This window comes from Rhodopseudomonas faecalis, from assembly GCF_003217325.1.
In the GTDB taxonomy this organism is placed as follows: Bacteria; Pseudomonadota; Alphaproteobacteria; order Rhizobiales; family Xanthobacteraceae; genus Rhodopseudomonas; species Rhodopseudomonas faecalis.
In genome coordinates this window covers 1-44,287 of record NZ_QJTI01000008.1, presented here as the reverse complement: position 1 = coordinate 44,287, position 44,287 = coordinate 1, and the positions used below count along the sequence as shown (strand labels likewise).

The 44,287-nt window shown below is 64.7% G+C and carries 37 protein-coding genes and 2 pseudogenes; 23 read left to right on the top strand and 16 right to left on the bottom strand.

Annotated features, from left to right (window positions below):
* From BJ122_RS19240 to BJ122_RS19770, 3 genes are all read left to right on the top strand, one after another.
* Positions 1–3,487: IPT/TIG domain-containing protein (locus BJ122_RS19240; RefSeq protein ID WP_110780629.1), on the top strand; the 3,487-nt coding region annotated here is incomplete at its 5' end.
* Between the two features lie 224 nt (positions 3,488–3,711).
* On the top strand, positions 3,712–4,011 hold the full coding sequence (locus BJ122_RS08345; RefSeq protein WP_027276599.1) for an HU family DNA-binding protein: 300 nt from the start codon (positions 3,712–3,714) through the stop codon (positions 4,009–4,011).
* A 356-nt stretch (positions 4,012–4,367) separates the two neighbouring features.
* Positions 4,368–4,502: a hypothetical protein gene (locus BJ122_RS19770; RefSeq protein WP_283808440.1), complete on the top strand. Its 135-nt coding sequence runs from the start codon at positions 4,368–4,370 to the stop codon at positions 4,500–4,502.
* A gap of 489 nt (positions 4,503–4,991) precedes the next feature.
* Here BJ122_RS19770 and BJ122_RS08340 read toward each other — a convergent pair whose 3' ends face one another.
* Positions 4,992–5,432 carry a DUF2147 domain-containing protein gene (locus tag BJ122_RS08340; protein ID WP_110780715.1) on the bottom strand — a complete coding sequence of 147 codons (441 nt, stop codon included), beginning with the start codon at positions 5,430–5,432 and terminating at the stop codon, positions 4,992–4,994.
* A 300-nt stretch (positions 5,433–5,732) separates the two neighbouring features.
* Between BJ122_RS08340 and BJ122_RS08335 the strand changes: the two genes are divergently transcribed.
* Positions 5,733–6,329 carry a superoxide dismutase gene (locus BJ122_RS08335; protein ID WP_027276601.1) on the top strand — a complete coding sequence of 199 codons (597 nt, stop codon included), beginning with the start codon at positions 5,733–5,735 and terminating at the stop codon, positions 6,327–6,329.
* Positions 6,330–6,451: 122 nt separating this feature from the next.
* Here BJ122_RS08335 and BJ122_RS08330 read toward each other — a convergent pair whose 3' ends face one another.
* Complete coding sequence (locus BJ122_RS08330; protein WP_110780628.1) at positions 6,452–7,624, bottom strand: acetyl-CoA C-acetyltransferase; 1,173 nt, start codon at positions 7,622–7,624, stop codon at positions 6,452–6,454.
* 147 nt (positions 7,625–7,771) lie between these two features.
* Between BJ122_RS08330 and BJ122_RS08325 the strand changes: the two genes are divergently transcribed.
* The 6 genes and pseudogenes from BJ122_RS08325 (at position 7,772) to BJ122_RS08300 (ending at position 14,012) form a co-directional block, all read left to right on the top strand.
* Entirely contained in the window at positions 7,772–8,440 is a 669-nt protein-coding gene (locus BJ122_RS08325; RefSeq protein ID WP_110780627.1) for a TetR family transcriptional regulator, read from the top strand.
* Between the two features lie 790 nt (positions 8,441–9,230).
* Positions 9,231–9,989, top strand: coding sequence for an SDR family NAD(P)-dependent oxidoreductase (locus BJ122_RS08315; RefSeq protein ID WP_110780625.1), 759 nt, complete (start codon positions 9,231–9,233; stop codon positions 9,987–9,989).
* Between the two features lie 502 nt (positions 9,990–10,491).
* Positions 10,492–12,366, top strand: a complete 1,875-nt coding sequence (locus tag BJ122_RS08310) for an AMP-binding protein (RefSeq protein ID WP_110780624.1) — start codon at positions 10,492–10,494, stop codon at positions 12,364–12,366.
* Positions 12,363–12,572, top strand: a complete 210-nt coding sequence (locus tag BJ122_RS18985) for a hypothetical protein (RefSeq protein ID WP_146227170.1) — start codon at positions 12,363–12,365, stop codon at positions 12,570–12,572. The genes BJ122_RS08310 and BJ122_RS18985 overlap by 4 nt, the downstream gene beginning before the upstream one ends.
* A 15-nt stretch (positions 12,573–12,587) precedes the next feature.
* Positions 12,588–13,172: pseudogene (locus BJ122_RS08305) on the top strand (acyl-CoA dehydrogenase family protein); the annotation flags it as partial.
* 126 nt (positions 13,173–13,298) lie between these two features.
* The gene (locus tag BJ122_RS08300; RefSeq protein WP_110780623.1) at positions 13,299–14,012 is read left to right on the top strand and encodes a nitroreductase; all 714 of its coding nucleotides are present in this window, start codon (positions 13,299–13,301) and stop codon (positions 14,010–14,012) included.
* A 124-nt stretch (positions 14,013–14,136) separates the two neighbouring features.
* On the opposite strand, the gene BJ122_RS08295 is transcribed toward BJ122_RS08300, so the two are convergent.
* A complete protein-coding gene (locus BJ122_RS08295; RefSeq protein WP_110780622.1) occupies positions 14,137–14,916 on the bottom strand; it encodes an enoyl-CoA hydratase/isomerase family protein in 780 nt (259 codons plus the stop codon).
* 184 nt (positions 14,917–15,100) lie between these two features.
* On the opposite strand from BJ122_RS08295, the gene BJ122_RS08290 reads away from it, so the two are divergent.
* Positions 15,101–15,760, top strand: coding sequence for a Crp/Fnr family transcriptional regulator (locus BJ122_RS08290; protein WP_110780621.1), 660 nt, complete (start codon positions 15,101–15,103; stop codon positions 15,758–15,760).
* Positions 15,761–15,771: 11 nt separating this feature from the next.
* Positions 15,772–16,620 (top strand): DUF6537 domain-containing protein, encoded by an 849-nt coding sequence (locus tag BJ122_RS08285; RefSeq protein WP_181418904.1) that lies wholly within the window; start codon positions 15,772–15,774, stop codon positions 16,618–16,620.
* A gap of 154 nt (positions 16,621–16,774) precedes the next feature.
* Here the strand turns inward: BJ122_RS08285 and BJ122_RS19235 are convergent, their stop codons facing one another.
* A complete protein-coding gene (locus tag BJ122_RS19235; protein ID WP_181418903.1) occupies positions 16,775–16,918 on the bottom strand; it encodes a hypothetical protein in 144 nt (47 codons plus the stop codon).
* Between BJ122_RS19235 and BJ122_RS19565 the strand changes: the two genes are divergently transcribed.
* Positions 16,863–17,252: a DUF3307 domain-containing protein gene (locus tag BJ122_RS19565; protein ID WP_245407667.1), complete on the top strand. Its 390-nt coding sequence runs from the start codon at positions 16,863–16,865 to the stop codon at positions 17,250–17,252. The two genes, BJ122_RS19235 and BJ122_RS19565, sit on opposite strands and share 56 nt — an antisense overlap.
* Positions 17,253–17,276: 24 nt before the next feature.
* On the opposite strand, the pseudogene nhaA reads toward BJ122_RS19565, so the two are convergent.
* Positions 17,277–18,428: pseudogene (gene nhaA / locus BJ122_RS08275) on the bottom strand (Na+/H+ antiporter NhaA); the annotation flags it as partial.
* 148 nt (positions 18,429–18,576) lie between these two features.
* Here nhaA and nhaD point away from each other — a divergent pair.
* Positions 18,577–19,860, top strand: a complete 1,284-nt coding sequence (gene nhaD, locus BJ122_RS08270; RefSeq protein WP_110780618.1) for a sodium:proton antiporter NhaD — start codon at positions 18,577–18,579, stop codon at positions 19,858–19,860.
* A 563-nt stretch (positions 19,861–20,423) separates the two neighbouring features.
* Positions 20,424–20,858 (top strand): hypothetical protein, encoded by a 435-nt coding sequence (locus BJ122_RS08265; RefSeq protein ID WP_110780617.1) that lies wholly within the window; start codon positions 20,424–20,426, stop codon positions 20,856–20,858.
* Here the strand turns inward: BJ122_RS08265 and BJ122_RS08260 are convergent.
* Positions 20,833–21,156: a YkgJ family cysteine cluster protein gene (locus BJ122_RS08260; RefSeq protein WP_110780713.1), complete on the bottom strand. Its 324-nt coding sequence runs from the start codon at positions 21,154–21,156 to the stop codon at positions 20,833–20,835. The two genes, BJ122_RS08265 and BJ122_RS08260, sit on opposite strands and share 26 nt — an antisense overlap.
* Before the next feature lie 237 nt (positions 21,157–21,393).
* Here BJ122_RS08260 and BJ122_RS08255 point away from each other — a divergent pair, with 237 nt between their 5' ends.
* Positions 21,394–23,265, top strand: a complete 1,872-nt coding sequence (locus tag BJ122_RS08255) for a feruloyl-CoA synthase (RefSeq protein WP_110780616.1) — start codon at positions 21,394–21,396, stop codon at positions 23,263–23,265.
* A 258-nt stretch (positions 23,266–23,523) separates the two neighbouring features.
* Positions 23,524–24,261 (top strand): ParA family protein, encoded by a 738-nt coding sequence (locus BJ122_RS08250; protein ID WP_110780712.1) that lies wholly within the window; start codon positions 23,524–23,526, stop codon positions 24,259–24,261.
* 54 nt (positions 24,262–24,315) lie between these two features.
* Here BJ122_RS08250 and BJ122_RS08245 read toward each other — a convergent pair whose 3' ends face one another.
* On the bottom strand, positions 24,316–26,049 hold the full coding sequence (locus tag BJ122_RS08245) for a cation:proton antiporter (RefSeq protein WP_110780615.1): 1,734 nt from the start codon (positions 26,047–26,049) through the stop codon (positions 24,316–24,318).
* Positions 26,050–26,095: 46 nt separating this feature from the next.
* Between BJ122_RS08245 and BJ122_RS08240 the strand changes: the two genes are divergently transcribed.
* A complete protein-coding gene (locus BJ122_RS08240) occupies positions 26,096–26,635 on the top strand; it encodes a DUF3124 domain-containing protein (RefSeq protein WP_110780614.1) in 540 nt (179 codons plus the stop codon).
* A gap of 77 nt (positions 26,636–26,712) precedes the next feature.
* On the opposite strand, the gene BJ122_RS08235 is transcribed toward BJ122_RS08240, so the two are convergent.
* The 9 genes from BJ122_RS08235 to BJ122_RS08195 all read right to left on the bottom strand — a co-directional run bounded on the left by BJ122_RS08235 (position 26,713) and on the right by BJ122_RS08195 (position 35,868).
* Positions 26,713–27,129 carry a hypothetical protein gene (locus tag BJ122_RS08235; RefSeq protein WP_146227169.1) on the bottom strand — a complete coding sequence of 139 codons (417 nt, stop codon included), beginning with the start codon at positions 27,127–27,129 and terminating at the stop codon, positions 26,713–26,715.
* A 57-nt stretch (positions 27,130–27,186) separates the two neighbouring features.
* Entirely contained in the window at positions 27,187–28,491 is a 1,305-nt protein-coding gene (locus BJ122_RS08230; protein ID WP_110780612.1) for a glycerate kinase type-2 family protein, read from the bottom strand.
* A 117-nt stretch (positions 28,492–28,608) separates the two neighbouring features.
* Positions 28,609–29,835, bottom strand: a complete 1,227-nt coding sequence (locus BJ122_RS08225) for an ABC transporter substrate-binding protein (protein WP_110780711.1) — start codon at positions 29,833–29,835, stop codon at positions 28,609–28,611.
* Between the two features lie 278 nt (positions 29,836–30,113).
* Positions 30,114–31,346 carry an ABC transporter substrate-binding protein gene (locus tag BJ122_RS08220; RefSeq protein WP_110780611.1) on the bottom strand — a complete coding sequence of 411 codons (1,233 nt, stop codon included), beginning with the start codon at positions 31,344–31,346 and terminating at the stop codon, positions 30,114–30,116.
* Positions 31,347–31,533: 187 nt separating this feature from the next.
* Entirely contained in the window at positions 31,534–32,547 is a 1,014-nt protein-coding gene (locus BJ122_RS08215; protein WP_110780610.1) for a branched-chain amino acid ABC transporter permease, read from the bottom strand.
* Between the two features lie 3 nt (positions 32,548–32,550).
* The gene (locus BJ122_RS08210; protein WP_110780609.1) at positions 32,551–33,429 is read right to left on the bottom strand and encodes a branched-chain amino acid ABC transporter permease; all 879 of its coding nucleotides are present in this window, start codon (positions 33,427–33,429) and stop codon (positions 32,551–32,553) included.
* A gap of 10 nt (positions 33,430–33,439) precedes the next feature.
* Positions 33,440–34,150, bottom strand: coding sequence for an ABC transporter ATP-binding protein (locus BJ122_RS08205; RefSeq protein ID WP_027276626.1), 711 nt, complete (start codon positions 34,148–34,150; stop codon positions 33,440–33,442).
* A complete protein-coding gene (locus tag BJ122_RS08200) occupies positions 34,147–34,944 on the bottom strand; it encodes an ABC transporter ATP-binding protein (RefSeq protein ID WP_110780608.1) in 798 nt (265 codons plus the stop codon). Before BJ122_RS08200 ends, BJ122_RS08205 begins: the two co-directional genes overlap by 4 nt.
* 54 nt (positions 34,945–34,998) lie before the next feature.
* On the bottom strand, positions 34,999–35,868 hold the full coding sequence (locus tag BJ122_RS08195) for an IclR family transcriptional regulator (protein WP_103011038.1): 870 nt from the start codon (positions 35,866–35,868) through the stop codon (positions 34,999–35,001).
* A 124-nt stretch (positions 35,869–35,992) separates the two neighbouring features.
* On the opposite strand from BJ122_RS08195, the gene BJ122_RS08190 reads away from it, so the two are divergent.
* The 5 genes from BJ122_RS08190 to glpK all read left to right on the top strand — a co-directional run bounded on the left by BJ122_RS08190 (position 35,993) and on the right by glpK (position 43,753).
* The gene (locus BJ122_RS08190; RefSeq protein ID WP_110780607.1) at positions 35,993–38,080 is read left to right on the top strand and encodes a 3-hydroxyacyl-CoA dehydrogenase NAD-binding domain-containing protein; all 2,088 of its coding nucleotides are present in this window, start codon (positions 35,993–35,995) and stop codon (positions 38,078–38,080) included.
* A 165-nt stretch (positions 38,081–38,245) separates the two neighbouring features.
* A complete protein-coding gene (locus BJ122_RS08185) occupies positions 38,246–39,433 on the top strand; it encodes an acetyl-CoA C-acyltransferase (protein ID WP_110780606.1) in 1,188 nt (395 codons plus the stop codon).
* Positions 39,434–39,540: 107 nt separating this feature from the next.
* Positions 39,541–40,731: a pimeloyl-CoA dehydrogenase large subunit gene (pimC, locus tag BJ122_RS08180; RefSeq protein WP_110780605.1), complete on the top strand. Its 1,191-nt coding sequence runs from the start codon at positions 39,541–39,543 to the stop codon at positions 40,729–40,731.
* A gap of 210 nt (positions 40,732–40,941) precedes the next feature.
* Positions 40,942–42,084 (top strand): pimeloyl-CoA dehydrogenase small subunit, encoded by a 1,143-nt coding sequence (gene pimD / locus BJ122_RS08175; protein WP_110780604.1) that lies wholly within the window; start codon positions 40,942–40,944, stop codon positions 42,082–42,084.
* 169 nt (positions 42,085–42,253) lie between these two features.
* Positions 42,254–43,753 (top strand): glycerol kinase GlpK, encoded by a 1,500-nt coding sequence (gene glpK / locus BJ122_RS08170; RefSeq protein ID WP_110780603.1) that lies wholly within the window; start codon positions 42,254–42,256, stop codon positions 43,751–43,753.
* The last annotated feature ends 534 nt before the right edge of the window (positions 43,754–44,287 follow it).

Genomic DNA, 44,287 nt, shown 5'->3' with positions numbered 1-44,287 from the left:
CGGCACCGGCAGCAATCTCTACACCTATGCCGCTGCACCGACCGTCAGTTCCGTGTCGCCGAGTGCAGGCTCGACCGCGGGCGGCACCTCGGTGACGATTACCGGCAGCAATTTCACTGGTGCCACGGCGGTGACCTTCGGTGGCAGCGCGGCGGCGAGCTACACGGTCGATTCCGCGACCCAGATCACCGCGACCACGCCAGCCCATGCGGCGGGCGCCGTCAATGTCGTCGTGACCACCGCGGGCGGCACCGGCACCGGCAGCAATATCTATGAATACGTGGCCGCGCCGACTGTGAGTTCAGTGTCGCCCAGCGCCGGACCGACCGCGGGCGGCACCTCGGTGACCATTACCGGCACCAACTTCACTGGCGCCACCGCGGTGACCTTCGGTGGCAGCGCGGCGGCGAGCTACACGGTCGATTCCGCGACCCAGATCACCGCGACCACGCCGGCCCATGCGGCGGGGCTGGTCAATGTGGTGGTGACCACGGCGGGCGGCACCGGCACCGGCAGCAATCTCTACAGCTACGCTTCCACGCCGACCGTCAGTTCGGTGTCGCCGACGGCCGGGCCGACCGCGGGCGGCAGCTCGGTGACCATCACCGGCACTAATTTCACCGGCGCGAGCGCCGTGACCTTTGGCGGCAGCGCCGCCACCGGCATCACCGTGGTCAATGCCACCACCATCACCGCGACCACGCCGGCCCATGCTGCAGGTCTGGTCGATGTGGTGGTGACCGCGCCGGGCGGCACCGGCACCGGCGTCAACCTCTACACCTATGCGGCGGCGCCTGCGGTCAGCGCGATCTCGCCCAGCAGCGGCAGCACCGCGGGCGGCACCTCGGTGACCATCACCGGCAGCGATTTCATCGGGGTGTCGGCTGTGACCATCGGCGGCGTCGCCGCGACCGGCGTCAGCGTGGTCAACGCCACCACCATCACCGCGACCACGGCGGCTCACGTTGCTGGCACGGTCGATGTGGTCGTCACCGCGGCCGGCGGCACCGGTACCGGCAGCAATCTGTACAGCTATGTGGTAATGCCGGTGGTTAGTTCGGTGTCGCCGAGTGCCGGGCCGCTGGCCGGCGGCGCCTCGGTGACCATCGCCGGCAACAATTTTACGGGCGCCACTGCGGTGACGTTTGGCGGCAGCGCGGCGGCGAGCTACACGGTCGATTCCGCGACCCAGATCACCGCGACCACGCCAGCCCACGCCGCCGGCACGGTGAGCGTGGCGGTGACCACCGCCGCGGGCACCGGCACTGGCAGCAACCTCTACACCTATTCGGCGGCGCCAACGGTGACGGCCGTGTCGCCGGATGCCGGGCCGCTCGCGGGCGGCACGTCGGTGACCATCACCGGCAGCGGTTTCACGGGTGCATCCTCGGTGACCTTTGGCGGCAGCGCCGCCACCGGCATCACCGTGGTCAACGCCACCACCATCACCGCGACCACGCCCGCGCATGCCGCAGGCTTCGTCGATGTCGTGGTGACCGCGCCGGGCGGCACCGGCACCGGCAGCAATGTGTTCCGCTATGCCGCGGGGCCGGTGGTGTCGTCGGTGTCGCCGAATTCGGGCTCGACCGCGGGCGGCAGTTCGGTGACCATCACCGGCAGCAATTTTACGGGCGCCACCGCGGTGGCCTTTGGCGGCAGCGCCGCGACCGGCGTCACCGTGGTCAACGCCAGCACCATCACCGCGACCACCCCGGCTCATGCGGCGGGCACGGTTGATATCGCCGTGACGACGCCGGGCGGCACCGGTACCGGCAGCAATCTCTACACCTACGTGCTCGGGCCATCGGTCAGTTCGGTGTCGCCGAATTCCGGGCCGGGCGGCGGCGGCACCTCGGTCACCATCACTGGCAGCAATTTGACGGGTGCAACGGCCGTCACCTTCGGTGGCAGCGCGGCCACCAGTTTCAGCGTGATCAATGCCAGCACCATCACCGCGACCACGCCAGCCCATGCCGCGGGTGCAGTCGACGTGGTGGTCGCCACGCCGGGCGGCTCTGCCACCGGCGCCGGACTGTTCACCTATGTGATCACCAGCACCACCACCACGCTGACTTCGTCGCTCAATCCGAGCGAGGTCGGCCAGGCCGTGACGTTCACCGCCACCGTCAGTTCCGGCGGCGTGACGCCGACCGGCACGGTGACTTTTAGCGACGGCGGCCAGGTGCTCGGCAGCGCGACATTGGCGAGCGGCGTCGCCAGCTTCACCACCGCGGCGCTGCAACGAGGCAGCCACAGCATCACCGCGGTCTATGGCGGCAGCGGCTCGTTCTCGAGCAGCACCTCGGCGGTGCTGGTGCAGGCGGTCAACACTCCGACCGAAAGTCTTCGGCTGCGCGCCATGCAGATCGTCGGTAGCCGCGCGGTGGCGCAGGTGTCCGGCGCCACCATCACCAATGCGATCGATTTGGCGATCAGCGAGGGCTTTAGCGAGCGCGGCACGCTGTTGATGCCGAGCAGCGGCGGGCTGCGTTTCAACTTCGCCGCCGATCTCGAGCAGCAGCCGGACACGAGCGCGGAAGCGCCGGTCAATGAGCGCTGGCACTCGCTTGGGGTGGGGCGCTCAAGGCCCTCCGATCGCAGCGGCGGGGCGTCGTCGCGCATCAACGATGCCTTTGCGGCCATTGACACCGTCAAGGCGCAGAAGGCGCCGGCGGCGCGGCTGGTCGAACAGAAGGACTGGCTGGCCTGGGCCGATATCAAGGGCAGCGGCATCGGCCAGTGGAGCGGCAGCAACACCGCCGCGCCGCTCTATGGGCATCAGCTCAACTTCATGGCGGGCGTGACGCGCAAGCTGTCGCCGACCTTCCTGGTCGGCATGGTCGGCGGCTACGAAACCTTCGACTACAAATCCGACACGCTCAGCAGCCGGCTGAAGGGCGATGGCTGGACCATCGGCTCCTATCTCGGCTGGCGGTTTGCCCAGAATCTGCGGCTCGATACGGCGGTGGCCTATACCGGGCTCGGCTATGACAGCTCGTCGGGCGCCGCGCTCGGCCAGTTCAACGGTCATCGCTGGCTGCTGTCGGGCGGGTTGATCGGCTCATCGACGCTGTATGGCGTGGCGATCGAACCGTCGGCCAAGGTGTACGCGCTATGGGAGCGCCAGAACGCCTATATCGACACGCTCGGCACCGCGCAGACCGCGCGCGACTTCTTCAACGGCCGGGCGTCGGGCGGGCTGCGCATGACCTATCCCTGGCAGCTCGATGACGGCATCACGCTCGCGCCCTATGTCGGCGCGTTCGGCGATTACTATTTCACGGGCGACAGCGCCGAGACCGTGGCGTTGCCGGGCGCGACGCTGGCGTCGGTGCCGCTGCTGGAGGGCTGGTCGGCCCGCTTCACCTCAGGCCTCGCTGCCAGATTCGGCAATGGCGCCGCGGTGGCGTTCGGCGCGGAGCTCGGCGGCATCGGCAGCAATGTGCAGATCTGGACGTTGCGGGGCCGCACATCCGTGCCGTTCTGATCTGGGACAATTGCGAGGGGGCGCGCGCCGGGCGGGGGCCGTTAACCGCAGAAAAATGCGGAATTTCGTGCGATCAGCGCGCTTGCCTGTCGCCAAACCCTATAGAATCAGGCATTCGCGCGCTGATGCCGCCAAGAATCGCTTGAAAACACTGGTTTCCGTCGCGTCCTGCGATTTTTCCCAATATTGTTCAGCGGCACGAATCAAAAATTCAAGGAGCTACAATGGCAACGCAGCTGACGAAATCGCAGCTCATCGAGAAGATCGCCACCGAGACCGAACTGACCAAGCGCGACGTCAAGGGCGTGCTCGAGACGATGGCCGAGATCGGCTACAAGGAGCTGAAGAAGAACGGTCTGTTCCTGGTTCCGGGCTTCGCCAAATTCGTCGTCATCAAGAAGCCGGCCACCAAGGCGCGCAAGGGCACCAACCCGTTCACCGGCGAGCCGATGGTGTTCAAGGCCAAGCCGGCGCGCAAGATCGTTCGCGCCCGCCCGGTCAAGGCTGCCAAGGACGCGGTGTAATCTATTGGCCAGCGCCGTCCTCGCGGCCGTTGCCGCGGGGTTTGGCGCGGTTATGCTGACGCGGCGCGCGGGCGCATCGATCGCAACGGCAATGGCACGCTCGGCGGCGTAGCCGAGCAGTGTGACGCTTAAGCCGTGCGAGTCTGGTCTACCGCCGCGCTCTGATTCGTGACCAAGCCGGTCGCCGATCGGCTTGAAGAGCAGCATGGCTGCTCTACAGATTGACGCAGTGAGCAGGCGGCCTGAGTTGTTCGGTTCTGATCACATCAGAACCGAAGCTCCAATGGCGCGGGCCGACGTGTCGCTGGACGCAACCCGGCCGCCGCTTCGCTGCAATGCTGTAAGGGAACGCGCGGATGAAGTCACTCGGCGCGATCATATTGTTGGCGCTCGCAGTTTTTGCCTATGGGCTGTACGCCGACATCACCATGACGCGCTGCGTCCGCGGCACCGTCACCGCCATGCTCGGTTTGTGCAGCAACGGCGACTGAGCTTGATGCGGCTCTGATCAAGCCGGACCGATGGCCCGCATTTGCGGCGCAAGTGTGCTCCGGTCGGGCACCCAGCGTCGATCCGCGGCGCATGGCTGCCGCTCTGTTTTAAAAAATGACGATCTTGATTGCAGGCCGCGCTGCCATTTTGGGGCGCGGCCGCGTCGTTTATTGAAGGGTCGAACGCCAAATCTCGATCGCTTGGTGTCGATCGCCAAGCGCGGGGCGCGGCGATACGCCGGTGATAACAAGGGCGATTGATACCAATCACTTCGCAGGTCATGGCAGGGCGCGCCCCGGCCATCTACGTCTTTGATCTTGAGCCGATTTTGAGACGTGGATACAAGCAACAAGCGCTGGCATGACGATCATTGATACGCCCCGATGGTACAAGAGGCGTTGCTCGTCCAGCGGGCGCATCGAGAAGCGGGGGTCTGCAATCGAAGGTGCGGTTCGGATCAGAACCGCAACGCTCCAAAATTCAGCCGATCACTTGCCGGCAAAGCTCCAGGTTTCTCCGCCGCAGATCGCGCCGACGCAGCCTTCGACCCGCAGCACGCCGGGGCCGGCCATCAGCAGGCTGCTGATATAGGTCTTGCCGTCGTCGGCGTTGTAGATCTGCCCCGACCATTTGCCGGGCGCGCTCGGCCGCATGTCGTTGAAAATGGTGATGCCCTTCACCGGCCGCCCGACCAGCGCCGGGATCGGGTTCTTGTCGTCGATCGCCGGCCGTCCGGTCTGCGGATCGATCTCGTTGCGCAGCCAGACGATCTTGCCGCACAGCGCGGCGCCACATTTTGAGATCTTGATCTTGGCGTCGCCGGCCTGGGTCAGCCAGGTGCCGATCGGCGTGCCGGCCGTTTGCGCCATCGCCGAGCTGCCAGCGAGCGACACCAGCAATGCCGCGGCCAAACCAAAGCGAACCATCATACCCTCCAGCGCGCTGCAGCCGGGCCGCACCGCCATTGATGAGCGCCCCCAGCGCCGCAACCTGTTCGAGTTGAGGCGCCTGGATAGCAAACTGATCGATTCGCGCAACGCGATCGGCGCGGCAGATTCGTCGCAGGTGGGAGGTATGATCAGGCCGTCATGACCCGCTGCAACGTCTGGTCGGTATGGGAGAACCGTGCCGTTCGCCACGTGCGGTGTTGCAAGCGATCTTTAGTTGCAATGGAGCTATTGTTATTCTAAATCCGTTGAACACGTCATCCCCAACGACGGACTGGAATTATGAGCTTCACGCTTTCAGAACTGCCCTACGACTACGACGCCCTGGCTCCCTACATGTCCCGGGAGACACTGGAGTATCATCATGACAAGCATCACCAGGCCTATGTCACCAATGGCAACAACCTGCTGAAGGGCACTGAATTCGAAGGCCAGTCGCTCGAAGAGATCGTCAAGAACTCGTTTGGCAAGAACGTGCCGTTGTTCAACAACGCCGGCCAGCACTACAACCACATGCACTTCTGGAACTGGATGAAGCCCAATGGTGGCGGCGACAAGCTGCCGGGCCGTCTGGCCAAGAAGATCGACGAGGACCTCGGCGGCTTCGAGAAATTCAAGGCTGATTTCATTGCCGCTGGCGTCGGCCAGTTCGGTTCGGGCTGGGCCTGGCTGTCGGTCAAGAACGGCAAGCTGGAAATCTCCAAGACCGGCAATGGCGAGAACCCGCTGGTGCACGGCGCCACGCCGATCCTCGGCGTCGACGTCTGGGAGCATTCCTACTACATCGATTATCGCAACCGTCGGCCGGACTATCTGAAGGCCTTCGTCGAGAATCTGGTGAACTGGGACTACGTCGACCAGCTGTTCGAGAAGGCCTGATCGGCTCTCTCAGAACGCGCCAACAGAACGCAGAGAGGGCGGCAGGGTAACTGCCGCCCTCTCTTTTATTGGGCTTGCGGTGACGGCGAGGCGCCGCGCGGGGCGGCGCATCGCTGGAGTGCTTACAGCCGCTCGATGATGGTGACGTTGGCCATGCCGCCGCCTTCGCACATGGTCTGCAGGCCGTAGCGCTTGTTCTGCTGCTTGAGCGCGTGCACCAGCGTGGTCATCAGCTTGGTGCCGGAGCCGCCGAGCGGATGGCCGAGCGCGATCGCGCCGCCATTGACGTTGAGCCGCGCCGGATCGGCGCCGGTGGTTTTCAGCCAGGCGGCCGGCACCGAGGCGAACGCTTCATTGACCTCGAACAGGTCGATGTCGTTGATCTTCATGCCGGCCTTTTTCAGCGCGTGCGCGGTGGCGGGCAGCGGCGCTTCCAGCATGATCACCGGGTCGCCGCCGACCATGGTGAGGTGGTGAATGCGCGCCAGCGGCGCGATGCCGAGCTGCTTCAGCCCTCTTTCATTGACCACCATCACGCCCGAAGCGCCGTCGCAGATCTGGCTGGCGGAGGCCGCGGTCAGCTTGCCGTTTTCGGCGATCAGCTTGACGTTGCGAATGCCGTCGAGGCTGACGTCGAAGCGGATGCCTTCGTCGATCTGGTGAATGTCGGTGGTGCCATCGGCGCGGGTGATCTGCACCGGCACGATCTCATCCTTGAAGCGGCCGGCTTCGGTGGCCGCAATCGCGCGCAGATGGCTCTGATAGGCGTATTGGTCGAGCTCCTCCTTCGACAGCCCATACTTCTCGGCCATCATCTCGGCGCCGATGAACTGGCTGAAGATGATGTTGGGATAGCGCTGCTCCATGCCCGGGCTCTTGGAGGTGCCAAAGCCGTTCTTCTCCGGCAGCACCGAGCTCAGCCCCATCGGCACCCGGGTCATCGATTCGACGCCGGCCGCGATCACGATATCCATCGTTCCCGACATCACCGCCTGGGCCGCGAAATGCAGCGCCTGCTGCGAGGAGCCGCACTGCCGGTCGATAGAGGTGGCCGGCACGCTTTCCGGCAGTTTCGAGGCCAGCACCGCATTGCGCGCGATGTTGTTGGACTGTTCGCCGATCTGCATCACGCAGCCCATGATCACGTCTTCGATCTGATCGGGCGCGGCGCCGGAGCGGTCCACCAGCGCGTTCAGCACGGTGGCGGCAAGGTCCGCCGGGTGCCATCCGGCGAGGCGGCCTCCTTTGCGGCCGCCGGCGGTGCGGGCAGCGGCGACGATATAGGCCTCGGCCATGGGGGTATCTCCCTTGTTGTTGTTTGGGCTGAAAAGCGGCCGGATTAAACGGTCGGTTGACAGTTTAGTCAATCGGTCAATTAACTCTTGAAATCGCCGTCAACCTCGTAGTATCTGCAAGTCAGGCTGAAACTGCCTGGAATCGGGATGCTGCACCTGAATACCATCGCCCCTCATCGGCACGCCGCTGGCAAGAACTCGACCGCCGACAAGTTGTTGGTCGCGGCCGGGGAGCTGATGATTGAGCGCAATTCGATCGATGTCTCGCTGAGCGACATCGCGCATAAGGCTGGCGTCAACGCCGCCCTGGTGAAGTATCACTTCGGCAACAAGGATGGCCTGCTGCTGGCGCTGCTGGAGCGCGACGCCGCCGCCGAGATGGTCAATCTCGAAATCCTGATGGCGCAGCCGATGTCCGCCACGCAGAAGATGCGGCTGCACATCGCCGGCATCATCCGGACCTATTACCAGTTCCCCTACATGAACCGGCTGATCCACTATTTGCTGCATGAAAACGGCAATGAGGCAGCCAACGAAGTGTCGAAGTTCTTTGTCGGCCCGCTGCTCGATTTCCACCGCCGTCTGCTGGCGGAAGGCGTGGCCACCGGCGAATTCCGCCCGATCGACCCGGTGCTGTTCTACACCAGCCTGATCGGCGCTTGTGATCATCTGTTTTTCGGTCGCCACACCATGGCGCGTGCCATCGGCATCGGCCCGGTCACCGATCAGGTCTGTCGCGACTACATTCAGCACATGGAGAACCTCATTCTCCACGGCATATTGACGTCGTCAGCACCTTCGACAGCGCCGGCCTAAAGACCGCGAACGATAACAGGAAACGCCCAAGGACCAGTTTGAAAGGCTTCAGATAAGAAGCCGTCAGCAAAGATACGGAAACGCCCAAGGAACTCATTTCAAGAAGCGCAGACTTCGAGAAACAAGACGCAGGAAACGCCCAAGGAAACGGACTGCAACAGTCGAAAGATCAGTTACGGAAACGCCCAAGGAAACGAATTTTCGGATTGGACCGGTAAGCCAACGACAACAACAAGGCCGCCACCCAAGACGACACCAACGAACAAGGCGATCAACTCGCCGGCGCAAGAAAAAACGGGGAAACACCCAAGGTCCAAAACAGTCGATGTCATCGACGCCCGGTATCGTCTGCCAAGACGAACCGCAACGAAAGGTCCTCACATAGCCCGCCGTCAGAGTGGGTGAGGAATCAGGAAACGCCCAAGGGCACGGCCGCGCAAGCGGCCGTGCCAGTTCTGCAAGTTCGGCTAACGATAATAACGACAACCAAGACGAGCTAACGGAAACGCCCAAGGAGTTTGTCGAGCGCAGCAGCGAATACGACGCACCGTTTTTGCAGCAGGCCCGCCTGGACCGGGACTGCGGCCCACGACTCCAAGACCTTCGAGAACACAAGAATCAACAAGACTCGGGAAACGCCCAAGGACCAGGCCACAGGTCGCTGGCTGCAAGCCACAAACACCATCAAGGTTTCGAGGCGAGATCAACGGGGGGACACCTGACGTCCAGCCTCGAAGGCCGTCAACACGGGGCCTCTGAGCTCCGGCATGCTCAAGAAAGGTAGTTCACGATGCAGTTGCAAGACGTCTCCGTGCTCATCACCGGCGGAGGTTCGGGCCTGGGTGCCGCCACGGCGCGGGCGATGGCCGCCAAGGGCGCCAAGGTCGCGGTGTTCGACATGAACAAGGACAATGCCGAGAAGGTCGCGGCCGAGATCGGCGGCGTGGCCTGCGTCGGCGACGTCTCCAATGAAGCCTCGGTCAAGGAAGCGATCGACAAGGCCGAGGCCGCGCATGGCGTGGTGCGGGTGCTGGTCAACTGCGCCGGCATCGGCAGCGCGGTGAAGACGGTCAGCAAGAACGGCGCGCATTCGCTCGATCTGTTCGCCCATGTCGTCAAGGTCAATCTGATCGGCACCTTCAACTGCATCCGTCTGGTTGCCGAGCGCATGCAGAGCGCGCCGACCATTGGCGAGGAGCGCGGCGTGTTCATCAACACCGCCAGCGTTGCGGCCTATGACGGCCAGATCGGGCAGGCGGCCTATTCGGCGTCCAAGGGTGGCATTGTCGGCATGACGCTGCCGGTGGCGCGCGATCTCGCCTCGATGAACATCCGCGTCATGACCATCGCCCCCGGCCTGTTCCTGACGCCGCTGCTGATGGGCCTGCCGGAAGAGGCGCGCAAGAGCCTCGGCGCGCAGGTGCCGCATCCGGCGCGGCTCGGCGATCCGTCGGAATACGCCGCGCTCGCGGTGCAGATCGTGGAAAATCCGATGCTGAACGGCGAGACCATTCGTCTCGACGGCGCGATCCGGATGGCGCCGCGCTAATAACCGGCCGAGCCTGCCGCTCTCTTTGCGGAGAGCGGCGACCGGCCAGCGCCGGGCGGCGTCAGCCTGCCGCTCGGCGCACCGGCCGCACCCGATTTCGACCTGACGCCATCGGCGTGAGGGGCAAGCAAGACCGCCACAAGGCGGCGCTGCCAAAGGAAACGACACGGGAGAAAAGGCGTGGCGGCGTTTCGGCCGAACCAACACCATGAGCGCGTGTCCCGGGGGCAGCCATGTCGCCCCGGCCGAGCGCATTGCCGACGCTTTGCCCCGCTGCCTCGCGCCCATCGCCGGGCACTTTTGATGCCACCATCCGCCATCATTGAACCGCCGACCAGCGGGCGCCGCGACGCCTGCGGCGGCGCGTTGCTGCGTTCAGGAACCAAGGCGGTGGTGGCGGGAATTTGAATGACAGCGCGGTTGCCAAGCCAGCCGGCGAGGCGACACTCGGCACTGAACAACACGGTCCAGCAAGAGACCATCATTTTAGAGGGAGACGACCATGACATCGAGCGCGGCCCGAGTCCTCGACCAACCGCCATTCCGCAAAATCAACTGGCTGCCGCGCGACATCGCGGTTGATCGCCGCGCCGATGGCAGCCTGGTGCTGAAATCGAACCAGCCGCTCGAGCCCTATGAGCGGCACATTCCGGCGCTGCTGGCGCGCTGGGCGGAGCAGGCGCCGCAGCGGATTTGGCTGGCGCAGCGCAGCGGCCCGGAGCGGCAATGGCGCAAAGTGTCCTACGCTGAAGCCAAGCACACCGTCGATGCGCTCACCCAGGCGCTGCTCAATCTGAAACTGGAAGCGGACCGTCCGATCGCGATCCTGTCCGGCAATTCGATCGAACACGCGCTGATGACCATGGCGGCGATGCAGGCCCGGATTCCGGCGGCGCCGATGTCGCCGGCCTATTCGCTGATGAGCCATGATCATCAGAAGCTGAAATATCTGTTCGAGCTGGTGAAGCCGGCTCTGGTGCTGGTGCAGGACGGCGCTCTGTTCGGCCGCGCCTTGCAGGCGCTCGATCTCACCGGCGTCAAGGTGGTGCATGTCGCGAGCCCGCCGCAGGGCATCGACAGCGTGTCGTTTGCCGAGCTGGCAGCAACGCCGGTCACCGACGAGGTTGCGCAGTCGATCGCCGCGATCACGCCGGACACGGTTGGCAAATTGCTGTTCACCTCCGGCTCGACCGGCATGCCAAAAGCGGTGATCAACACCCAGCGCATGATGTGCGCCAACGTCACCATGATGACCCAGGTGCGGCCGCGCGATCCTTCCGAGCCGCCGCCGGTGCTGCTCGATTGGATGCCGTGGAATCACACCATGGGTGGCAACGCGCTGTTCAACCCCGCGCTTGCCGAGGGCGGCACGCTCTATATCGACGATGGCCGGCCGCTGCCGGGCATGTTCGACGAGACCTTGCGTAACTTGCGGGAAATCTCGCCGACCTATTACGCCAATGTGCCGGCCGGCTATGCGGCGCTCGCCGCGGCGATGGAGAAGGACGACGCGCTGTGCCGCACCTTCTTCAAGGATCTTGGCATGATGGCCTATGGCGGCGCGCGGCTGCCGGACGACCTCTATGAGCGCATGCAGGCGCTGGCGGTGCGCGCCACCGGCGAGCGCATCGTGTTCTACACTGGCTGGGGCTCGACCGAGACCGCGCCGACCTCGACCGGCACCTATTGGGACACGGAGCGCGTCGGCCTGATCGGGCTGCCATTCCCCGGCGTCGAATTGAAGATGGTGCCGATCGGCGACAAATACGAATTGCGGCTGCGCGGCATTCACGTCATGCCCGGTTACTATCAGCGCCCCGATCTCACCGCGGCGGCGTTTGACGAGGAGGGGTTTTATAAGATCGGCGATGCCGGCGTGCTACTCGATCCGCAGGACCCGCAGCAGGGCATCGTGTTCGCCGGCCGGGTTGCCGAGGATTTCAAGCTGATGACCGGCACTTTCGTCCATGTCGGCTCGCTGCGCACCGATGTGATCGCCGCGGCCTCGCCGGTGATTCAGGATGCGCTGGTCGCCGGTCAGGACCGGCCTTATGTGGCGCTGCTGGCCTGGCCCAATCTGCAAGCCTGCCGGCAGATCGTCGGCAACCCTAATGCCAGTTTTGAGGATGTCGTCAAACATCCGGCGGTGCTCGAAAAGCTGCGTCAGGGGCTGCAGGCTCACAATGCCGAGGTGGAGGGCGCGAGCTCGATGCGCATTGCGCGCGTGATGCTGATGGTCGAGCCGCCGTCGATCGACGGCAATGAGCTGACTGACAAGGGCTACATCAATCAGCGCGCCGGGCTGGAACGCCGCGCCGCTCTGGTCGAGCGGCTTTATGCCGATCATCCCGATAACGATGTGATGGTGCTGCAGTGACGGCGCACGTCAACGTGCGCAACCTCTCCCCGCTGCGCGTTCGCGAGCGGGGCGAGGGAGCCTGCCGCAATTGGCGCTATCGCCGTGCTCGCCACACACAACGTCATTCCGGGGCGCGCCTGTTGGCGCTGCCACGCTTTGCCGACCTCTGTCATTCCGGGTTCAACAAGACCAAGGCCGAGGGCGGCTGGGCCTGCCTGACCTAGACAAAGGCCTATGGCCACGAGGTGTTTTTCACTAATGTCCGGGTTCCGGATAGCCAGCGGTTAGGCGCGGTCGGCGATGGCTGGAATGTGTCGCTGACCACGCTGATGAATGAGCGGCTGTCGATCGGCGCGCGGCTCGCCACCGGCTTCCCAGAACTGTTCGACTATTGCAGCGAGCTGATCACTGCCGATGGCCCGGCGCTCGATGATCGGGCGGTCCGCTCCAAGCTGGCGCATTGGGCGGTGAAAGACAGCGGCCTGAAATACACGTCGTATCGCGCGGTGTCGGCGCTGTCGAAAGGGCAGCGGCCGGGTCCGGAGAATTCGATCGGCAAGCTGGTCGCTGGCAGCATGCTGCAAGAGATCGCCGCGTTCGCGATGGAGCTGGATGGCGCGGCCGGCGTGCTCAGCGATCCCGCTGAGGCTGGCGCCGGCGGCCGCTTTCAGGCGATGCTGCTGTCGTCGCCCGCGATGCGCATTGCCGGCGGCACTGATGAAATTTTGCGCAACATCATCGCCGAACGGGTGCTCGGTCTGCCCGGCGACATTCGCGTCGACAAGGACGTACCGTTCAATCAGATCCCGACTCGAGGACGCTGACGAACGCGCGTCGCGCTTGCTGACACAGTCGTTGTCGGACAAGGTGGGATGTCTTGGGCCGTATCGAACATGCGCTTGCTCTTGTGACGGACAGGTCGGCGTGCCCGCAGTTGAATCGAGGCTTTGATGACCACCGACGCATCCGCCGCCAGCGCCGCCGCCCCATTCTCTATCGAGGTGCTTGAGGAGCTGCTGGCGCAGCGCTTTTCCTGCCGCGCCTACAAGCCGGAGCCGGTGCCGCGTGCCATCATCGAGCGCATCTTGCGCGCGGCGCAGCGCACGCCGTCCTGGTGCAACAGCCAGCCCTGGCAGGTGGTGATCACCTCCGGCGAAGCGACGCAGCGGCTGCGCGATGCGCTCTATCCGGTCGCGGCTTCCGGCGCGCCCGCGAGCGGTGACTTCGCATTCCCGCGCGAATATCGCGGCGTCTATCTGGAGCGGCGCCGCGAAAGCGGCTTTCAACTTTACAACACGCTCGGCATCGCGCGCGGTGACAAGATCGCCTATGCGCAGCAGGCGCTGGAGAATTTCAAATTCTTCGGCGCGCCGCATGTCGCGATCATCACCACCGATGAAGCGCTTGGCGTCTATGGCGCGGTCGACTGCGGCGGCTATGTCAACAACTTCCTGCTGGCGGCGCAGGCGCTCGGCATCGCCACCGTGCCGCAGGCGGCGCTGGCGTTTCACTCGGCGGTGATCCGTGAGCATTTTAGCCTCGGCGAACACCGCCGCGTGGTATGCGGCATTTCGTTCGGCTATGCCGACCATGATCACAAGATCAACAGCTACCGCACCAGCCGCGCCGCGATCGACGAGGTCGCGACCTTTGTCGGCGACTAACTATGATCGGGCGACGCGGATGGCCGGGACCAGTGTTCAGTCCGGCCATGACGTGCGGAAAGGTGTTTATCAATCGCCGTTGGTATGAAAGCTTCGGTTCTGATGCCATCAGAACCGAAAAGCTCTAAAACCGCGGCGCGCGCTTGGCGGCAAAGGCGGCGATGCCTTCCCGGATTTCCGGCCCGGTCATGCTGTCGCGGGCGCGCTGATCGGTGGCGGCTTCGTCGAGCTGGCCATGGGCGAACTCGTTGATGGCGCGCTTCATGCCGGCCATCGCCTGCGGGGCGTTGCCGGCCAGGATCGCGGCCAGCGCCTCGACCTCGGCGTCGAGCCGGTCGAGCGGCACCAGCGCGGTCAGATAGCCGATGCGCAGCATCTCGTTGGCGTCGATCTTTTGCGCGGTCAGGAACAGGCGCTTGGCGTTATCGACGCCGAGCCGCGACACATAGCGGCGGATGCCGCTCTTGTAATAATGCAGCCCGAGCCGCGCCGCCGGCATGAACATCTCGCAGCCGGATGCGCCGATCCGGAAATCGCAGGCCAGCGCCAAGTCGGTCGAGCCGCCATAGACCCCGCCATTGAGCCGGCAGATGGTCGGCTTGGACAGTTCCTCCAGCCGGTTGGCGACCCGCTCGAACGCCGAGCCGGCGTCCTGCTGATCGGGGTCCGCGGCTCGTTCGGCGACTTCGCCGATGTCGAAGCCCGCCGAGAACGCCCGGCCGGTGCCGGTCAGTACCAGCACTCGGATCGAGGGATCGCTCTCGATCTGGTCGAACTGGCGCTGCAGGGTGTCGAGGTCGGCCGGCAGCAGCCGGTTGAGATGGCGCGGCCGGTTCAGGCGCAAAATGGCGCAGGCGCCCTGTTGGCTGAGAATGGGGGCGCTGTCGCTGTCCGCTGTCGTCAAAACGTCATTCCTCCGGATCGTTTGCCAAGCACATGCCTCCGTTGGCCCGTGGCGTCAACGCGGTGCGCTATGCAGCGTGCGCAGCTCTGCGTCGTCGCGGGCAAGTCGGGCAGAGATTGGCTATAGTGCGGCGAGCCGGCCGCAGCGCCGCGGCCGGCCGGTTCACTCGATCGATGGTTGCCCCATGGATGTCGCCCAGTTTCACCAAGCCGGTAGCCTGTTTGCTTCGATCTTCGTGATCGCCACCACCACCATGCGGACCATGATTCCGCTGCGGGTGTTCGGGATCATCACCAACATCATTCTGATCGTCACGTCGGTGATCAGCCACACCTATCCGACGCTGGTGCTGCACGCGATCCTGCTGCCGCTCAATGCCTATCGGCTTCATCAGATGCTGCAATTGGTGCGCGAGGTGAAAAAGTCGGTGAATGGCGACCTGTCGATGGACTGGCTGAAGCCGTTCATGACCGAGCGACAATGCGAGAGTGGCGAAGTGCTGTTCTACAAGAACGAGAAGGCCGAGCATCTGTACTACATCGTCAGCGGCCGCTATCGGCTGGTCGAGTCCGGCATCGAAATTCCGACCGGCATATTGGTCGGCGAGCTTGGCATGCTGTCGCCAGCCAATGAGCGTACCCAGACCCTGGAATGTATCGAGGCCGGCATGGTGCTGAGTTGCAGCTACCGCAAGGTCGAGGAGCTGTATGTGCAGAATCCGGAATTCGGCTTCTACTTCCTGCGGCTCGCCAGCGCCCGGCTGTTCCAGAACATCGAGCGGCTGGAGCAGCGGCTGGCCGAGCAGGGCGCCAGCCCGCCGCCGCCGGCGCGCGCTGCGTCCTGAAGGAGGGCGCCGTGGCCGGCTTCATCGAGGCGATGCGTGCCACTTTGACCGAGCTCAGCGGCGATCAGCGCCGCACGCCACCGGCTTTGCCCAGCACGCTGCCGCCATCGGTGCTGCCGGTGGTCAGCGCCGGTGTGCACCAGCTGATCAGCTATCAGGGCCCGGACTATGCGCAGCTTTATCTCGACCGGCTGCGGCGCTTTGCCGGCCGCAAGACGGTCAGCGAGCCGCTGTTTGCCGAGATCGCGCGGCTGCTGGCGCAGCGCATGAGCTACCTCGACCCGATCGCGTTGTCGCAGGCGGCGCTCGCGGCTCATGGCGACGGCGCGCGCGCTGACGAGCGCCACTGCCTCGATCTCGATGAGCTGCTGGCGGCATGCCCGGCGATGATCTCCGAGCAGGTGCTGGAGGCGCTGCACTGGGTCGGCTGGCAGCACCGGCCGGTCACGTTGCGGTTTCGCGCCACGAGCCCGTTCGGCCGGCAGCGGCTGCGCGCGCAGGCGGCGCTGCGGCGCTGGCGGCTGTTGTCGCCGCGCTATGCCCGCGAGCGCGCTTTGACCGAGCGCTGGCTGCATATGATCGACCGCTGCCTCAGCAAACAGCCACAGGCGGCAGGCGCGGTGGTCGCCAGCGCGCAGCTGCTGCAAGGCTGCGGCGCGGCCTATCGGGCGCGCCTGGCCGCCTGGCACCTGATCATCGATGGCCTCGCCAAGCCGGTGTTTGACGGCGCGCTGATGCTGCCCGATCTCGCCGGGGCGATCGAGACCGCGCGCGGCACGGTCAGTGACGACCCGCAGCAGCCGGCGCTGCGCCGCGTGATTGCGCAAATCCGCGAGCAGGCCGCGCCGGCGGCCGGATAATCGCCCTTTACGTCTGGATTACTGCAACCTGCGTTTGCCTGCGTCCTGCGGCGCGGCTGTGATAATCTTGCTCGGTTTCGATGTTCCGGTCGATTCTGGCAGCCGGCGGCGCCGGCGCCGGAGCGCGCCGGCCAAGCGCTGCGTGCGGCGCTCATCATTGCGGCGCTGCCGGGATGACGAGCCTTGTCGCGGCATCACAGGGGCTGCCGTTGTCGTTTCCAGAGCCGTTGTCGTTTCCAGCCATGTCGTCGTCGGTCGCCGTCGGCGCGTTGGTTTGGTGGATGGTGCTGCTGACCATCAAGCATGTCGCCGCCGACTTCCTGCTGCAAAATTCCTGGATGGCACTCGGCAAGGACCGCAAGACCGGCTGGGCGTTGCCGCTGCTCGCCCACACCTCGGTTCATCTGGTGCTGACCACCGGGCTAATGCTGGCGACCGCGCCGCGGTTCTGGTTCCTGGGCTTGATCGATTTCGCGATCCATTGGTTGATCGACCGCGCCAAGGGATTTTGCGTCGCCACCTTCGACGTGCGCTACGAGAACGCCGCGTTCTGGTGGCTGATCGGCACCGACCAGGGGTTGCACCACCTGACCGGCTTCGCGCTGGCGATCTACCTCGCTGCGTACGCCTGACGGCGGCCGACCGCTCAATGCAAACACCGCCGCGCCGGCCATGATCGACAGCATCGATCCGGCGAGCACGCCGAGCTTCATGGCGTCTTCAAGGTCCGGCCGGCCCTTGAATGCCAACAGCCCGATGAACAGGCTCATGGTGAAGCCGATCCCGCACACCAGCGCCACGCCATAGAGCTGCAGCCAGCTGGTGCGCGCCGGCCGTCGCGCCAGGCCGAGCTTGATCGCCAGCCAGGCGCCGCCGAACACGCCGGCCTGCTTGCCGAGAAACAAACCAGCAGCAATGCCGAGCGGCACCGGCGCAAAGAAGCTCTGCCACGACACGCCGGTCAGCGAGATGCCGGAATTGGCGAAGCCGAACACCGGCAGCACCAGATAGGCCGACCAGGGGTGCAGATTGTGCTCCAGCCGGTGCAGCGGCGACGACGCTTCGTCGCTGTCGCCGTCCTTGCCCTGCAGCGGGATCATCAGCGCCAGCAGAACGCCCGCAATCGTGGCATGCACGCCAGATTTCAACGTGAAGAACCACAGCGCGACGCCGAGCAGCAGATAGGGCCACAGCCGGCGCACACCGGCGAGGTTGAGCGCGGCGAGCAGCGCCAGCACCACGGCGGCGAGCCCGAGCATCAGCAGCGATAGTTTTGAGGTGTAGAACAGCGCGATGATGATGATCGCGCCAAGATCGTCGATGATCGCCAGCGCAGTCAAAAACACTTTGAGCGACACCGGCACCCGCGAGCCGAACAGCGACAAGACACCGAGCGAAAACGCGATGTCGGTCGCGGCTGGGATCGCCCAGCCATGCAGGCCGACCGGCTCGTGCCAGTTCAGCGCCACATAGACCAGCGCCGGCACCGCCATGCCGCCGAGCGCGGCGACGCTGGGCAGAATACGGGCCGACTTGGACTGCAGATGCCCGACCAGCAGCTCGCGCTTGATCTCGAGGCCGACCATCACGAAGAACAGCGCCATCAACCCATCGTTGATCCAGTGCAGCACACTGAGACCAAAGATTGTAGTTTCCAACGTTCCCCGATAGGCCGGCGCCCACGGGGAATTGGCGACAGCCAGCGCCAATGCCCCCGACAGCAGCAGGATGAACCCGCTCGAGGTTTCGCTGCGCAGGAAGTCACGCATCGCGTAAATCCGGCGCCGGATCAGCGTTTGTCTCAGCATTGGCTTGAGGGCGTCATGGTCATGAAGGGCTCACCCTTGCAATTTGAAGCAAAGAGGATGGTTCGTCCACCAAATCACGTGATAAGTGGTTGACGTGTTCCCTTGTTCCCGGCCACGACGCGGGTGACGAGCTGATCGGGGCCTCCTCATGCAGATTGCGACCATCGCTATTTTTGTTGCTGCCTACCTCGCGATTGCGCTCGAGCATCCGTTGGGCATCAACAAGAGTGCGAGCGCATTATTTGGGGCGGGGCTGCTGTGGACTGTGTACGCGCTGTCCGGCCACGACCACAGTGCGGTGATCCACGAGCTCGACCAGTCGGTCGCGGCTGCGGCGCAGATCATCTTTTTTCTGATGGGCGCGATGATCATCGTCGAGGTGATCGACGCGCATGACGGTTTTGAGATCATCACCTCGCAGATCCGCACCAACAGGTTGACCGTGCTGTTATGGCAGGTCGGGCTGGTGACGTTCTTTCTGAGCGCGGTGCTCGACAATCTCACCACCACCATCGTGATGCTGTCGCTGGTGCGCAAGCTGCTCAGTGAACGCAAGGATCGGCTGATATTCGCCGCCAACATCGTGATCGCGGCCAATGCCGGCGGCGCCTGGTCGCCGATCGGCGACGTCACCACCACCATGCTGTGGATCGGCGGTCAGATCACCTCGCTGGCGATTCTGCAGGGGCTGTTTCTGGCGTCCTTCGTTAATCTGCTGGTGCCACTCGCGCTGATGACCCGGCAGTTGCGCGGCCAGACCTTCCGGGTCAGCGTCGATGCCGAGCCGGTGACCTCGTCGCCGGCGGCCGCGTTCGAGCGCAAGCTGGTGTTCTCGCTCGGCATCGGCATTCTCACGCTGGTGCCGGCGTTCAAGGCCGTCACCGGCCTGCCGCCGTTCATGGGCATTCTGTTCGGGCTCGGTCTGTTGTGGGTGACCAGCGAGATCGTGCACCGCCACAAGGACCAGGACGCCAAACAGCGGCTGACGCTGGTCAATGCGCTGACCCGGATCGATCTCAGCGCGGTGATGTTCTTCCTCGGCATTCTGCTCGCGGTCGCCACGCTGGAGCATGCCGGGCTGCTGGCGGCGCTCGCCAAGTGGCTCGATCAGGTGGTCGGCCGCCAGGACATCATCGTGCTGCTGCTCGGCCTGCTTAGCGCGGTGGTCGACAACGTGCCGCTGGTGGCGGCGTCGATGGGCATGTACAGCCTCGCGCTCTATCCGCCCGATAGTTTTTTGTGGCACTTCATCGCGTATTGTGCCGGCACCGGCGGCTCGATTCTAATCATCGGCTCGGCCGCCGGCGTGGCCGCGATGGGCATCGAGCGCATCGATTTCTTCTGGTACGTGCGCCGCATCAGCCTGTTGGCGCTGGTCGGCTACGGCGCCGGCGCAGCGGTGTATATCGCCCAGTTCAAGCTGCTGTATTAGCGCGGGCTGCAAGCACTCTCCTGATGGTCTGCGGCGTTTTCTGGCGCCGGCCGAATGCAATGCGCTCCAAAAACCGCAGCCGTGAGCAGGTGATTCAGCTCAGGCCGACGCTTGCCATCACGAGCGCGGTGGTTTGGCGCGAAGCGGGCCATTGGCGATGATAGTTGGTGGTAATAGCATCGGGTCGTATCAAAGACCGTCATACCCGCGCTTGTCGCGGGTATCCACGTCTTAAAAGCAGAGCAAGTTCAGAGACGTGGATGGCCGGGACGAGCCCGGCCAAGACGTGCGGAGTGGTTGGTATCAATTGCCTTGAGCATAAGCGACGGTTCGCTGAGCGAACTTTGGGTGCTACTACTAGCCCCAAAATTAACGTCTCGGGCAGCTTTGTCCTGCTAACGATTCGCTGTCGCATGACGAGGCGATCGAAACCCCGTCTGCTCACCCCAGCCGCACCTGTGCGGCATCATTGCCACGCTGCGCAGCGCGGCAAGGGGCGGGCAGGGCGTGGTTAAGGTCTCGTTAACGAATTGTTCGGCATCCTATCGATCAGGGAGAGAGCCATGTGGTCCAGCCGCGAAGCGTTCGAGAACGATTTCTGCCCGGTCCGCGAAGAACTGCTCGGTGAACTCTACCGCGCAAGCGAGAGCGGACTGCCGCAACTCGTCGAAAGCGTCTCGTCCGACGTGCGGGCGATGTTGGCGCTGTTCTGTTACCGACGAAGCCACCTGCATTCACTGGCACTGGCGATCGCCGCCAGCTGCAACGAGCGCGATCTGATCCAGCTCGGCGGCCGTGCCGGTAGCACGCTGTACGCGCTGGCCCGCAACAGCGCTTCGCCGCGCGGCGTGCCGGTCTATGCCAATCACCGCAAACCGATCACGCTGTCGACCAAGCCGCTCAGCGTGCTGCCGCCGCTCGATCTCGATCTTGACCTTGAGGACGAGCCCCCGGTGTGCGCCAGCGTGGTGGTTAGTCAGGCAGCGCCGGCAGCTTGAAGCGGCGCCGCGCCATCGCGCATTCGGGATCGCCCGGCAGGCAGCTGCGGCACACGTCCGGCCGTAGCTGATAGATTGCGCAGGCCGTAAGCTGGCCGACAGTGCCGGTCAACGCCGAACAGCGTTCGCCGTCGCAGTGCATCCCTGATTGCCGCTCGTTGACATAACGCGCCGGGATCGCCTCGAGCGCCTCGTCATCCTCGGTGCTGAAGCGCGGCCAATTGCTGGAATAGCTGCAGCAGGCGCCGCAGCTTTGGCACAAAGCGGAATCGTCAAGGTGGGGCGTGGCAAGGGTCATCGCGGCCTTGTAGCGCCAAGAGACCGGCGGTGAAACGGCGTTGATCCGCTTTGCCAAAATACCCGGCAGGGTTGCCGCATTGACAGTGTACCCGGTCCCGGTAGTCTCAGCTCAGTGCTTGGGACTGTGGGACGGGCCCATGATCGACACCAACTCCGTGGCCGCCAGGGCCGCTGCGCGGTGCGCCGATATCTGCGATGCCGATAGCATCGCCGCGGCGTTTGCGACGGATCAGCGATGATACGGCCGCTTGCCGCGAGTGCGGCCGCGCCGGCGCCGCTGCGCGAGCTGTCCTTTGCCCGCTTGCAGGTCGAAACCGAGCGGCGCCGCGACGGCACGCTCTATGTGCGGCCGACCGCGGCGCTGGCGGACTACCCGACAAGGATCACCGATTGCCTGCTGCATTGGGCCGCGCATGCGCCCGATCGGGTGTTTTTGGCGGAGCGGGGCCGCGATGGTGGCTGGCGCACCCTCAGCTACGCGCACATGCTGCACGCCGCGCGGCGCATCGCTTCGGCGCTGCTGACCCGGCCGCTGTCGGCGGAGCGGCCGGTGATGATGCTGTCCGGCAATTCGCTTGATCATGCTCAGCTCGCGTTCGGCGCGCTCTATGCCGGTATTCCGCATGTTCCGGTGTCGCCGCAATATTCATTGCTATCGACCGACTTCGCCAAGCTCGGCGAAGTGATCTCGCTGCTGACCCCGGGCCTGGTGTTTGTCGAGGACGCCAGCTTGTTCGCCGCGGCGCTGCAGGCGCGCGTGCCGCCGGATGTCGAAATCGTCGCCTCGCGCGGTGCGCTTGCCGGCCGCAAGCTCACGCCCTTCGATGAGCTGCTGGCGGCATCGCCGCGAGCTGATCTTGAGGCGCACCATGCCGCGATCACGCCCGATCACATCGCGCGCTTTCTGCTGACCTCGGGCTCGACCGGCAATCCGAAAGCAGTGATCAATACCCAGCGCATGCTGTGCGCCAATCAGATGATGCTGCGGCAGGCGATGACTTTTCTCGGCGAGCAGCCGCCGGTGATCGTCGATTGGCTGCCATGGAGCCACACTTTTGGCAGCAATCACAATATCGGGCTGACGCTGTTCAATGGCGGCTCGATGTATCTCGACCATGGCAAACCGACGCCGGCCGGGATCGGCGACACCATCGCCAATCTGCGCGAGATCGCGCCGACCTTGTACTTCAATGTGCCGAAGGGCTTTGAAGCGCTGCTGCCGGCGCTGCGCCAGGACGCCGGCCTGCGCCGCACTTTCTTCAGCCGGCTACAGGCGATGTTCTTTGCGGGCGCGAGCCTGGCCGCCCATGTCTGGGAAGGGCTCGATCAGGTCGCGGTCGAGCAGACCGGCGCGCGCGTGCCGATGCTGACCGGGTTTGGCTCAACCGAAACCGCGCCGTTCTTCATGGCGGTGACGCCGCAGAGCAGCCGCTCCGGCCATGTCGGGCTGCCGGCCGCCGGCAATGAGGCCAAGCTGGTGCCGTGCCATGGCAAGCTGGAAGTGCGGGTGCGTGGCCCCAATGTCACGCCCGGCTATTGGCGGCAGCCGGAGCTGACCGCGCGCGCGTTTGACGAGGAGGGCTACTACCAGCTCGGCGATGCGCTCAAGCCCGCCGATCCGGACGATCTGTCGGCCGGCTTTGATTTCGACGGCCGGCTGTCGGAAGATTTTAAGCTGGCGTCGGGCACCTGGGTTAGCGTCGGTCCGCTGCGGGCGCGGTTGATCGCCGCCTGCGCGCCGCTGGTGCGCGATGTGGTGATCGCAGGCCTTGATCGTGACGAGGTCGCGGCCTTGGCGCTGCTCGATCTCGACGGTTGCCGGCGCATCAATCCGCTGCTGCCGGCCGACGATCTCGCCGCCTGCGCCGCCGATCTGCAGGTGCGGGCCGCATTCCGGCAGCGCTTTGTCAGCTTCGCATACGAAGCGACCGGCTCGTCGAACCGCGTTACCCGCGCGCTGCTGCTGGCGACGCCGCTGTCGATCGACAAAGGCGAACTCACCGACAAAGGATCGGTGAACCAGCGCGCCGTGCGCGATCATCGCGGCGATCTGATCGCGCAGCTCTATGCCGACCCGCCGCCGGCGGACGTGATCGCTGTGCGCTGATCGGCGAGGGCACCCGCTGCCGCCAAGATGAGAGTGTAGTGGGCTTTGCAGCGCAGCACGGCGCTATCTGCCGAGTAATCACCCTGAGTAGCAATGTACCAATCCTGCGCGCATGATGATTGGGGGCTGTGAGTCGGGCGGGAGGGCCGTGCGGGGCATCGCGAGTCCCTCCCGCTCAGGATGTGAACCCAGAACAGGTCGGGAATGGCGTGGCGTTGCGGACACGTAGTGACCGAATACCATCGAGGGGATCACATGATGCACACTATCGTTCTCACCACACGGAAGGGCGGCAGCGGCAAGAGCACGCTGGCGGTCGGGCTGGCGCTGGCGGCCATGCAGGCCGGCCATGCGGTGCGGCTAATCGAAACCGATCCGCAGGGCACGCTCTCGCGCTGGCTGCGGCGCCGTCCCAAAACCCATCCCATGGTCGATGCCATTCACGACATGGCTTCCTTCGAGCAGCGCTTGCTGCTGCTGGAGCGCGCTGGCGTCACCGTGACCTTGGTCGATACCGCGGGCGGTGATAACGCCATGACCGCCGCGGTGTTGCAGCGCGCCGATCTGTGCCTGATCCCGACGCGGCCATGCATTGCCGATGTCGAGGCCAGCGCGGCAACGCTCGGTGAAATCCGCTCGCGCGCGCGGCCATTTGCCTTTGTGCTGAACCAGGCGCCGCATCGCGGCCAGCGCATCGCGCATGCCGCCGACACGCTCGGCGAGCAGGCGGCGGTGGCCGCCGACGGGCTGATCGCGCGGCCGTTCATCGTGCTGCGCAACGATCATCAGGATGCGATGGCGGCCGGCCTTGCGGTCAGCGAATTTGCGCCGGCCGGCAAATCGGCCGACGAAATCCGCGGCCTGTGGCGCTGGATCGAGCAGCGGCTCGGCTGCGGCCGCGACACGCCGGAGTTCGCGCTGGACGATGACGCCGCCGTGCCGGCGGCTTCCGCGCATCTGGCGGCGCGGCCCGAAGCGCCGTGCGGCCCGCTTTAACGGGGCGCGGCACCGGCGCATTCATTACGGCAATACTGGCTACGGCAATACTGGCTACGGCAGCACTTCGCGGCGCTCGGCGAGCAGCGTGTCGAGTTCGGCACGCTTGTCGGCGAGCAGGCTGTTGTCGGCGGCCTCGATCACCTTGAACAGCTCGTCGGCATCGGTGAGCCGCGGCACGGTGACGTAACTGGCGCCAGCCTCATAAAGCTCAGTGACGTCGGCGATCACATCGGCGGTGGCGACCACGGTGGCGTTCGGATTGAGCGAACGGACATGGCGCACCAGCTTGGCGTTGGTGGCGCCCTTGAGCAGCGCGTCGGGCACGCTCAGGATGATGATCTCGGCCTTGCCGGCGCCGGCATGCAGCAGCGTGTCGACATTGCTGATGTCGCCATAGATCACGTGCACGCCGCAATTGGCCAGCTTCTTGAACACTTCCGGATTGAAGTCGATCACGGTGATCTGTTCGAGCAGCGAGTTGTTGCGCCGTTCGATTTCGGCCAGCAGCGCGCTGGCCGCGCGGTAGAAGCCGAGGATCAGGATGCGGCGCGAAGTGCCATGCGCGGCGCTGTCGGCGTCTGGTCCGGCGCCGCCTGCTTGCTGATCGAGATCACGCAGCCCGAGCCGCTTCAGCACCGGGATGGCGCGGCGGGTGATGGCGTCGCTGCGCACCATCGCGAAAGTGGACAGCACCGCCAGCAGCACGAACGCGAACGACAGCGCGCTCGCGGTTTCGCCGCGAATGTGACCGGCGACGATGCCGGTCTGGATCACCACCAGCGAGAACTCGCTGATCTGCGCGAGGTTGATCGCCGGCAGCAGGCTGGCGCGCAGCCCCTGGCGCATCAGATAGAGCGGCACGAAGGTGGTCACCAGCCGGCTCGCCACCGTGAACACCGCGATCAGCAGCGCCAGCCCGATCACCGACCAGGTCGGAATTGGGATGGTCATGCCGAGGCCGACGAAGAACAGCGTAATGAAGAAGTCGCGCAGCGTCGTCACCTTGGCGGTGACGTCGAGCGCGTAAGGGAAGGTCGACAGCGCCACGCCCGCGACCAGCGAGCCCATTTCGCGCGACAGATGCAGCCGTTCGGCGATCTCGCCGATCAGGAAACACCAGGCCAGTGCGCCGAGCAGCACCAGTTCCGGCATGCGCGCGATGCGGTGAAACAGCCAGGGCAGCAGATAGCGGCTGAGCAGCATCGCGGTCGCGACCAGCACGCCGACCCTTGCGATCGACAGCAGCACCACGCTGGGCTGCAGATTGTCGAGGCTGGGCTGCACCGCCAGGAACAGAATGGCGAACACGTCCTGCAGCACCAAAATGCCGAGCGTGATGCGGCCGGGCAGGGTGTCGAGCTCGCGCTTTTCGTACAAGACCTTGACGATGATCACCGTCGAGGACAGCGCGCAGGCCACGCACAGATAGACTGCATCAAAGCCGCCACCGCCAAGCGGCAAGCCGAGCAGCGAGAACAGGCCGAGCCCGAGCACGCAGCAGCCGATCAACTGCCCGGCGGCACCGAACAGGATCACCGGGCCGGCGCGCACGATCTTCTTCAGGTCGATTTCCAGCCCGATCATGAACAGCATGAAGATCAGGCCAAGCTCGGAAATGACCTGGATCGACTCCTGGGCGTGCACCCATTTGAAGCCGAATGGACCGATCACAAAGCCAGCGATAAGGTAGGCGAGGATCAGCGGTTGTCGCAGCGAATGCGAGAGCAGTCCGAGCATCCAGGCAAACAGGATGCAGAGCGTAATGTCGCGGATGAGTTCGTGCATGGGGCGGGCGGTGAGCTTGCGGGGTGATTACAGTAAGGGGGCGGCGATGTCGGCGAAAGCGATAATTCTGTCCGTCGGCGTTGTGCTGGGCGCGGCTCTGGCACTGCCGGCACACGCGCAGGCCACCAAGGCGGTTCCGATCGAGGAGGCATTCCGCAATTCGCTGGCGCCGCTGCCGGCTGAACCGCTCGCGGTGTCCGGCTCCTATTACGTGCCGGCCTATTCCAGCGTGTCGATGAGCGAAGGGCGGCTGCACGCCGATTTCTCGGTGACGTTGAGTGTGCACAACGCCTCCGAGACCCAGCTCTTGGTGGTGCGGCGCATCGCCTATTTCGACACAGCGGGCGCGCTGGTCGAAAACTATCTGAAGGCGCCGGTGGCGCTGAAACCGTTCTCGACCGTGGAAGTGTTCGTGCCGGCCTCCGATTCCCGCGGCGGCACCGGCGCCAATTTTGTGGTCGATTGGGCCGCGACCGGCGAGATCGCGGAGCCAGTGGTCGAAGCACTGATGATGGGCTCGCTCGCCAACCGGCATTTTGCCTTCATCAGCCAGGGCCGGCCGATCCGGGTGATCGGCGGCAAGTAAGGCTGCAGGACCCCCACCCCGGCCTCCGCTACGCTCGGCCGACCCTCCCCGCGAGGGGGAGGGATCACGAGAGGGCGTTAAGGCATGCGGCCGCCTTCGTAGCGGAACTGCCAGCCGGCGGTTTTGACGGTCGCCTCAAAGGCGTCGCGGATCTCGCCAAAATCGATCGTGCCGCCGCCGCCTGGCGACAGGTCGCGGCGCTGGCCGCTCAGCTTGCGGCCACGGATGCTGCTGGTTTCCATCGACAGGGTCGGCGGCGGCAGGCCCCAGCTCCGTTCGATGATGGCGTCGCGATAATGGGCGATCCGGTCGTCGGTCAGCGCACACGACATCCGATAGTTGACGGTGCGGCCGCCGAGCCACCATTTGCTGGTGATGGTCTCGATCGTGCCGCTGACGCCATGCGCGCCGTCTTGGCCACGGCTGAGCCCAAGCGTGTCGCATTGCTGCTGTAGCCGCGCCAGCAGCGCGGCTTTGTCGAGAGCGCCGGTCATCATCATTCCTCGAGGCATCGTTGAAGCAGGCCTGCGGGCGGCGGCCATTGACCTTGATCAGCCGCGCTGATCGGCGGCGATCGGATCGACCAGGATCACGCGGATGTCGTTGACATTGGTGCGGGTCGGCCCGGTGACCAGCAGATCGCCGGTCCTGGCAAAGAAGCCGGTGGCGTCGTTGTTGGCCAAATAGGCGGCGGGGTCGAGCTGCTGCGCGCGCATCGCCGCAAAAGTCTGCTGATCAAGCAGCGCGCCGGCCGGATCGTCGGCATTGCCGCCGCCGCCATCGGCGCCGTCGGTATCGGCCGCCAGCACCGCGATGCCCGGCAGATCGGCAAGCAGGCCGGCCAGCGCCAGCGCATATTCCTGGTTCGGGCCGCCTCGGCCCTGGCCGCGCACCGTGACGGTGAGTTCGCCGCCCGACAGGATCGCGAGCTTGCGCCCGGCCTGGACGGCGTCCCGTGCCAGCGCGGCATGATTGGCGGCGACCTCGCGGGCCTCGCCCTCAAGATCGGCGCCAAGATCGCTGATTGCATAGCCGGCTTCGCGAGCTACCGCGATCGCGGCATCGAGCGCATCGCGCGGCCGCGCCAGCAGCCGATAATGGGCGCGGGCAAAGGCGGCATCGCCTTGCTTGCAGCTTTCATTGCTGGGGTCGGCGAGCGCGCGCGCCACCGCATCATCGACCGGCAATTGATAGCGCGCCACGATGGCGCGGGCATCGGCGAGTGTGGTCGGGTCGGGCACGGTCGGTCCGGAAGCGATCACCGCGGGGTCGTCATGCGGCACGTCGGAGATTGCCAGCGTGACAATGGTGGCCGCGGCACCGGCGCGCGCCAGCCGGCCGCCCTTGATGCGCGACAGATGCTTGCGCACGCAATTAATGGCGTCGATCGGCGCGCCGCTGCGCAGCAGCGCCCTTGTCACCGCCTGCTTCTGCGCCAGGCTGACGCCTGGGGCCGGCGCGATCCAATTGGCGGAGCCGCCGCCCGATAGCAGCACCAGCAAGAGATCATCGGCGCCGGCGCTTGCTGCCAGCGCCAGGCTGCGCTCGGCGGCATCCAGGCTCGCTTGATCCGGCACCGGATGGCCGGCTTCCAGCACCTCGATGCGGCGGGTCGGCACGCCATAGCCATGGCGGGTGGTGGCGAGCCCGGACAGCCGCGCAGGCGCGAGGCCGAGCGTGTCGAGATAATGCCGCTCAGCGGCGGCGGCCAGGGCGGCGGCGCCTTTGCCGGCGGCAAGACAGATGATGCGGCCGGCGGGCGGCGGCGGCAGCTGCGCGGCCAGCACGCGGTCCGGATGGGCGGCGGCGACCGCGGCATCGAAGATCGCGCGCAGCAGGGAACGGGGATCGGTCATCGCTCCAGCTTGTGACAGCCCGCGCCGCAATCGACAAGCTGGGGCCGGTCGCCGAAAAAAAACACCTCCGCAGCAAGCGCTGCGGAGGTGGTGAGCGTCAGCCTTGATCAGGGCTGGTTAGCCATCGACATCGGCGCTGATGATGTCGCCGAACAGCTCCCACTTCTCGCCCTTGAAGCGCATCAGCTGCAATTGGCTGATCGGCGCGAAATCGGTGGGCGAAGTGTTGATTGAGATGCCGGGCAGCAGCACTTCGGTGCGGAAGCTTTTCAGATTGGCGGCCTGCTTCATCACGTTGTCGCGGGTCAGGTCGTCGCCGCACTGCTTGAGCACCTGGACCAGCGTTTGCGCCACGCCGTAACCGACCACGGTGCTGCCGTCGAGCTTGTTGCCTTCCGGAAAATCGCGCTCCATGAAGGCCAGAAATTCCCTCATGCCAGCATCGTCGTGCCATTGCGGATCGGTGACGTCCTTCACATAGGCCGCCGAGATGATGTTCTGCGCGTTCTCATAACCGGCCGGCTTGATCACGCTGCCGACCGACGCCGAGACGTTGTTCAGGAACTGGGTCGGCGTCCAGCCGATTTCTGCGGCCTTCTTGATGGCCTGCGCGGCGAATTTCGGCGTGGTGATATTGACGAACACGTCAGCGCCGCTGGCCTTCAGCTTGACGATATGGTTGTCGATGGTCGGCTCGGAGGTCTCGTAGCTCTCTTCCATCACAATCATCGATGACGCCTTGGCGCCGAGCCCGTCCTTCAGGCCCTTGAGATAGTCCTTGCCGTAATCATCGTTCTGGAACAGCACGCCGATCTTGGCGTTCGGCTTCTCCTTCAGCAGATATTTGGCGTAGATCTGGGTCTCGCTCTGGTAGTTCGGCTGCCAGCCCATGGTCCAAGGAAAGTTCTTGGGGTCGTTCCATTTGGTCGCGCCGGTGGCCACGAATAGTTGCGGCACCTTCTTGGCATTCATGTATTTGTGGATCGCCGAATTCGACGGCGTGCCCAGCGAATTGAAGATCAGCAGCACTTCGTCGCTTTCCACCAGCTTGCGCGCCTGCTCGACCGCCTTGGGCGGCGAATAAGCGTCGTCATAGCTGATGAAGTTGATCTTGCGGCCGTTGATGCCGCCGGCATCGTTGATCTTCTTGAAATAAGCCGCTTCGGTGCGGCCGATCACGCCATAGGCGGAAGCCGGGCCCGAATAAGGCATGATGTTGCCGATCTTGATTTCGGTGTCGGAAACGCCGGGACCGTATTTCTTCTGGGCGAGGGCGGTGGTGCTGGTGGCAGCGCAGAGCAGGAGGGCAGCCGAGATGCTGGCCACCTTGCGGACCATGGACATTTCCATTCTCCCTATTGTTTGCCGTGTCGAGTTGTTACTCTTGGAAGCATTCACTATGGGGCGCGTTGCTTCTGCGCGCATTGAATACTGATCGCCGCTGATCTTCAAGGCGCAGCGGAGCGGGCAGGCGTCTGCTGCCGATCGCTCGATCGAATGTGATGAGTGGGTGGCGACCAGTCAGTAAGCCTGACCTGATCAGCTGTTCGTTGCGCACTCATGCGCTGCGCCGTGTTGCAACGCACGCGCTTGCTGCGCTGCGGCGAGCGGCATGATCCGAACTACTTGTCGAGTTCGCCGCCGATCACATCGCCGAACAGCTGCCAGCGGTCACCGCTAAAACGCATCATGCGCAGCCGTTCGATCGGGTGAAAATCGCTGGGGCTGGTATCGACCGTGATGCCGGGCAGCAGCGTGTCGGGTGCATAGCCTTGCAGCGCCGCCGCCTGCTTCATGATGTTGGCGCGGGTCAGATTGTCGCCAGCGCGGCGCAGCACTTCAACCAGACACTGCGCGGCGCCATAGCCATAGACCACCGAATTGTCAGTGCGGTTGACGTCCGGCGCGTAGGCATCAAGGAACGCGTGGAATCGCTGCATGCCGAGATCGTCGCGCCATTGCGAATCGGCGGCGTCCTTGTTGTAGGCGGCCGACACCAGGCCCTGCGCATTGTCAAAACCGGCGACGCTGATCACCGCGCCGATCGAGGCCGACACCAGCGTCTGCACATAGAGCGGGCGCCATTCGATCCGGGCCGCGGTGCGGATCGCCTGCGCCGCGAATTTCGGCGTGGTGATGCTGATGAACACGTCGGCGCCCGACGCCTTGAGCCGCAGCACATGGCTGTCGATGGTCGGCTCGCCGATCTCATAGCTGTCCTCGGCGACGATCATCGCCGCCTTGGCGCCGAGTCCGTCGCGCAGGCCCTTGAGCAGGTCCTTGCCGAGATCGTCGTTCTGATAGAGCACGGCGATCTTGGCGTCGGGCTTGGTGGCCAGAATGTATTTGGCATAGACCCGGCCTTCGGTCTGATAGGGCGGTTGCCAGCCCATGGTCCAGGGGAAGTGCGCGGGATCGCCAAAGCGGGTGGCGCCGGTGGCGGCGAATAGCTGCGGCACCTTCTTGGCGTCGAGATATTTTTGAATCGCGGCGTTGGACGGCGTGCCCATCGCGCTGAACACCAGCAGCACCTCGTCGCGCTCCACCAGCCGGCGGGTCTGCTCGACCGCCTTGGCCGGGCTATAGGCGTCGTCATAGGAGATGAATTCGATGCGGCGGCCATTGATGCCGCCCTGGTCGTTGACCATGCGGAAATAGGCCTGCTCGATCCGGCCGACGATCGCATAGGCCGACGCCGGGCCGCTATAAGGCATCAGATTGCCGATCTTGATGGTCGTGTCGCTGGCGCCGGGATCATAGGCTTTCTGCGCCGCGCTCGGCGTGACGCAGCTAAAGGCAATGGCGGCAGCCAGCAGCGCGGCGAAGGACAGGCGGAGGGGAACGCGGGACAACATCGGCGATCTCATTAAATCAAGGCGCCGCGGGGCGGCTCATGCTCTGCATACGCCGATTGCACAGCCCGCGGCATGATCCAATCGCTGGGCGGCAGTGCGCGCCTGGAGGAGCACCGCCGGCGACCCTGCGGGCACGAAAAAGCCCCCTGCGATGGCAGGCAGGGGGCGGCTCGCGAGGCTGCTTTGGCTATTTTCTTATTTTGCGGACGATATCCTGAATCTTATAGGCTACTTGGCGCGAGCCATGCGGCACCAAAAAGATAACCACGATCAGGATCGCGCCGAATACCGCACCCGACAACCCCTTGGAGACCTCTTCGGCGATGTTCGGCACGAAGACGATGAAGGCCGAGCCGACCAGCGAGCCCGGCAGCCAGCCGACCCCGCCGACCACCATGCCGAGAAACAGCGCGATCGCGAGCTGGATGGTGTAGCCATCCGGCGCCACGAACTGCACCGCGATCGCGCCGAGGCCACCGGCGACGCCAGTGGTGCCGGCCGAGATGCCGAACGCCAGCGTCTTGTACAGCGAGACGTTGACGCCCATCGCCGAGGCGGCGATCTCATTGTCGCGGATCGCCATCATCGCCCGTCCGGTGCGTGATTTCAGCAAATTGACCGCGAACACATAGATCACGATCGAAATCACCAGCGTGAAGTAATACAGCCAGACGTCCTGCGAGATCGGCAATCCGAATGGCGCATCGGGCTTGGTGACCACCAGGCCCTGCACGCCGCCGGTCCAGTGTTCGAATACGCCGAGCTTCAGGATTTGCGGCATGGCGGTGGCGAGCGCGAAAGTCGCGAGCGCCAGATAGATGCCGGATAGCCGCAGCGCCGGCAGCCCGAACAAGAAGCCAAATGCAAAGCACAGCGCACCGGCAACCGGCAGCGTCAGCACGTAATTGACGCCGAAATGCTCCATCAGGATGGCTGATGTGTAGGCGCCGAGCGCGTAAAACGCGCTTTGGCCGAGCGAGAACTGTCCCGAACCGCCGGTGAGGATGTTGAGCGCCAGAATCGCGATGGCGTAGATCAGCCAGATCGTCATCTGGAAGATCACGAAGTTTTTGGCAAAAAGCGGCACCGCGAACAGCAGGATCACCACCATGGTGGAGGTGAGGTAGCCGAGCGCGATGTTGCCCTTGGGGACGGCGGCGACGGCCGGGGGGCGGGTGACGCTGTCCTGCAATGCGCTCATGGCTCAGACTCGCTTCACGACAGAGCGGCCAAACAGGCCATTGGGTTTCACCACCAGCACCGTGATGATCAGCGCCAGCGCGATCGGCAGTTTCAGCTCGTTGCCGACGCCGGGAATGTAGGTGCCGGCCAGGTTTTCGAAGATGCCGACCAGAAAGCCGCCGATCACCGCGCCGAACGGGCTGGTCAGCCCGCCAAGCACGGCCGCGGCGAAGCCGTAGATCAGCACGCCGCCCATCATGTTCGGCTCCAGAAACACCACCGGCGCGATCATCATGCCGGCGATCGCGCCGATCGCGCTCGCCATGCCCCAGCCGAGCGCCACCATCCAGGAGGTGTTGATGCCGACCAGCCGTGCCGATTCCGGCTGCGCCGCTGCGGCGCGCATCGCAAGTCCGATGCGCGTGAACTGGAAGAAGAAATACAGCGCCAGCAGCAGCACCAGCGTCACCGCGATCATCCCGGCCTGATGGGTCGAGATCAATTGGCTGCCGAGGAATGGCGCCGAGCCGAACGGCGAGGGAAATTGCTTGATGGTGAAGTCCCAGGTCAGGCCGGCGACCGAGTTGAGGATCGCAAACAGCGCGATGAAGCCGGCGACATGGGTCAAGATCGGGGCGTTGGCGAGCGGCTTGAACAGCAGCCGCTCGATCATCACGCCGCCGGCAAACGAGATCACCAAGGTCAGCGCGAACGCACCCCAGAACGGCACGCCCCACTGGATCATCTGCCAGGCGAGGAAAGTCGAGAACATCGCCATTTCGCCCTGGGCGAAGTTCAGCTGGTCGATCGCCTGATAGATCATGACGACCGCCAGCGCCATGCAGGCATAGATGGCGCCGGTGGCGATGCCGGCCAAAACCTGGTTGGTAAACAGCTCCATGGCCGGTTCCTCAATAGCCCAGATAGGACTTGCGGATGTCTTCGTTGCTGGCGATGTCCGTCGCGGTGCCGGACATCACGATGCGGCCGGTCTCGATCACATAGGCATGGTCGGCGAGTTCGAGCGCGAGCTGCGCGTTCTGCTCAACCACCAGGATCGACACCTTGTCCTCCCGGTTGATCTTGCCGAGAATGCGAAACAGATCGCGCACCACCAGCGGCGCCAGCCCGAATGACGGCTCATCGAGCAGCATCAAGCGCGGCCGCAGCATCAGCGCGCGCGCCACCGCCAGCATCTGCTGTTCGCCGCCGGACAGCGTGCCGGCCTGCTGGGTGTGGCGCTGCTTCAGCACCGGGAAATGCGCATACATCCGCTCGATGTCGGATGCGATCTCTTTGTCCTTGCGGGTGATGGCACCGAGCTGCAGATTCTCTTCCACCGTCATCGAGGTGAAGGTGCCGCGGCCCTGCGGCACATGGGCGATGCCGAGTTTGACGATCGCCTCGGTGGAGCGGCCGAGCAGCGGCGTGCCTGCGAACTGGATCGAGCCGGTGGAACGGACCATGGCGCAGATCGCGCGCAGCGTCGTCGTCTTGCCGGCGCCATTGGCGCCGAGCAGCGTCGTCATGCTGCCTTCCTTCATCTCGAATTGCAGGCCGTGCAGCGCCTGCACCTGGCCGTAATAGGCGCGCAGATCCGTTACGGTCAGCAGTGCGCTCATGCGTCCTTGCTCCCCAGATAGGCTTTGATGACGTCGGGGTCGGACTGCACCTGCGCCGGCGTGCCTTCTGCGAGTTTGCGGCCGAAATTGAGCGCGACCACGTGGTCGGCAATCGACATCACCAGCCCCATGTGATGCTCGACCAGCAGCACGGTGATGCCGCGGTCGTCGCGGATTTTGCGGATCAGGTCGCCAAGTCCATAGACCTCCTCATGGTTGAGGCCGCCGGCCGGCTCATCGAGCAGCAGAATTTTGGGTTCGGCCGCGAGCGCCCGCGCCAGCTCGACGCGCTTTTGCGTGCCAAATGGCAGGCCGGCGACCGGGACATGCGCCACCTCGCGCAGATCGAGATAGCCGAGGATGTCATCGACGCGCTTGGTGGTGGCGGCCTCGGCGCGGCCGACCCAGGGCGGCCGGATCGAGTCGGTGATGAAATTGGAGCGGGTGCGCGAATGCGTGCCGACCCGGGCATTGTCGAGCACGCTGAGATTGGGAAACAGCGCGACATTCTGGAAGGTGCGGCCGATGCCGATCTCGGCGATGCGATGCGCCGGGCGCGCCAGGATGCTGTCGCCCTCCATCAGAATGTCGCCTTTGCTCGGCTGATAGAGCCGCGACAGGCAATTGAACAGCGTGGTCTTGCCGGCGCCGTTCGGCCCGATCAAACCGAGGATCTGCCCACGGTGCATGTCGAACGACACGCCGTTGAGCGCGACGATTCCTCCGAACACGACGCTGACGTCGCGCACGGCAAGCAGCGGGGCCTTCGCCCGCGCCACATCTGTTTGCTGCATTAGCGGCTCCGCATCACATCAGCGCTGCGCGAGCTCGATCTCCTTCGATAACGATCAGATCTCCTCCACCTCGCGGGCAAGTTTTCCTCCTGTTTTCGATTTTTTGTTAGTTATCGTTCTTGTATCGAGCGGCACAGCAGTCGCGCCGAGCGCGGCTTCGATGTTTCTTACCATCGCCAACAGACGCGGTCCAATGTCGTTGATCAGCAACTCTTCGCTGAACCGAAACGCCGGCGCGCCGCAGTTGAACGCATAAGGGCCGGTGCCGTCGTTCAGCCGCAGCGCCACGCCCGCGGCGTGGACGTCGTGCTGCCATTCGCCGACCGAGATCGCAAAGCCGTGCTTGGCGACCATCTCGCCGGCGCGCTCGATGCCATCCTTCAGCTTGGACCAGCGGCTGCCATAATGCTCGCGCAGCTCCCGCAGCAACGCCGCGCGTTCGTCATCGGGCAGTGCCCAGATGTAAGCGCGCCCCATCGCGGTGGTGGCGATCGGTACGCGCGAGCCGACATCGAGCTGTACGCCAACGGTCATGCTGGACCGGCTCTGCCCGAAATAGATCATGGAGAAACGATCGCGGCCGCCGATCGCGACCGCGCCGCCGGTCTGCCGCATCAGTTCGTCGCGGAATGGTTCCGACAGATGACGGACGCCGAGATTGGCGAGCGCGGCGTAGCCGATCGCCATCGCCGCCGGGGCCAGCTGGTATTTTTCAAAGCGCGGCACCTGCGTCAGGTAGCCGAGTTTACACAGCGTATAAGTGAGCCGGGAAATGGTCGGCTTCGGCAAGCCGGTGCGCGCGGCAATCTCCTGATTGCCGAGCAGGCCGTCATTGGGACGGAACGCGCGCAACACATCGAGGCCGCGAGCCAGTGCGACCACAAAGCTGCGATCAGTCGCAACTTTCTTAGCTGGGCGTTTCATTCCCGTGCCATATTGGATTTCGTTGACAAGGAACGCTGTTCAAAATAACCCTCGCTGTCAAGATGCGGAATTAAATTCCGCACAGCGGAACTAATAAAAACAGCGCAAGTCATGGAGGCCTCGGGTGAGCGAGATTGTGAAGGCGGAGCATCGGGATGGCATCGCCACCATCACGGTCGACAATCCTCCGGTCAACGCGCTGAGCGCGGCAGTTCGTCGCGGCATCCTTGAACGGGTCAATGCGGCGGTCGCGGACTCCAAGGTGCAGGCGATCGTACTTACTTGTGCCGGCCGCACCTTTATCGCCGGCGCTGACATCACCGAATTTGGCAAGCCGCCGCAGCCGCCCAGCCTGCATGAAGTGATCGATGCCCTCGACGCCTCGCCCAAACCGATCGTCGCCGCGATCCACGGCACCGCGCTCGGCGGCGGCCTGGAAACCGCGCTCGGCTGTCACTTCCGCGTTGCGGTCAAGAGCGCCAAGCTCGGCCTGCCGGAAGTGAAGCTCGGGCTGTTGCCCGGGGCGGGCGGTACGCAGCGCCTGCCGCGTGCGGTTGGCCCTGAGCTCGCGGTACAAATGATCCTTGGTGGTAATCCGATCAGTGCCGCAGAAGCGCTCAGCCATGGTCTGATCGACGAAGTGGTCGACGACACCGTTGCTGGCGGCGAAGCGTTTGCGCGCAAAGTGCTGGCCGAGCAGCGGTCGCTGCGCCGGCTGCGCGATGACGACAGCAAGCTCGCCGCGGCGCGCGCCGATCGGTCGATCTTCACCAATGCCGTTGCCGCGATGACCAAGAAGGCGCGGGGCTTTGAGGCGCCGTTTGCCTGCGCCGATGCGATCGGCGCCGCGATCGATCTGCCGTTCGATGAGGGCATGAAGCGCGAGCGCGACGGTTTTCTCAAACTGGTGGTTGGCGATCAATCCAAGGCGCAGCGCTATGCGTTCTTTGCCGAGCGTGAAGCCGCCAAGGTCGCGGGCGTGCCGGAAGGCACCAAGCCGCGTCCGGTCACCAAGGTCGCGGTGATCGGCGCCGGCACCATGGGCGGCGGCATCGCGATGTCGTTTGCCAATGCCGGCATTCCGGTGACGCTGATCGAAACCGGCGAGCAGACGCTGCAGCGTGGTCTTGGCATCATGCAGAAGAACTATGAGGCCAGCGCGGCGCGTGGCGGTCTGCCGCCCGATGCGCCGGCCAAGCGCATGGCGCTGATCACCGGCGTGGTCGGGCTCGAAAACGTCAAGGATGCCGATCTGATCATCGAGGCGGTGTTCGAAACCATGGCGGTGAAGAAAGAGGTGTTTTCCGCGCTCGATGCCTACGCCAAGCCTGGAGCGGTGCTGGCGTCGAACACCTCCTATCTCAACATTGATGCGATCGCGTCGGTCACCAAGCGTCCGCAGGACGTGCTGGGCATGCACTTCTTCTCGCCGGCCAATGTCATGAAGCTGTGCGAGATCGTGCGCGGCGTGCAGACCGCGCCGGATGCGCTGCTGACCGCGGTGACGGTCGCCAAGGCCATCGCCAAGGTGCCGGTGGTGGTCGGGGTGTGCGATGGCTTTGTCGGCAATCGCATGCTGGCCGCGCGCAGCAATCAGGCCGAGAAGCTATTGTTTGAAGGCGCGTTGCCGCAGCAGGTCGATGCGGTGGTCACCAAATTTGGCATGCCGATGGGACCGTTCGCGATGGGCGATCTCGCCGGCCTCGATATCGGCTGGCGCTCGCGCCAAGACCGCGGCATCAAGTCGGAGATCGCCGACGCGCTCTGTGAAGCCGGCCGGTTCGGCCAGAAGACCGGCAAGGGCTACTACGCTTATGAGGCCGGCTCGCGCGCGCCGCTACCTGATCCTGAGGTCGAAACCTTGATCAACGATACGCTGGCTAAGCTCGGCCTCAAGCGCCGCGAGATCAGCGATCAGGAAATCCTCGAGCGCATGATCTATCCGATGATCAATGAGGGCGCGCGCATCTTGGAAGAGAAGATCGCGGCGCGGCCAAGCGATATCGATGTGGTGTGGATCTATGGCTATGGCTGGCCGGTCTATCGTGGCGGCCCGATGTTCTATGCCGACCTCGTCGGCCTCAAGCCGATTGCGGAGCGGCTGTCGCACTACGCCAAACAGACCAATGATCCGTCGCTGGAACCGGCCCCCTTGCTGAAGCGGCTCGCCGATGAAGGCAGAACCTTTGCCTCGCTGGCGAAGGGCGGCTGATGGTGCGGCGATCGCTTGCCTGCCTCCGAGCGGGGCGGGTGATTGCTGCCGCTGTGCTCACAACGCCGTGGTTCGCGCGGGCCTCGCGCGGCCAACGATCCAAGATACAGACCAAGCTACCGACCACGCTACAGAACCAACAATCCGCCCAACAGGAGCCCGCTTATGACCGATGCCGTTATCGTCTCCACCGCACGCACCCCGATTGGCAAAGCCTATCGCGGTGCGCTCAATGCCACCGAGGGGGCGACGCTGCTCGGCCATGCCATTGAACATGCGGTGGCGCGCGCCAAGCTCGATCCGCGCGAGATCGAGGATGTGGTGATGGGCTGCGCGCTGCAGCAGGGCGCGACCGGCGGCAATATCGCGCGCAAAGCGCTACTGCGCGCCGGGCTGCCGGTGACCACCGCCGGCACCACCATTGACCGGCAATGCGCGTCCGGTCTGCAGGCGATCGCGCTCGCGGCGCGTTCCGTGCTGTTCGACGGCGTCGAGGTCGCGGTTGGCGGCGGCGGCGAGTCGATCAGCCTGGTGCAGAACGACAAGATGAACATGTTCCACGCGGTCGATCCGGCGCTCGAGGCGATCAAGGGCGACGTCTATATGGCGATGATCGACACCGCCGAGGTGGTGGCCAAGCGCTACAACATCTCGCGCGATGCGCAGGACGCTTATGCGCTGGAAAGCCAGCGCCGCACCGCCGCGGCGCAGCAGGCCGGCCGCTTCAACGACGAGCTGGCGCCGATCACCACCAAGATGGCGGTGGTTGATAAGGCGACCGGCGCGGTGTCGTTCAAGGAAGTAACGCTAAGCCAGGACGAAGGTCCGCGGCCCGATACCAGCGCCGAAGGGCTGGCCGCTCTGAAGGCGGTGCGCGGCGAGGGCTATTTCATCACCGCCGGCAACGCCAGCCAGTTGTCGGACGGCGCTTCGGCGACCGTGGTGATGAGCGACAAGGAAGCGGCCAAGCGCGGCCTGACCCCGCTCGGCATTTTCCGCGGCTTCGTCTCGGCCGGCTGCGAGCCGGACGAGATGGGCATCGGCCCGGTGTTCGCGGTGCCGCGGCTCTTGAAGCGTCATGGCCTGACCGTCGATGACATCGACCTGTGGGAGCTGAACGAAGCCTTCGCGGTGCAGGTGCTGTATTGCCGCGACAAGCTCGGCATCGATCCGGACAAGATCAACGTCGATGGCGGCGCGATCGCGGTCGGCCATCCTTACGGCATGTCGGGCGCGCGGCTCACCGGCCATGCGCTGATCGAGGGCCGCCGCCGCAAGGCGAAATACGCGGTGGTAACGATGTGCGTCGGCGGTGGCATGGGCTCGGCCGGGCTGTTCGAAATCGTACACTAAGCGGGCGCGGCTAAGGCGTTCCCCCCCACCATGCGGGGAGCGCCAGCGCGCTGCACTGCAGCGTGCCGTGCGCTACAATTTGATTCGAGAGATCTAGGGAGGATCCGATGGATCTGAGTTTCAGCAAGGAAGAACTGGCATTCCGCGACGAGGTCCGCGCCTTTTTCAAGGAAGCCGTGCCGGCCGCGATGCGGCAGAAGATGATCGAGGGGCGTCATCCCACCAAGGAAGAAATGGTGGAATGGTATCGCATCCTCAACAAGAAGGGCTGGGGCGTGCCGCATTGGCCGGTGCAATATGGTGGCACCGGCTGGACCTCGGTGCAGGACTACATCTTCAACGAAGAATTGCAGCTCGCGCCGGCGCCGCAGCCGCTGGCTTTCGGCGTGTCGATGGTCGGCCCGGTGATCTACACCTTCGGCAATGAAGCGCAGAAGCAGCGCTTTCTGCCGCGTATCGCCAATGTCGATGATTGGTGGTGCCAGGGCTTTTCCGAGCCGGGCGCCGGCTCCGATCTCGCCTCGCTGAAGACCAAGGCGGAACGGCGCGGCGACAAATACATCGTCAACGGCCAGAAGACCTGGACCACGCTGGCGCAATATGCCGACTGGATCTTCTGTCTGGTGCGCACCGATCCCACCGCCAAGAAGCAGTCCGGCATTTCGTTCCTGCTGATCGACATGAAGTCGAAGGGCATTTCGGTGCGGCCGATCATCACCATCGAAGGCGGCCACGAGGTCAACGAAGTGTTCTTCGATGACGTCGAGGTGCCGGTCGAGAATCTGGTCGGCGAGGAGAACAAGGGCTGGGACTACGCCAAATTCCTGCTCGGCAATGAGCGCACCGGCATCGCCCGGGTCGGCATGTCCAAGGAGCGTATCAAGCGCATCAAGCAGATGGCGGGGCAGGTGCAGGCCGATGGCCGCCCGGTGCTCGACAATCCGCGGTTCCGCGACAAGCTGACCGCGGTCGAGATCGAACTCAAGGCGCTGGAAATGACGCAGCTGCGCGTCGTCGCCGATGAAGGCAAGCACGGCAAGGGCAAGCCCAATCCGGCGTCTTCGGTGCTGAAGATCAAGGGTTCGGAAATCCAGCAGGCCACCACCGAGCTGCTGATGGATGTGATCGGGCCCTATGCGGCGCCCTATGACATCCATGGCGAGGACGGCTCCAACGAGGCGATGGATTGGACCGCGCAAGTGGCGCCGAGCTACTTCAACAATCGCAAGGTATCGATCTACGGCGGCTCCAACGAGATTCAGCGCAACATCATCTGCAAGGCGGTGCTGGGGCTGTAACGCGCAGGCGCGACGCGCGCACCTTCACCTCTCCCCGCGTGCGGGGAGAGGTCGGCCCGGCAAGCGCAGCGACGCCGGGACGGGTGAGGGGGCGTATCGCCACACGCGGACTCATCAACCCCTCACCCCGACCCTCTCCCCGCAAGCGGGGAGAGGGAGACGAGACATCGATCTGCGAGTGCAGAGCTCAGGTTTTCAAGGAAGCATCACATGGATTTTGATCTCTCCGAGGAGCAGCGGCTTCTCAAGGACAGCGTCGAAGGGCTGCTGAAGAGCGCCTATGATTTCGAGAGCCGCAAGAAATATGGCGCCGAGCCGGATGGTTTTAGCCGCGCGATCTGGGGCAAGTTTGCCGAGCAGGGCCTGCTTGGTCTGCCGTTCGCGGAAGCCGATGGCGGCTTTGGCGCCGGGTCGGTGGAAACCATGATCGTCATGGAAGCGCTAGGCCGCGCGCTGGTGCTCGAGCCCTATCTGCCGACCGTGATTTTGGCCGGTGGTTTTTTGCGCCGCGCCGGCTCGGCCGAGCAGAAGGCAAATTATCTGCCGGGGCTGATTGACGGCTCAAAGCTGTTTGCGTTCGCCCAGCTTGAAAAGAGCTCGCGCTATGATCTTGGCGACGTCACCACCACCGCCAAGCCGCAGGGCGATGGCTGGGTGATCGACGGCGACAAGACCGTGGTGCTGAATGGTGATAGCGCCGACGTGCTGATCGTCACCGCGCGGACCAAGGGCGGCCAGCGCGACCGCGACGGCATTGGCGTGTTCCTGGTGCCGGCCAATGCCAAGGGCGTCAGCCGCAAGGGCTATCCGACCCAGGACGGGCTGCGCGCCGCCGATATTTCCTTCAACGGCGTCGTGGTTGGTGCCGATGCCGCGATCGGCGATCCGGCGCAGGGCCTGCCGCTGATCGAGCGGGTGGTGGACGATGCGCGCGCCGCGCTGTGCGCCGAAGCGGTCGGCGCCATGGAAGAGTCGCTCAAGACCACCGTGGAATATCTCAAGACCCGCACTCAGTTCGGCGTGCCGATCGCTTCGTTCCAGGTGCTGCAGCATCGCGCCGCCGACATGTTCGTGGCGCTCGAGCAGGCGCGGTCGATGGCGATGTTCGCCATCATGGCTTCCGATTTCGAGGACGCCAAGCAACGCGCCAACGCCATCGCCGCCGCCAAGGTGCAGGTCGGTCGCTCGCTGAAATTCATCGGCGAACAGTCGATCCAGCTGCATGGCGGCATCGGCGTCACCATGGAAGCCAAGATCGGCCACTATTTTAAGCGGCTGACCATGATCGACCGCACCTTTGGCGATGCCGATTATCATCTGGCACGCGTCGGCGAAGCCGGCGGCGTGATCTGACGCGGTGATCTGAAACGCGGCGTCGCCGAGCGCATCATTGAAGCGACTCGGCGACGCAGCTCTCTGCGCCTTGTGGGCAGGATGGCCGGCCTTGCGCGGCTAACTTGACCCCGGCTGCGCAATCGGATGGTGTTGCGGCAACGCAAAGCAGCAACCGTCCGGAGACGCCATGTCTTTCGTGCTGGCTATCGATCAGGGCACCACGTCGTCACGTGCCATCCTGTTTCGCGATGACATTTCCATCGCCGCGCTGGCGCAGCAGGAATTTCCGCAGCATTTCCCGGCCTCGGGCTGGGTCGAGCATGAGCCCGAAGACATCTGGCAATCGACGCTGGCGACCTGCCGCGCGGCGATGGCTCAGGCAGGACTGCGGGCCGGCGAGATCGCGGCGATCGGCATCACCAATCAGCGCGAGACCACCGTGGTCTGGGACCGCGTCACCGGGCGCGCGATCCACCGCGCCATTGTCTGGCAGGACCGCCGCACCGCCGACGCCTGCGCCGCGCTGAAAGCCGGCGGCCATGAGCCGATGGTGACGCACAAGACCGGGCTGATCATCGATCCGTATTTTTCCGGCACCAAGATCGCTTGGCTGCTCGATCAGGTGCCAGGGGCGCGGCAACGCGCCGAGCGCGGCGAACTATTGTTCGGCACCGTCGATTGCTATCTGCTGTGGCGGCTGACCGGCGGCCAGGTGCACGCCACCGACGCCACCAATGCCTCGCGCACGCTGCTGTTCAATATCCATAGCGGGCAATGGGACGACGAATTGCTGGCGCTGCTGCGGGTGCCGCGCTCGATGCTGCCGGAGGTCAAGGATTCCGCCGCCGATTTCGGCAGCACCGTGCCCGATCTGTTCGGCGGCGCGATCGCGATCCGCGGCATTGCCGGCGATCAGCAGGCCGCCACCATCGGCCAGGCGTGCTTTGCGCCGGGTATGATGAAATCGACCTATGGCACCGGCTGCTTTGCGCTGCTCAACACCGGGGCGACGCCGGTGGCGTCGCGCAACAAGCTGCTCACCACCATCGCCTATCAGCTCGATGGCCACCGCACCTATGCGCTGGAAGGCTCGATCTTCGTCGCCGGCAGCGCGGTGCAATGGCTGCGCGACGGCCTTGGTATCATCCAGCATGCCAGCGAGACCGGGCCGCTCGCCGACCGCGCTGATCCGATGCAGAGCGTCTATCTGGTGCCGGCCTTTGTCGGCCTGGGCGCGCCCTATTGGAATCCGCGGGTGCGCGGCGCGCTGTTCGGGCTGACCCGCAACACCACGCCGGCCGAGCTGGCGCATGCCGCGCTCGAAAGCGTCTGTTACCAGACCTATGATCTGTGGGCGGCGATGCGCGCTGACTGGCCCGACGCCGATGCCGCGTCGATCGTGCTGCGCGTCGATGGCGGCATGACCGCGTCGGATTGGACCATGCAGCGGCTCGCTGATCTGCTCAATGCGCCGGTCGATCGGCCGGTGATCCAGGAGACCACCGCGCTCGGCGCGGCCTATCTCGCCGGCTACGCCGCCGGGTTATTTCCCGAGCCGCACAAATTCGCCGACAATTGGCGGCTGCAACACCGTTTTCGCCCGGCAATGAGTGCCGCCAGCCGCGAGCGCAAGCTACAGGGCTGGGCCGCCGCCGTGCGCGGGCTCTTGGCCAGCGACGAGGGCTAGGCGCTTTCGCGGACGTAGGGGTGAGGGCGGGTCAGGGCGAACCATCACCCCGTCATTGCAAAGCGGGCGAACCATTACTCCGTCATTGCGAGCGCAGCGAAGCAATCCACGTCATGGGCCGTGCCGTTCAACTGGATTGCTTCGTCGCTGCGCTCCTCGCAATGACGTGGCTGGCTTGGATGTCGCAACAAAACATTACCCCGTCATTGCGAGCGTAGCGAAGCAATCCATGTTAGCGGCCGTGCTTTTGGCTGGATTGCTTCGTCGCTGTGCTCCTCGCAATGACGCGGTGAGGGCAGAGGGTGGGTTCTCATTCGTCATTGCGAGCGCAGCGAAGCAATCCACGTCATGGGCCGAGCCGTTCAACTGGATTGCTTCGTCGCTGCGCTCCTCGCAATGACGCGGTGAGGGCAGAGGGTGGGTTCTCATTCGTCATTGCTGTGCGAGTTCACTAATTCGTTGATCGAATGGTTTTGTTGGTGGCGAAGTCCTTGGGGGTTTTGCCGCCGAGGGCCTGGTGAGGTCTGAAGTTGT

Coding starts and splice junctions, on each gene's coding strand:
- BJ122_RS08345 (WP_027276599.1), top strand. CDS start 3,712: ATGGCAACGCAGCTGACGAAATCGCAGCTCATCGAGAAGATCGCCACC.
- BJ122_RS19770 (WP_283808440.1), top strand. CDS start 4,368: ATGAAGTCACTCGGCGCGATCATATTGTTGGCGCTCGCAGTTTTTGCC.
- BJ122_RS08340 (WP_110780715.1), bottom strand. CDS start 5,432: ATGATGGTTCGCTTTGGTTTGGCCGCGGCATTGCTGGTGTCGCTCGCT.
- BJ122_RS08335 (WP_027276601.1), top strand. CDS start 5,733: ATGAGCTTCACGCTTTCAGAACTGCCCTACGACTACGACGCCCTGGCT.
- BJ122_RS08330 (WP_110780628.1), bottom strand. CDS start 7,624: ATGGCCGAGGCCTATATCGTCGCCGCTGCCCGCACCGCCGGCGGCCGC.
- BJ122_RS08325 (WP_110780627.1), top strand. CDS start 7,772: ATGCTGCACCTGAATACCATCGCCCCTCATCGGCACGCCGCTGGCAAG.
- BJ122_RS08315 (WP_110780625.1), top strand. CDS start 9,231: ATGCAGTTGCAAGACGTCTCCGTGCTCATCACCGGCGGAGGTTCGGGC.
- BJ122_RS08310 (WP_110780624.1), top strand. CDS start 10,492: ATGACATCGAGCGCGGCCCGAGTCCTCGACCAACCGCCATTCCGCAAA.
- BJ122_RS08300 (WP_110780623.1), top strand. CDS start 13,299: ATGACCACCGACGCATCCGCCGCCAGCGCCGCCGCCCCATTCTCTATC.
- BJ122_RS08290 (WP_110780621.1), top strand. CDS start 15,101: ATGGATGTCGCCCAGTTTCACCAAGCCGGTAGCCTGTTTGCTTCGATC.
- BJ122_RS19565 (WP_245407667.1), top strand. CDS start 16,863: ATGTCGTCGTCGGTCGCCGTCGGCGCGTTGGTTTGGTGGATGGTGCTG.
- BJ122_RS19235 (WP_181418903.1), bottom strand. CDS start 16,918: ATGGTCAGCAGCACCATCCACCAAACCAACGCGCCGACGGCGACCGAC.
- nhaD (WP_110780618.1), top strand. CDS start 18,577: ATGCAGATTGCGACCATCGCTATTTTTGTTGCTGCCTACCTCGCGATT.
- BJ122_RS08265 (WP_110780617.1), top strand. CDS start 20,424: ATGTGGTCCAGCCGCGAAGCGTTCGAGAACGATTTCTGCCCGGTCCGC.
- BJ122_RS08260 (WP_110780713.1), bottom strand. CDS start 21,156: ATGACCCTTGCCACGCCCCACCTTGACGATTCCGCTTTGTGCCAAAGC.
- BJ122_RS08255 (WP_110780616.1), top strand. CDS start 21,394: ATGATACGGCCGCTTGCCGCGAGTGCGGCCGCGCCGGCGCCGCTGCGC.
- BJ122_RS08250 (WP_110780712.1), top strand. CDS start 23,524: ATGCACACTATCGTTCTCACCACACGGAAGGGCGGCAGCGGCAAGAGC.
- BJ122_RS08245 (WP_110780615.1), bottom strand. CDS start 26,049: ATGCACGAACTCATCCGCGACATTACGCTCTGCATCCTGTTTGCCTGG.
- BJ122_RS08240 (WP_110780614.1), top strand. CDS start 26,096: ATGTCGGCGAAAGCGATAATTCTGTCCGTCGGCGTTGTGCTGGGCGCG.
- BJ122_RS08235 (WP_146227169.1), bottom strand. CDS start 27,129: ATGACCGGCGCTCTCGACAAAGCCGCGCTGCTGGCGCGGCTACAGCAG.
- BJ122_RS08230 (WP_110780612.1), bottom strand. CDS start 28,491: ATGACCGATCCCCGTTCCCTGCTGCGCGCGATCTTCGATGCCGCGGTC.
- BJ122_RS08225 (WP_110780711.1), bottom strand. CDS start 29,835: ATGTCCATGGTCCGCAAGGTGGCCAGCATCTCGGCTGCCCTCCTGCTC.
- BJ122_RS08220 (WP_110780611.1), bottom strand. CDS start 31,346: ATGTTGTCCCGCGTTCCCCTCCGCCTGTCCTTCGCCGCGCTGCTGGCT.
- BJ122_RS08215 (WP_110780610.1), bottom strand. CDS start 32,547: ATGAGCGCATTGCAGGACAGCGTCACCCGCCCCCCGGCCGTCGCCGCC.
- BJ122_RS08210 (WP_110780609.1), bottom strand. CDS start 33,429: ATGGAGCTGTTTACCAACCAGGTTTTGGCCGGCATCGCCACCGGCGCC.
- BJ122_RS08205 (WP_027276626.1), bottom strand. CDS start 34,150: ATGAGCGCACTGCTGACCGTAACGGATCTGCGCGCCTATTACGGCCAG.
- BJ122_RS08200 (WP_110780608.1), bottom strand. CDS start 34,944: ATGCAGCAAACAGATGTGGCGCGGGCGAAGGCCCCGCTGCTTGCCGTG.
- BJ122_RS08195 (WP_103011038.1), bottom strand. CDS start 35,868: ATGAAACGCCCAGCTAAGAAAGTTGCGACTGATCGCAGCTTTGTGGTC.
- BJ122_RS08185 (WP_110780606.1), top strand. CDS start 38,246: ATGACCGATGCCGTTATCGTCTCCACCGCACGCACCCCGATTGGCAAA.
- pimC (WP_110780605.1), top strand. CDS start 39,541: ATGGATCTGAGTTTCAGCAAGGAAGAACTGGCATTCCGCGACGAGGTC.
- pimD (WP_110780604.1), top strand. CDS start 40,942: ATGGATTTTGATCTCTCCGAGGAGCAGCGGCTTCTCAAGGACAGCGTC.
- glpK (WP_110780603.1), top strand. CDS start 42,254: ATGTCTTTCGTGCTGGCTATCGATCAGGGCACCACGTCGTCACGTGCC.